Here is a 57,671-nt window from a genome sequence, read left to right as displayed (position 1 = left end):
CCACCTCACGCTGCTCAGGGAAGGCGGCCCCGGCACCCCGCTGTTCCTCGTGCCTCCCGCTTCCGGCAGCAGCCTGTGCTACCGGCATCTCGCCGGCCACCTCGACGACACCCGGCCGGTGTACGGCATCGAGTCGCCCGGCCTCCACGACGGCCGCAGACCACCTACCCGGCTCGAGGACCTGGCCGCGCACCACGTCTCCGTCATCCGCCGGATCCGGCCTCAGGGCCCGTACCTGCTGGGCGGCTGGTCGTACGGCGCCATGGTCGCGCACGAGATGACCCGGCTGCTGGAGGCCACCGGGGAGCGGGTGGAGCTGCTGCTCGGCATCGACGGTTTCCTGCCGCCGACCAAGGGCCTGCCGGTCGGCGCGCTGCCGTCCTGGCTCCTGCCCAGTGTCCGCCTGCAGCTGGAGGCCCGTTTCCAACGCGGCCGGGCACTGCTGCTCGGCGCGGGCCGGTGGCCCGGGGCGGACCGCGACCGGGTCGGCCGTCTCGGTGAGGTGGCCCGCATCGGCGATGTGGCCGGGCTGACGACGGACGGGAGCCCCGACTACGTGCGGGTGCACAACGCGAGCATCACCGCCATGCTGCGGCACCGCCCCAGGCCGGTGGCCGGCGGGCTGCTCCTGCTCAAGGCGGGCGCCGACGCCACGGTCCGGGCCCGGCTGACCGGACGGCTCGCCGCGCTGTACGGGGCCGGGGCGGTCGTCCGTTCCGTACCGGGCGACCACTGGACCGTGCTCGGACGGACGCACGCCCCGGCACTCGCCGCCGAGATCCGCCGCGCCCTGGCCGCGACGCGGGCCTGACCGCCCGGGCCGTACGACCGGTCCGCGGACCGGTGCACACCGGGCCCATGAGCAAACCCATGAGCAACCCATGACAGACCGATCAGAGTGATCAGAGTGATCAGAGCGATGAGGAGAACGCCATGTCCGGGCTCGCCGGCTGGGTGGACCACCAACGGGATCTGTCCCGTGAGGGATTCGCCGTCGCCGCCATGACCGCACGCCTGGCGGCGCGCGGCCGGAACGGCGAGGGGCTGTGGTCCGACCGCCACCTGACTCTGGGCCATCGCGCGGACGGCATCGACCCGCATGCCACCGCCGGGCCCGAGGTCGTCGTGGAGGACGGGCGGACCCTAGGCGCCATCACCTTCGACGGCGCCCTCACCAACGCCGCCGAGCTGCGCACGGCCCTGGCCGCGAGCGGCCGCACCGTCCGGACCCGCAGCGACGCCGGTACGGTCCTGCACGCCGTGCTGGCGTGGGGGCCCGGCGCGGCGGCACGGCTGGAAGGGCTGTTCGCCTTCGCGGCCTGGGACGCGCGCACCGGTGAACTGCTGCTGTGCCGCGACCGCCTGGGCATCAAGCCGCTGAGCTACGCCCGGCTGCCCGACGGCGGCCTGGCCTTCGCCTCCGAGCTCGCCGCGCTCGTGGAACACCCCCTGATACCCGCCGAGCTGGACATGCGCGGCCTGTGCTCCGTGCTCTCCCAGGTGCGCGAGCCGGGCCGGGCCGTCCTGCGGGGGGTGCACGAGGTCAGGGCCGCCCACGTGGTGTGCGTACGCGCCGACGGCATCGCGGAACAGCGGTACTGGGGGTACGAGGCGCGGCCGCACGAGCACGACCTCGACCTGACGGTGCGGACCGCCCGCGGGCTCCTGGAGGAGGCGATCGGCCGGGACGCCGTCGGGGGTGAACCGGCCGTGCTGCTCTCCGGCGGACTGGACTCCAGCGCCCTCGCCGGATTCGCCGCGGCCCTCCGGGGCAGCCCGCCCCGCACCTTCACCGTCGACTTCGGCGGTGACCGGGCGGTGCCGGCACCCGACCGGCCCTTCGCCCTGGACGTGGTGCGGCGCCTGGGCTGCCACCACCAGGACGTGGCGATCGATCCGGGCGAACTCACCGATCCGGTCACCGAGGCCGCCGTGCTCGCGGCCAAGGACGCTCCCAACCCCTTCGGCGACAAGAACCTGACGCCCTACCTGTTCTACCGGCGGATCGCCGAGCAGGAGCGGGTGGTGCTCAGCGGGGAGGCCGCCGACGCGGCCTTCGGCGGGCTGTTCGGCGCGGGGGAACCCGTCACCGCCCGGGAACGGACCTTCCCCTGGATCGAGCGGGCGCACCGCCTCGGCATGGCCAACGGCATCGGCAACGGACTCTTCGACCCGGACCTGCTGCACGAGGCGGACCTGAGCGGGCACTGCGCCGCGCTGTACCAGGAGGCCCGTGCCGAGGTCCCCCACCTGGACGGTTCGACCGCTGCCGACCGCAGGGCCCGCGAGATCGACTACCTCCATATGACCCGCCTGCACGAGCAGGCGGTGCAGCACTCCGAGCGCCTCGCCGCCGCCGTGGGACTCCAGGTGCGTTTTCCCTTCGCCGACCACCGCCTGCTCGTCTACCTCTACAACGTGCCCTGGCAGATGAAGTCCTTCGACGGCCGCGAGAAGGACCTGTTGCGGACCGCCGCCCGTGACCTGCTGCCCGAGTCCGTCCTCACCCGGCCGAAGGTCCCCTTCCCGATCACCTACCACCCCGCCTACAAACAGCGGCTGACGGTCCGGCTGCGGGCCCTGCTGGAAGACACCGCCGCCCCGGTCCGGCCACTGCTGGACCGGGCCGCCGCCCGCCGAGTGGCCGACGACCCCCGTCTGCTGGACCGGGGCGGCTGGCTCGGCCGGGCGGACGTCGAGTTCGTCCTCCACCTCGACGCCTGGCTGCGCCGCCTGCCGGTGCGCCTCGCCCTCTGACCCACCCGTCCGCCGCACGCCCCAGTGAAGGTCCACCACCATGACGCACCCGCCGGCCGTCCCCGCCCTTCTCCATCACCTCTTCGACGCACAAGCCGCACGTGTTCCGGACCGGACGGCTCTGCGTGACGAACACGGCTCGCTCACCTACGCCGAGACCGCGCGCCGGGCCGGCCGGCTGGCGGCACGGCTGCACGCGCTGCTTCCCGCGGGCGCCGGCCGTGTCGGCCTGCACCTGCGGCGGGGTACGGACACCGTCGTCGCCATGCTCGCGGTGCTCAAGAGCGGCCACGCCTACGTCCCCCTCGATCCCGCCTACCCGGCCGAGCGGCTGGAGTTCATGGCCGGGGACGCCGCGCTGTCGCTCGTCGTCTCGGACCGGGAGCTGCCCGCCGGCCTGGCGGGCCTGCCCGTCGTACGCCTGGACGAACCGGACCCGGTGGACCTGCCGGACCCGGCGCCCGCCACCGGGACCGACCCCGCGGCACCCGCCTACGTCATCTACACCTCGGGCTCCACCGGGCGGCCCAAGGGTGTGCAGGTGCCGCACCGCAATGTGCTCGCGCTCGTCCGTGCCTGCGACAGCCGGTACGCACTGGGCGCCGACGACGTCTGGACGATGTTCCACTCGGCCTCCTTCGACTTCTCCGTCTGGGAGGTGTGGGGTGCGCTCGCGCACGGTGCGACGCTCGTCGTGGTGCCGGAGGAGGCGGCCCGTTCGCCCCGCGAGACGCTCGACCTGCTGGTGCGCGAGCGCGTCACCGTGTTCAACGTGGTGCCGTCGGTCTTCCGCCACCTGGTGCGTGCCGTGCGCCCCGGCACCACGCCCGCCCCCGCCCTGCGCTATGTGATCTTCGGCGGCGAGTCCATCGACGTCGCCGACGTGCGCGCCTGGCGCCGGGCCTTCGGCACGGACACCCGATTCGTCAACACCTATGGGATCACCGAGGCGACGGTCCTGGTGACCTCCCGTCCGCTGACCGACGCCGAGCTGGACGGCGATCCGTCCACCGACGCGGCGTCCGGCTTCGCGCTCGACCTCGGTGAGCCGCTGGAGGGGTGGGAGCTGCGGGTGCTCGACGAGGACGGCGAGCCGGTGCGGCCCGGCGGGACCGGTGAGATCCACGTGGCCGGCAGCGGTGTCGCGCTCGGCTACCTCGGCCGGCCGGACCTGACGGCCGAGCGATTCGTGGAGCGCTCGGTGGCGAGCGGCCCGCCGCGGCGCTACTACCGCAGCGGAGACCTGGCCAGACTGCTGCCGGGCGGTGTGCTGTGCTACGCCGGCCGGGCCGACGACCAGGTCAAGATCAACGGCTTCCGGATCGAACTGGGCGAGGTCGAGGCCGCGTTGCGCGGCCTGCCGGGCGTGCGGGACCTCGTCGTGGTCAAGACCGTCAGCCGGGTCGGCGAACCCATGATGACGGCCTGTTGGACGGCCGCCGAGGGCGTCGACCCGGACGAGGCCGCCGCGCGGCTGCGTGCCGCCGCCCTCGCCCGCCTGCCGCGGCACCTGGTACCCGGCCGCTTCGTACGGCTGCCGGAGCTTCCTCTCGGCCCGTCGGGCAAGACCGACCGCCGGGCACTGGCCCTTCAGCTCACCGCCGCCCCCACCCGGCGCACCTCACCCGTCGCCTCCTGACCGCGGACCGCCGTCCCCCGCCGTGCGCGGGGAGACCCGTACACACGTCGACCGCAGCCCGGTACCGCCGATACCGGCCGGGCACGGCAGCAAAGGACCCCCTCGTGGCTCAGCGCACGCGCAACCTCATCAGCGAACCCGACCGGCCGAGCTTCCTGGAAGAGCTCTACCAGGGCCGGTTCCGCTGGGACCTCCTCCACCCCTTCCCCGAGCAGGACGCCGCCGACAAGGCCCGCGGGGACGAGGCCGTGGCCGCGCTCGGGGCCTTCCTCCGCGAGCGTGTGGACCCGGCCGCCGTGGAGGCCGAAGGGCGCCTGCCCGACGGCCTCTTCGCCGAGCTGCGCTCCCACGGCTACCTCGGGCTCCAGCTCGGCCCGGACCTCGGCGGTCTCGGCCTGTCCCACTTCAACACCTTCCGCGTGATCGAGGCCGCTGCCGGCTGGTGCTTCCCCGTCGCCCTGGTCATGGGCATCGAGAACTCCGTCGGCGCCCCGGCCTTCCTGCCCGTGGTGCCCGACGGCCCGCTCAAGGAACTGCTGCACAAGCACGTCGTGGGCGGCGGGCTGTCGGGCACGGCCGACACCGAGCCCGAAGGGGCGGCCAACCAGCGGCGCTTCACCTCCGCCGAGCCGGTCGACGGCGGCGCCGCGTATGTCCTCAACGGGCACAAGGTCTTCGTCGGCCACGCCCCGGTCGGCTCCCTGTTCAGTGTGACCGCCTCCGTCGTCGAGGACGGTGCCGAGCGCAACCGGGTGTTCTTCGTCGAAGCCGGCACCCCCGGCTTCGGCAACGGCGCGTGGCAGGAGTTCTCCGGTATCAGGGGGTTCCCCAACGGCTGGATCACCCTCGACAACGTACGGGTGCCCGCCGGGCACCAGCTCGTCGAGGCCGAGGGCGAGCACCGGTCCCGGCTCACCCCGGCCGTCTCACGGCTCGTCGTCCGCGGCCGCCTCCACATGATCGTCGCGCCCTCGCTCGCCGTGGCCAAGCTCTGCCTGCGCTGGTCCCGGGACTTCATCAACCGCCGCACCATCGACGACTGCCCGCTGGGAGAGTACGAGGAGATCCGGCGGCAGCTCGCCGAGTCCCTGTCCGAGACGTTCGCCATCGAGAGCGTCGCCCGCGCCGCTCTGCTCAGCGAGGACCTGGGGCTGCCCCGCAACCTCGCCTTCGAGCAGAACGCCGCCAAGAACATCGGCTCGGTCACGGCCGGGCGGATCGCCGACCGGACGATGTCGGTCCTGGCGGCGGAGGGGTACGAGACCGCGCGCAGCAAGGCCCGGCGCGGCGCACCCGCCCTCCCGCTCGAACAAGCCGTCCGCGACGTCCGCAACATGCGGATCTCCGGCGGCGTCGACTTCCAGATCGACAACTGGATCGCGGGCCGCGGGATCCTGTCGTACTACTACCCGGAGCCGGACCACGCGGCCGGGCTGGAAGCCGGCCCGTCACCCGTCGTGGACCCCAGGGACGCGGTCCTGACCGTCCGCAACCGCGCCCACCTGGACGCGGTGGCCGAAGCGGTCCACCGGTTCGGCCGCACCTGCCTCGATCTGGCCCGGCGTCACCCCGACAAGGCCGATCTGATCGCCCGGCAGCGGGTGATCGTCCTCCTCTCGGGGATCACCAGTGAGCTGCTCGCCATGTCGGCCTGCCTCGCCCGCGCCTCCCGCATGAGCGCGGTGGCCGGTGACGACGGCGACGGCGACGGGCAGCGGCTCGCCGACCTGTACTGCACCACGGCCCGTCACCGCCTGGCCGGTCTGTGGCACCGGCTCGACCACGCCGCGTCCGGCGAAGGGGACGACGACGCGGATTTCGCGGGCATGAGCTCCGCCTGGCTCGCCGCCGACGGGCCGCACCACCTCTCCGACGACCTCGTCGCCGAAGCCGACGCCGCCGCCCCGGCCGGGCACTGACGCAAGGAGCAGCAGCACATGACCACGACCTCCGGCCCCGGTAGCACCCGCGCCGTGCCCGCGCGCCCTGTCCACGACCCGGGCGTCCAGCAGATTCCGCTGTCCGTCGGCCAGGAGGCCATGTGGGTCTCCTGGAAGCTCGACCCCGGCCAGTGGACCCACATCATTCCCACCCCCTTCCGCGTCCGCGGCACGCTGGACGTCGACCGGCTCCGGCAGGCCGTCGCCGCGGTGGGCGAGGCCCACCCGCACCTGCGGGCCCGGATCGGCGGGACACCGGACGGCCCGGTCCTGTGCTGGGCGGACGCGCCGCCCGTCCCCGTCGTCGAACACACCGTGACCGGCGGCCTCGAGGAGGAGGTACGCCGTGCCTGGCAGCGCCCCTTCGACCTGCGGCGCGGGCCACTGGCCCGGATCGACGTGCTGCACGGCCCGGACTGGACCGTACTGCTCCCCTCCGTCCACCACCTGGTCTTCGACGGCGCCTCGGTCCTCCTCCTGCTCGACCGGCTGCGCCGTGCCTACGCCGGGGAACCGCTCGATGTCGCCGGCCCCGGTCCCGTACTCGCCGCCTTCGCGGCCCGTTCCCGCGAGCTGACCGACACCCCCGCCGGCGATGCCCACCGCGCCTACTGGCGTGGGGCCCTGGGCGGCGACCTGCCCGTCCTCGATCTGCCCTCGTCCGTCGAGGAGCCCCGCTACACCGTTCTGGACACCGCGCTGGCGCCGGAGCTCGCCACGCGGCTGCGCGCCCGGGCCCGGGAACTGGGCGTGTCCTACGTGACGGTGCTCTTCGGCGCCTATTTCGCCCTGCTGCGCCGCTACTGCGGCCAGGAGGACCTGCTGGCGTCCATCCCGTTCCACGGCCGCGTGGACCCCGCCGCGCGGGAGACGGTCGGCTACTTCGTCAACGCCCTGCCCGTCCGGCACCAGGTGCGGGGTGAGGACTCGTACGCCACCGTGGTCCGGACCCTGCGCGCCGGACTGCGCGATGCCATGGCCCACGGTGAGCTGCCGCTCCCGGCGATCCTGCGCGAGGCGGGACTGACCGGCTGGGAGTCCCGTGCCCGCACCCACCGGACCGTCTTCCAGTACTGGCACGCCGGACTGCGCGAGGACGTGGACGTGCGGGACCTGCGGCTGCGCGCGGACGGCCGGGAGTGCGCCCTGACCCTGCTCGGCATGGAGAGCAGCGCCGACTACACGCTCGCGGTGATGGTCCGTGAGGACAGCGGCGGCACCCACGTGCTGTGGAAGGACCCGACGGGCGCGGTCGGTGCGACCTTGCTGCGGATGCTGGCCGACGACTACACAGCCGTCCTGGAGGCCGTCGCCGACGACCCGGACGCCGCCGTCGGCGACCTCACCGACCGGGTCGCCACGGCGCACGGGCCCGTGGAGCCGCGCCGGGTCGCGGCGCTGATCGCCACGCACCCGGCGGTACGACGCGCCGTGGTGACCCCCACCGGCGGCGGGGCGGACCTGCACGCCCGGCTTCTCGTCGACGAGCCGGTGGCGGTCGCCGACGTCCTCGCGCGCGTACGCGACGGTTTCGCCGGCCGGGCGCCCGTGCTGCGCGTGGAGACGGTCCAGCAGCCCGCCGCCGCGCGCCGGCCCGGCCCGGACGAGGCGGTCACGCCCTCGCTCACGGCCATGATCGGGCTGTGGGAGGAGGTGCTCGGCATCGACGGGATCGTGCCCGACGACTCGTTCTTCGAGCTGGGCGGCCACTCGCTGCTCGCCGAATCGCTGGTGGTCGCGGTGTCCGGGAGCCTGGGCCGCGACGTGCCGCTGCGGACCCTGTTCGAGTATCCCCGGCTGCGGGACTTCGCCGCCCACCTCGGTGTCCGGGAGGCGCCCTCGGACACCACCGCGGACGCCTGTCCGGACCTCGCCGCGGACGGCGTCCCGGCCGTGCCGGAGCGGGCACCGCAGCCCGCGAAGGACAGGTCGTTCCCCGCCGCCGGCTTCCAGCAGCGCATCTGGCTCGCCGAGCGGATCGACCCCGGCACCGGTGCCTACAACGTGCCGCTGGCCTGGCGCGTCCCCGGCGCTCCGCTGGAGGTGGAGACCCTCGCCCGCGCCCTGGAGCTGCTGGTCGCGCGGCACGAGATCCTGCGCACCCGCTTCGTCGAGCACGGCGGGCTGCTGCGGCAGCACGTCGACGAGCCGTGGCGGCCCCGGCCCGCCCACGTCGACCTCTGCGGTCGCGACGACCGCGACACCGCGCTGCGGGACTGGCTGGACCGGGCCGCCGGTCACCGCTTCGTTCCTGCCGAGGGCCGGCTGCTGACGGCGACGCTGCTGGAGACGGGCGAGAGCGAACAGGTGCTCTTCCTCTGCCTGCATCACCTGGTGTGGGACGGCGAGTCCGCCGGGGTCTTCCTGAGCGAGCTGTCCGCGTGCTACGACGAAGCCGCGGACGACCGCGCGACAGCGGAACCGGCCTCACCCCGGGGCCCCGGCGACGGAACGGATCCGCTCCCGGCCGGGCCCGCCGGCCACGACCTGCGCCCGGCGTCGCCGCACCAGGAACGCATCGGCTTCATCGACCAGTTCGAGAAGGGCACCGTCTACCCGACCGCGCCCGTCTACCACAACCTGCCCCTCTTCCTGCGCCTGGACCGCACGCCCGCGGCCCCGCACCTCCAGCAGGCGGTGGACCGGGTCGTCGCCGCGCACGAGGCCCTGCGTACCGACCTCCAGGTGGCCGAGGGCCGGACCGTGCAGCGCGTCCACGCCCGGGCGCAGGTGGTGCCGCGATGGTTCGACACGGCGGCCGAGGAGCCCGGGGAGGCACCCGAGGCACTCCGGGCGTGGGCCCAGGAGCCGTTCGACCTCGGCCGGGGGCCGCTGCTGCGCGTGGCCGCGCAGCCCTCACCCGAAGGCACGGTGTGGCTGGCCCTGCTCGGCCACCAGGCGGTGGTCGACCGCACGGCACTGCTCGTCGTCGCCGAGGACCTGCTCGCCGCCCTGAGCGGCGCGGACGTCACGGGCAGCAGCTACCTGGACTGGCTCGACGCGGGCTCGGAGCAGGACCGGCGACAGGACCTCGACGCCCGGGCCGCGGCCCTGCGGGGGGACTTCGAACCGCTGCGCCTGCCGGAGCGGTGTCCACGCGCGGCGATCCACGTCTACCAGGAGCGGGCCGTCCCCGTCGAGCTGCCGGACGACCTGCCGGTGGCCGCCTTCGCCGAGCGGCACGGCCTGAGCCGGGAGGACGTGCATCTCGCCGCGTTCGCCGCCCTGCTCGGCTGGTACTCGGGCCAGGAGGAGATGCTGGTGGGGGTCGCCCACAACGGCCGCCGCGACGGCGACCGCCGGGTGGTCGGCCCGCTCGCCAATCTGCTGCCCCTGCGCCTGCGGCCCGCCGTCGGCACCTCGTTCGAGGAGCTGGCCACCCAGGTCGCCGCGGAGCTGGCGAACGCGAGAGAGCACGACCGGGCCCCGTTCGACGAGCTGGTCCGGCGGCTGAACCCGGCCAAGGACATGAGCCGCACGGCCCTGTTCGACGTGCTGTTCACCTGGGCGGACGGGCCCACGTCCGTCACCGCGCCGGACGGCACCGCCGCCGGGACGCTCGAGACGGGCGGCGGCCACGGCAAGTACGACCTCCACCTGTTCGTGCGGCCCGGCCGGCAGGGCGACACGGGCCGGCTGGTGTTCAACGCGCTGTACTTCGACGACGCGCAGATGCGGCTGATGGCCGAGCACTACGCACGGCTGATGCGCGCCCTGCTCACCGCGCCGGACGAGCCGATCGGCGCGGCCGAACCGCTGACCGTCGACGAGCGGCGGACACAGCTGTCGGTCTGGAACGCCACCGACGCCACGTACCCGGAGACCACCCTCCAGGGCCTGTTGCGGGCGCGGGCCGAGCAGCGGCCCGAGGCCACCGCGCTCACCGACGCCGCCACCGCCACCGTGACCCACCACACCTACCGCGACCTGCTGGAGCGGGCCGGGCTGCTGGCGACCGGGCTCGTCGCCCGGGGCGTGCTGCCCGGTGACCGGGTGGCGCTGCTGCTCCCCCGCGGGGCGGCCCAGGTCGAGGCGATGCTCGCGGTGCTGCTGGCGGGCGCGGCGTATCTGCCGCTGGATCCCGCTCTGCCGGAGGGGCGCAAGGAGTTCATCCTGGCCGACTCCGGCGCCCGGTGGGTGATCGTGCCGGACGGGCCTGACGGGTGGCCGGAACCGGCGGCGGTTCCGGCCGCGTTCACCGGTGAGGTCGTCGCGCCGGCCGGGCTCGCGGCCGCCGGAGCGCATGATCCGTCGGCCGGCCCCGGTCCCTCGCTGCCCGTGGTCGGTCCGGACTCCCCCGCGTACTGCATCTATACCTCGGGCACCACCGGCCGCCCCAAGGGTGTCGTGCTCACCCATCGCAACGCGGTCCGGCTGATCAGCAATGACCGTTTCCCGTTCTCCTTCGGCCCGGCGGACGTATGGACGATGTTCCATTCCTACGCCTTCGACTTCTCCGTGTGGGAGCTGTTCTGCGGGCTCGCGCACGGCGGCCGGGTCGTGCTCGTCGGCGAGGACGACGCCCGTGACCCCCGTCGCTTCCTGGGGTTGCTGCGCCGCGAGCGGGTGACCGTGCTCAACCAGACGCCCAGCGCGTTCCGCCAGCTCCTGGCCGCCGAGCAGGAGGACCCGGACCCGCTCGACCACCTGCGCTATGTCGTCTTCGGCGGCGAAACGCTGCCGCCCGCCCTGCTGTCACCGTGGCTGGACAGCCACCCGCATGTGCGTCCGGTCAACATGTACGGCATCACCGAGACCACGGTGCACGTCACGGCGCGCACCGTCACCCGCGCCGACGCCGGGAGCGGCAGCAGCGTCATCGGCACTCCGATCCCCACCACCTCCGTCCACCTCATGGATCCGCGCACCGGGCGACGGCTGCTGCCCGTGGGCGCCGTCGGGGAGATGTACGTCGGCGGTGCCGGGGTCGCGGCGGGCTATCTCAACCGGCCCGAGCTGGACGCCGAACGCTTCGTGCCGAACCCCTTCGGCCGCGGCCCGCTCTTCCGCACCGGAGACCTCGCCCGCTACCGCCCGGACGGTGTGCTGGAGTTCCTCGGCCGCGCCGACTCTCAGGTCCAGCTGCGCGGTTACCGCATCGAGCCCGGTGAGATCGAGGCCCGGCTGCGCGAGCATCCCGCCGTCGCCGACGCCGCTGTGCTCCTGGAGGACGACCGCCTCGTCGGCTACCTGCTGCCCCGTGGCGAGGCGCCGGTACCGGCCGAGCTGTACGCCCATCTGCGCGCGGTGCTCCCGGAGTACATGATCCCCGGAGCCCTGCGCACCGTCGACGCCCTGCCGCTGACCGCCAACGGCAAGCTCGACCCGGACGCCCTGCGCGCGGCGGCCGTCGCGCTCCGGGCACCCGAGGGACGCGCCCCGGCCACGCCCACCGCCGAGGCGGTGGCCGGCCTGTGGGCGGCCCTGCTGGACCTGCCGCGCGTCGGTGCCGATGATTCCTTCTTCGCCCTCGGCGGCCATTCGATGCTCGCCGTCCGTCTGCTGGGCCAGGTCCGCGACCGCTTCGGCGTCACCGTGCCGCTACGGGCGCTGTTCGAGCGGCCTCGTCTGCAGGACTTCGCCGATCTCGTGGACGAACAGGGCGGCAAAGCCCCCGTGCCGCGGGCCCGGCGGTCCGGCGACACGGCCGCCGTCGCGCCGCCGGCCTCGGGATTCCAGGAGCGCGTCTGGCTCTCCGAACGCTTCGCCCAGGACACCGCCTACAACATCGTGCTCGCCTGGCGGGCCCCTCAGGGACTGGATCACGACCTGTTGCAGCAGGCCCTGACCCTGCTCGTCGGCCGCCACGAGATCCTGCGCACCGCCTTCGCCGAGGACGGCGGACGCCTGCGCCAGCACATCGGCGCCCCCTGGACGCCGCCGCTGGACCGCGTCGACCTGCGCGACGCCGCCGACCCGGACCCGGGCATCCGCGCCTGGGTGGAGGAACAGGCCGCCCAGCCGTTCGACCCGGCGTCCGGCCGCCTGCTGCGCCCGGCCCTCGCCGACCTCGGCGACCGCGGCCGGATGCTGCTCCTGTGCCTGCACCACCTCGTCATCGACGGCGAGTCGATACCCGCCCTCCTGACAGAACTCCAGCAGTGCTACCGGGCCGCCGAGGAAGGCGTCGACCCGCCCGCCCCGGCCGCCCAGTACCGCGACTTCACCGCCGCGCAAGAGGCCGAACGCGGCAGCGCCGGGCGCGCCGCGGACCTGGCGTACTGGGACCGGCACCTGGCCGGAGCACCCCCCTACGCCGCGCTGCCCGCACCCGGCGATGCCGAGCCGCACGGTGCGATCGCGCTGGCGCTGCCCGACGACCTGCCGGCCCGCCTGCACCCGTTGCAGCAGGAGCACGGCCTGTCGTGGTTCATGGTCGCCGCCACCGCTCTGGCGGCGGTGCTGCACCGGACCACCGGCCGCCGGGACGTCACCTTCGCCGTGCCGGTCTCCACCCGCGACCGGGCCGGTTTCGCCGGCTTGATCGGGCCGTGCCTGAACACGGTGGTGCTGCGGTCGCGGCCGGCGGACGACGCGACGCTGCTGGACCTGCTGCGATCGGTACGCGCCGAGGTGCTGGACGCGTTCGAGCACCGTGGTGCGCCGTTCGAGGAGGTCGTGGAGCGGCTGAACCCGGCGCGCGAGCCGGGCCGCACGCCCTACGCCGACGTCACGCTCAACATGAACCTGCTCACGGGACGCACCGCCCCGCTCGGTGACGGCACCCTCACGCCCGCCCTCATGGAGCCCATCGGGCGGCGGGAGACGAAGTTCGCGCTCACCGTCACCCTGGTCGATCAGGACGGCAGGCTCAGCGGGGCGCTGTCCTACCGGGGCGACCGGATCACGTCCGCCGAGGCCGGCCGTGTCGCCCGCCGCCTCACCGCACTGCTCGGCGCGCTGCCGTCCGCCCTGCGGCTGCCACTGGACCGCCTGGAGCTCGACGGCCCGGCGGCCGCCGCCGGGGAGGCCGGGCCTCTCGGCCTCCCCGGACGGCGTGTGCAGTACCGGGACTTCGTCGCCGCGCAGGAGGCCGAGCGCGGTACCGCGCGGCGCGCCGCGGACCTGGCCCACTGGGCGGAGCACCTCGAAGGGGCGCCCGAGTACACGGAGTTCCCCGCCCCCGCCGTGCCGGGGCCCAACGGGTCCGTCGCGGTGCCGCTGCCCGCGGACCTGCTGGAGCGGATGCGGCCGGTGCAGCAAGCTCACGGGTTCAGCCCGTACCAGCTCGCGGCGGGTGCGCTGGCCGCCCTGCTGCACCGGTGGACCGGCCGGGACGACGTGGTCTTCGCCACCCCGCTGGCCCACCGCGACCACCCCGGTTTCGCCGGCCTGCTGGGCCCGTGCCTGAACACGGTGATCCTGCGGTCACGGCCGGCGCCGGACGCGACGCTGCTGGACGTGCTGCGATCGGTACGCGCCGAGGTGCTGGACGCGTACGAGCACGGCGGCGCGCCGTTCGAGGAGGTCGTGGAGCGGCTGAACCCCGCCCGGCGGCCCGGCCGCACCCCCTACGCCGACGTGACGCTGAGCCTGGAGACCGAGCCGGGCCGGCCGGCACGGCTGGCCGGCAGCCCGCTGGCCCGGCTGCCGCTGGCCGGTGACGGCGCGGGCCACCTCGGCAAGCTCGGGCTGACCGTGGTGCTGTCGCTGAGCGGCGACACCCTCGGCTGCCGCGTCGCCTACCGCGGCGACCGGTACCGCCGCGCCGACGTCGAGCAGGTGGCGGCCCTGTTCGGCCGTCTGCTGACCGTGCTGCCCACGGCCCTGGACACCCGCGTCGACGCGCTCGATCTCGTCGGCGAGGAGGAAGAGGAGCGGTTGCGCGGCTGGGAGGGCGGAGCCGACGCGGCGCCCGCCACGAGCGTTCCGGCGCTGGTGGCCCACTGGGTCCGGCACACACCGGACGCGCCGGCGGTCACGACGGCCGGTGGTGTGCTCAGCTACCGGGACCTGCACGAGCGGGCCCGGGCCCTGGCCGCCCGGATCCGTCCGCACCTGCGGGCCGAGGACCCGGTGGTGGCGCTGCTGTTCGACCGCGGTGAGGCTCTCGTCGTGGCGATGCTGGCCGCCTGGTACGCGGGCGCGGCGTTCTGCCCCGTCGAGCCCACCGCGCCGGCCGCCCGCGTCGACGCCCTGCTGGCCGACGTGGACGCCTGCGCGGTCCTGACCGCCGACCGGCAGGCGGCGGCCCGGCTCACCGCCACCGGGGCCACCGTCCTCACCCTGTCCGGCGCCGGAGAGCCCGGCGCGGGCCCGAACGGCACCCGCCACGCACCGGACTCCCCGGGCGAGGAGGCCCCGGCACCGGGCCCGGAGGCCGTGGCCTACGTCGTCCACACCTCCGGCACCACCGGCGAGCCGAAGGGCGTGGCCGTCCGCCACCGCAGCATCGCCCAACTCGCCCGGTGGGGACAGGAGTCGTTCGGTCTCGGACCGGGGGACCGGATCGGCTGGCTGCTCGGCGTCTCCTTCGACGCCACCCAGTGGGACGTGTGGTCCGCCCTCGCCTCCGGCTCCTGCGTCGTGCCGTACGAAGGACCGCTCGCCGTCACCACGCTCCCCCGGTGGCTCGCCGAGCGACGCGTCTCGGTGGCCCTGCTCGCCACGCCCCTCGCGGAGTCCGTCTGGGCCGCCGACCCGCCGCTGCCGCACCTGCGGTGGATGCTCGTCGGCGCGGCGGCTCTCACCCGCAGGCCCCCGCGGGGCACCACGTACCGGGTCCGTAACGCCTACGGCCCCACCGAATCCACGGTCATCGCGCTCACCCACGACCTGGACGCCGGTGACGAGGGACCGCTCAACACCCTGGGCCGGCCCGTGGCCGGCACCCGGGTCCAGGTGCTCGACCCGTACGGCAGGCGCTGCCCGGCCGGTGTCACGGGGGAGATCGTGCTGAGCGGCGCGGGCACGGCGGCGGGCTACTGGCGCCGCGCGGAGCTCACCCGCGAGCGTTTCCGGCCCGTCGGTGACGGGCCCGGGACGGCCTACCGCACCGGCGACCGGGGCCGTCGGCTCACCGACGGCACCATCGAGTATCTGGGCCGTCTCGACCGTCAGTTGAAGATCCGTGGTTACCGGATCGAGCCGGGCGAGATCGAGGCGGAGCTCCTGAGGCTGCCCGGGGTGGCGGCGGCCGTGGTCCACGGCGACCCGCTGCGCTCCCCCAGCCTGGTCGCCTATCTGGTGGCCGGGGCGGGGCCGCGGCCGGTCACGGCGGAGCTGCTGGAACGGCTGCGCTCGCGGCTGCCGTCCCCCATGGTCCCCGAGGCGGTCGTATGGCTCGCCGCACTGCCGCTGGCGCCCAGCGGCAAGGTCGACACGGCACGCCTGCCCCGGCCCGGCCGTGCGGACCTGCCGGTGGCCGCCGCACGCGTCGCCCCCTCCGGCGGCACCGAGGAGCTGATCGCCGGGGCATGGGCCGAGGTGCTGGGCCTGGCGGAGGTCGGGGTCCACGACAACTTCTTCGACCTGGGGGGCAATTCGATCTCCCTCGCGAACCTGCACGCCCTGCTCGTCGAACGGCTGGCCACCGAGCTGCCTCTGGTGGCTCTCTTCGAACACCCCACCGTCGCCGCGATGGCCCGCTCCCTGACCGGCCCGCCCGCCCCGCCGACCGGGTCCCGGAACAGCGCGCTGCGGGAACGGGCGGCCCGGGCCAGGCAGGCGGCGTCCCGCAGGGCAGCGGCCCCACGGCCCGAACGCGCACGGCCTGCCGGACAGCAGACGCGTGCGAACACGGCGGGAGGCCCGGCCGGAGAAGCCGGGCCCGTGGCGCCGGGCCGCACGCCACCGCCCGGCGTCGCCGACGACGCGAGGGCCTGACATGGCGTCAACCCGCCCGCACACCGTGCCGCCCGGACCGGCGCCCCGCCGCGTCCTGCGCACCGTCCTGGTCGCCGAGATCCTGTCGATGACAGGATCCCAGCTCAGCGCCATCGCCATGCCGTGGTTCGTCCTGGAGACCACCGGGTCGTCGGGTGCCATGGGGCGCGTCATGGCCGCGCAGATGATCGCGGTCGCCGTCTTCGGCGTCATGGGGGCATCCCTGGCCGGCCGGCTGGGACCACGCCGGGTGATGCTCGTCGCCGACTGCACCCGCGGCCCGCTGGTCGCCCTCGTACCGCTGCTGCACCACTTCGGTCTGCTGCCGCTGCCGGTGTTCATGCTGTTGCTGTTCGCGGTCGGCTCCTTCTACGCCCCCTACACCGCGAGCCAGCAGTCCCTGCTCCCGGCGCTCGTCGGCGACGACGAGGCACGGCTCAGCCGGGCGAACGCGATGCTCCAGGGCGCGACCCGCTTCACCGTGCTCCTGGGGCCGCCCGTCGCCGGACTGCTCATCGCCTGGCTCGGCGCCTCGGCGGTCCTGTCCCTGGACGCGGCCAGCTATCTGGTGTCGGCGTTCCTGCTCCGTCGCGGCCTGCCGCCCGGCGTCGCCCTGCCGGTCCGGGCCGCCCGTCACCGGCTGCGCGACGCCCTGCGGACCGTGCGGCGGGACCGGCTGCTGGGCAACTGGACGATCGCGCAGGTTCTCGGTGAGACGACGTGGCAGGCCCTGTTCGCCATGCTGCCCGTCCTGGCCCTGCTCCACTACGGCGGGTCGTCCGCGCTGGCCGGGCTGCTGCTCGGCGCGTTCGGCGGTGGCGCGCTGCTCGGCACCCTGCTGGTCGGCCGCGCCCTGCGGCGGCTCTCCGCCACCCGGCTGGCCACCTGCGGGCGGCTCGGCCAGACAGCGGCCTTCGCCGTGCTGCCGCTGCCGCTGGGGCCCGCCGGCCTGGCGGCCGTCCTCGCGGTGGCCGGCCTGCTCAACGGCCTGTCCAACGCCCCGATGGTCGCGGTCCGCACGAGCCGCATCCCGGTGGCGCTGCGCCCGGCCACCCTCACCGTGATCGCGGCGGCCGGGCTCACCGGCGGCACGCTGGGGCTGGTCGGCGCCGGGACGGCGGCGGAAACCCTCCCGGTGAGCACCGTCTTCACCGTCCTCGCGGCCCTCCAGGTCCTCGCCGGTGCCTTCTTCGTGGTGGGTGCGGTGCGAGGCCGCGACGCGCCCGCACCGGCAGCCGCGCCCGCGCCCGGCGCGAGCCCGCCCTGACCACCCCTCACACGTACCGGCATGTCTCCGCACTCCCAAGGAACCCCATGACCTCCGCAGAACAGCGCGGCTGCCCGCATCCCGCGGGCGCCGCCGGCCCCGTCCACGCGCTCGCACCGGACTTCGCCCAGGACCCCTTTCCGATACTCGACAAGCTCCGCACCGAGGGCCCCGTGCACCTCGTGCGGATGCCCAGCGGGGCCGAACGCTGGCTCATCACCCGCTACGACGACGTCCTGGCCGCGCTCGCCGACCCCCGGCTCAGCAACGAGCTCGCCCGCGGCCTCCAGCAGGCCCTGCCCCCCGAACCGCTGCCGCCCCGGTGGCAGGTCACCTTGCGCACCAGCCGGCTCCTGGGCCGCGCCATGGCCAATCTCGACCCGCCGGACCACGACCGGCTGCGCAAGCTCGTCGTCCGCGCCTTCAGCGCCAAGCGCGTCGAGGGCCTGCGGCACCGGATCCAGCGGGGCACGGACGAGTTGTTCGACGCCGTCGCCGGCCGCCCGCGGTTCGACCTCGTCGAGGCGGTCGCCAACCGCCTGCCCGTCACCGTGATCTGCGAGCTGCTGGGCGTGCCGGACGCCGACGCCGACCTCTTCCGCACCGCGGCGAGCGTCCTGGGCGGATTCCAGGCCGACGACGAGGCGGCCCTGCGCACGGTGGCCGCCCTGGACGCCTTCGACGCCTACGTCCGCGACCTCGTCACCGAACGCCGCGCGGCACCGGGACCGGACCTGCTCAGCGAGCTGGTCACGGCTCCCGCCGACGGCCACCCGCTGACCGACGACGAACTCGTCAGCATGGCCGGGCTGCTGCTGTTCGGCGGGTACGAGCCCTCGGCGCAGCTCATCGGCAACGCGCTGCTCGCCCTGCTCGAACACCCCCGTCAGCTCGCCGCGCTGCGCGCCGACCCGTCCCTGCTGCCCGACGCCGTCGAGGAGGCCATCCGCTACGACGGCCCGGTCAACCCCGGCCTGAGCCGCTACGCCCTGGAAGACGTCGAGATCGGCGGCACGACCATACCCAAGGGCTCGTACGTGATCGTCGGCGTCGCCGCCGCCAACCGCGACCCCGGCCACTGGACCGCCCCCGACCGCTTCGACATCACCCGGCACGCCACCGCCCGCCAGCTCGGCTTCGGCCACGGCCTGCACTACTGCGTCGGCGCGCGCCTGGCCGCGCTGGAGGTCGAAACGGTCCTCGCCACCGCCCTGCGCCGGTTCCCGACACTGCGCCTGGCCGTCCCCGCCGGCCAACTGCGCCGCCGCGAGGGCTCGGTGCGCGGCCTGCGCGAACTCCCCCTGAGAGTCGACTGACGGCCACCCCTCCGGGCCCGGCCGGCCTGGAGCCGGCCCGGGCCGCGGATGCCGGCGACCGCCGTGCGGTTCGACCGCTCGGACGCGGATGGGCGTCCGAGGGTGTCTCACGTGGCCCGCGCCGGCTTCGACGGCCGGGCGGCGGGCTGACGCGGAGACCCGGGCCGTCAGATGCGGTCGGCGGCGATGAGGAGGTAGTGGAAGCTGCCCTCCTTGTACGCGGTCAGGAACGGGTCCTCGACGCCGGTGGCGAGGGAGGACTGGGCGCGCAGCTCCCAGTACGGGATCGTGGCGGCCGTCAGGTCGACGACGTTGATGGGCACGAGACCGTTGGCGGCCATGGCCTTGAAGTAGGCGCTGCGGGGGTGGATGTTGCAGGTGTAGTGCTCGTCGATGCGGCTGACGGCCTTGGAGCGCAGGCCCGTGACGTCGTTGGAGCAGCCGGTGATGGTGACGTAGCGGCCGCCGCGGGCCAGCTGGCGGGCGTGCTCGGAGAAGAGTTCGAACAGGTCCACGTACATGGTGGACTCGTTGTTCCAGATTCCCTGGAAGGCGCCGGCGGGCAGGCCGGTGTCCAGCATGTTGCGGAAGTGGTAGCGGACCTTGTCGTCCACGCCGCGCTTACGGGCCTGGCCGTTGGCGAAGTCGACCTGCGACTGGGAGATGGAGAGGCCGTCGACCTGGCAGCCGAAGCGTGCGTTGGCCATGATGCTGGTGCCGCCCCGGCCGCAGCCGGCGTCCAGCAGCCGCTGGTCGGGGGCGATCGGGCCCAGGTGGTCGAGGAGGACGTCGGCCTGTGCCGACTCCAGCCGGTGCAGTTCCTCGATGATGCGCTCGTCCCGGGTCTCCTCGGGGCCCTCCAGGACGGAGGGGTCGTAGTCGCCGAGCCCGTAGTGATGGTGGTAGAGGCCGTCGACGTCGCCCAGACGGAGGTTGACCGGGTCCTTCTCGTTGTTCCAGTACTCCGCGACGGACTTCTGGTAGGCGGTGCGCAGGACGCCGGCGGGCGCGGCGGGGGCGGGCGTGGTCGTCATGGGGGTGCTCCTTACGGCGTGCGTGTGGGGTGTGTCGCGTGGGTCATGAGGTCGTGAGGTCGTGACACGAGGAGGAGAGGAAGAGGGAGAGGGAGGAAGGCGGTGGCGGGAGAGCGGATCACCGCGCAGGACGGGCAGCCGGGCAGGGCGCGCCTGCCCGCCACTCCGCGGTACGCGGCCTGCGCGATCGCGTGACCGCCCCCGTGCCTACGCGCCGTTGTAGCGCGGGCTCCCGCTGTGCCATTCGCGGTTGCCGCCGAGCCAGGCCCATGCCCCTGCGAGGAAACGGCGCAGCTGAGGTGAGCCCGTGAGGGCCAGGGCCGCCGCCTCCGTCTCGAAGCGGTGCACCAGCTCGTCGTGGATCGCCGCGCTCTGCTCGATCGCTTCGCGCGGGGAGCACCGCTCCTCTTCCGCGATCACGGTGGGCAGGTTGAATTCCACGCCCCCGGAGTCGTTTTCCTTGGTCATGGAGTACAGGTCGTTGACGAGTGTGCCGGCCGTGGCCGCCATCGTCACGGCGCGGCGTACTCGCGGGTCGCCGTACTCGGTGGCGGACAGCGCATATCCGCCGACCACGTCGGTCAGCGCGATGCAGGGGAGGAAGCTGTTGATCTGACGGTGCGCCAGATACTCGTGGACGCTGGGCATGTGGCCCCGGGACCGCCAGGAGCCTTCCTGGCCGTAGCCCACGAAGAGGACGGCGATCTCATGCCGCAGCCGGGCCGCCTGGGACGGCTCCGCGTACCGGCCGAGGTGTTCGAGGGCCGAGCGCAGGGCGACCCGGACGGGGTCGCCGCGCAGCTCCCTTTCCCCTGCGGGAGCGTAACGGGCCGGGAGGTGGGACGGGTCGATGGCCGCGTGGGCGAGCCCCAGTTGCGAACCGAGGAGTTCGGGCCTGGAGCCGACGGTCTCGTCGTCGCAGTAGTAGTCGTCCGTGGCCCATTCCGCCAGGGCGCACTTCCCCGCCGCCAGCAGGCGGTCGGGGTCGTCGGTGTCGGGGTGGGCCAGCATCATCAGGCGCCCGAAGTCGGCGGCACGGACGTGGTCGAGGCGTCCGGTGTAGATGCCGACCTCGTCGGCCCATGCCACCAGCCGGTCGTTGACCTCCCGGCCGAGTGCCGGGTCGTCCCGGAGGGCGGGCGGGCAGTAGAGCCGCGGGACACCGGAGCCGCGCTCCTCCTCCGCGGCGCCGGATGTGTCACCGGCCGGTCTCCCGGCCCGCTCCTCCCCCGCTTTCCCGGCCGCTTTGCGGGTGGCTTTCCCGGTGGCCTTCCCGGCCGTGATGCGGGCGGCGGAGGTGCCCAGCCCCGTCGGCCCGGTGAGCAGGGCGGCGCCCACCGGGCGGGGGGTGGTGCCGGGCAGGGTCGTCGGCGCGGAAGGGCGGATGCCCTGCTGGTGGGTGAGCAGCGTGGCCACGAGCCGCGCCATGTCGTGAGGGGCCGTGGGAGCGGTGATCCGGGACAGCAATGACACAGGTTCTTCTCTCCACTCCAGGAGCGTCGTGCCCGTCAGGACGGGGTGTGGAAGACCTCGGCGTTCTCGAGAACGCCGAGCGCGTCGGGAACGAGAACCGCTGCCGAATAGTAGGTACTCACCAGGTAGGAGATGTGAGCCTGTTCATTGATACCCATGAACCGCACGTTCAGGCCCGGCTCGTACTCGTCCGGGATACCGGTCTGCCGCAGACCGACCACCCCTTGCCCGGCCTCGCCCAGGCGCATGGCGAGGATGGCGGAGGTGCCCTCCTCCGAGACGGGGATCTTGCCGCAGGGCAGGATCGGCACGCCCCGCCAGGCGGGAACCGCGTGGCCGTCCACGTCGGCACTGCCGAAGGACAGACCTCGCTTGTTGCACTCGCGGGCGAGGGCGGAGACGGCCCGGGGGTGGGCGAAGAACGCCGTGGTCCCCCGGCGCATGCTCAGCAGCTCGTCCATGTCGTCGGGGGTGGGCGGCCCGGAGTGGGTGGAGATGCGCTGGCTGTGGTGGGCGTTGTGCAGCAGGCCGAACCCGGGGTTGTTGACGAGCTCCGCCTCCTGGCGCTCGCGCAGTGCCTCGATGGTCAGCCGCAGCTGCTCCTCGACCTGGTCCATCGGGTCGTTGTAGAGGTCGGCGACCCGGCTGTGCACCCGCAGGATCGTCTGGGCCACGCTCAGTTCGTACTCGCGGGGGGCGAGCTCGTAGTCGACGAAGGTGCCGGGGAGCGGCGGCTCGCCGGTGTGGCCGGAGGCGAGGGAGATGTTCGCCTCGCCCTTCCTGTTCTGCGGCCGTGCCTTCTCGGCCTGGCGCCGCCGGACGTGGGCCCGCAGCGCATCGTGGCGGCCCGCCACCTCCTCGTACGCGGCCCGGGGCAGGGCCAGTACGGTGCATGCCGTCATCGCGCGCGCCGTGAACTCCCACGTGCCCGGCTCCTCGGCCACCACCTGCGCGCCGAAGAACCCGCCGTCGGCCAGCACGCCGCGCCGGGTCTGCTCGCCGTAGTGTCCGGTGCCGGCCTTCTCCACCTTGCCGCGCGCGATCAGATAGACGTGGTCGACGGGCCGGCCCCGTTCGGCGATCACCTGGCCGGGTTCGTACTCCCGCTGCCGGCACCGCTCGGCCAGCGCCCGCAGCGCCTCGTCGTCGTGGAAGCCGCGCAGCAGCGGCAGTTCCCCCAGCTCCGCGGGGACGACCCTGACCGAGGTGCCTTCCTGGACGAAGGTGACCCGGCCGTCGCCGACCTCGTACACCAGGCGCCGGTTGACGCGGTACGTGCCACCCTTGACCTCCACCCAGGGCAGCATGCGCAGCAGCCACCGCGAGCTGATGCCCTGCATCTGCGGAACGGTCTTGGTGGTGGTCGCGAGGTTCCGCGCAGCGGCGATCCCCAGACTGAGCTGTGCCCGGCCTGCCTGCTGTTCGGGCTGCTCCGGCTGCTGCCGGTGCGCTGCGGTCGACATCGCGGTCCTTCCCTCTGGGCCCATGCGTCAAGAGGGAGCCCCCGAAATAGCCCGATCGGGCTACGAGGAGCTCCCGCCGCGCAAGTGAAGCAGCGCGTAATGATGTTGGTCGAGGCGGCCGAGAGGGCGCCGACGTATTTGCGCCACGGAACGGACGGGGGTCCGGGCGACCGCCCCGGGTTCCTGGGGCGCCTTGTGGTGATCAAGGCCGGAGATCATGTCCGCTATGCCGTGATGACCTGCATTTCGAGCAAGCCGGGGCAGGGGCACCGGCGACGGTCCCGGCCCAGCGAACCCCATGATCGAGTGGCCGATATGTGCCGTCAGGGACGGAGGGGCCCGAGGGCCCGCCCGGCCTGCCCGGGCCGCCGGCTGCCCGGAGCGCTCGCTCCGACGTCGGCCTCGATACTCTTCCCGAGGCCCGCAGACACCGGACCGGCCCTGGCCCCCTCGACACTCCCGGAGCCCCGTATGAAGATGCTCGTCAACACCCCCGAGTCCGTCGTCGACGACGCCCTGCGGGGCATGGCCGTCGCCCATCCCGAGCTGGCCGTCGATGTCGAACGGCGCGTCGTGATGCGGCGGGACGCCCCCGTGACGGGCAAGGTGGGGCTGGTGTCGGGTGGCGGGTCCGGGCATGAGCCGTTGCACGGGGGGTTCGTGGGGGCGGGGATGCTGGACGCGGCCTGCCCCGGGGAGGTGTTCACCTCGCCCGTGCCCGATCAGATGGTGCGGGCGGCCGCCGCCGTGGACAGCGGTGCGGGCGTGCTGTTCATCGTGAAGAACTACACCGGTGACGTGCTGAACTTCAACATGGCCGCCGAGCTGGCCGAGGACGAGGGCATCCAGGTCGCCAGCGTGCTCGTCAACGACGACGTCGCCGTGACCGACAGCCTGTACACGGCGGGCCGGCGCGGCACCGGTGCCACCCTGTTCGTGGAGAAGATCGCGGGTGCGCTGGCCGAGGAGGGCGCTCCGCTGGATCGGGTGGAGGCGGTCGCACGGCGGGTGAACGAGTCCTCGCGCAGCTTCGGCGTGGCGCTCGCCGCCTGTACGACGCCCGCCAAGGGCGGTCCCACCTTCGACCTACCGGCCGGTGAGCTGGAGCTGGGCGTGGGCATCCACGGCGAGCCCGGCCGGGAGCGGCGGGCGATGATGACGTCGGCCGGGATCGCGGACTACGCCGTGGACGCGGTCCTGGGCGATCTGCGTCCGAGCGGGCCGGTGCTGGCGCTGGTCAACGGCGCGGGGGCGACGCCGCTGCTGGAGCTGTACGGGTTCACCTCGGAGGTCCACCGGGTGCTGCGCGAGCGCGGGGTGACGGTCGCGCGGACGCTCGTCGGCAATTACGTCACCTCGCTCGACATGGCGGGAGCCTCGGTGACGCTGTGCCAGGTCGACGACGAGCTGCTGCGGCTGTGGGACGCGCCGGTGCAGACCGCCGGGCTCCGCTGGGGACGCTGACCGCCGGCCCGGCGCACCGCCCGGCATCCCTCGGCGTCACTCCTGGAGGACGATCCGTCCCAGTGGCGTGGTCGTGAGGGCGAAGCGGTCCGCGTGGATCAGTCTGCGGCTCACCGGGAGCGCCGTACCGCCCGCGGTCACCGTGCCGGTGGCCGTGGACCGGTCGGTGAGGTAGGTCTCGTACTCCTCGATGACGAGCCGGTGGCGGAAGAGCACGGGCAGTTGCGGGGGCGGCGGGGCGAGGTCGCCGGACCAGACGAACCCGGTGCCGCGCGGGGCGCAGGTGAGTTCGCCCACGGCGCCGGTGGTGACCCAGTCCAGGTCTCCGCCGCCCAGGGCGAGCCGCTGCACCGAGGCGACGACGTGACGGCTCGCCGCCATGCCCGGCTGTCCGGGGCCGACCCGCCGGCCGAGCGCGTTGAGGGCCACCGGCCCGCCGAGCTCGATGTGGAAGAGCCCGTCGGCCGTCATGGTGGCGTCGATCGTGCGGTCGGGCATCAGCTGGGCGAACTCCGCCGTGACGACCTTGGACAGGTGGAGCGGGGCGACGGAGTGCGGCTGGTAGCGGGCGAGGGCCAGCCGCAGGTAGGGGAAGTAGGCGGTCGCGGCGGTGTCGCCGAGGTCCACGTCGATGTCGCAGAACCACAGTCCCTGCCGTGCGTCGAACTCGGGCGCGTACGCCACGATCTTCGCCGCCGCGACCGTTCCGGCGACCGGCTCCGCCAGCACCACGTCGGCGACGGTGAGCCGGGCGCCGGGGAACATCTCCGCGGTCAGCCGGGGCAGTACGGTGGCGTCCGCCCATACGGGGTCGACGCCGCAGCGGGTGACGAGCTCGTCGGGCGGTCGCGGGTCGGTGACCCGGCCGGGGTCCAGGACGACCGCGAGGAGTTCGTCGTCGCCGGAGGAGAACCAGGGGCGCCGCAGGTACACCCGCAGGCCCGCGTGCCGGCGGGTCCGGGTGACGCGGTGCGCGGCGTGGTCGACGGACCGCTCCCAGCGGAATGTCGGCACCAGATGGCCCACGGCGGGCGGTTCGGGCCGGCGGGTGCTGGGAATGGGCCAGCCGCCGCCCGTCTCCCCCGTGCTGGGCGGCCCGGGCCGGGTGATCAGCTCGGGCCGGTCGGTGATCGTCGGGTGGAAGTACTCCCGGAACCGGGTCGTCGCGGTCGGGGTGTAGGTGACGTCGCGGTGCCGGGTGTCACGGAACTCGTGCCGGATGTCGAGCAGAGGGAGGTCGTCCCGGCCCCGCTCGACGGTGACCTCGCCGACGTGGGCGTGCCCGGTGACCCGCCGGGGCGCCGGCTCGGTGACGTCGTCCAGCCACTCCGTCCAGGTCGCGTCGATGTCGATCCGGCCGGTGCTGCGGGAGTGTGCCCGTACGCGCCCGGTGACATCGGTGAAGGTCTGCTCGGCCGTGCGCGGGAACCGCAGCTCGCCCAGCTTGGGCGCCTCCAGCGGCCGCTCCACGGCGTGCACCAGGGTGAGTTCGGTCCATGGGGTGAGCATCCAGTTCTCGCCGTCGGCGGACGCCGCCGTCAGCTCGGCCCGCTTCTCCGGCGGCAGTCCGGTCGCCGGGTCGTTCCAGAGCGGGGAGCCGGTGAGCAGGCCCCAGTTGCGGAAGAGGTCGAGGTCGTCCGCGTGGACGCGGCAGCTCAGCCTGACCGTCGCGAACTCGGCCTTGGGCAGGAAGACGGTGAGTTCGCGGCTGAGCGGCCCGCCCCACCGCGGCCGGCCCTCCCCCTCGACGGTCTTCAGCCGGAGCGGTGTGGCCTGGGGCCAGGGGCCGGGGAAGTCGAAGGTCTCGTTCGGGTCCGCGCCCGGCAGTCCACGCAGCGAGAGTCCGCGGGCGAGGACGTCGGGCAGGTAGGGCAGCAGCAACTGGTCGGCGGTGTGGATGACGTACTCGCCGGGCTTGAGGCCGTTGCCGCGCGGCACGGGCAGTTCGGTGAGCGGTTCGGTGTCGTGGACGTTGTGCTTGGCCACGCGGATCTGCCGGGCCGCCTTGAGGTCGTGGCTGAGCTGCGGGTTCTCCGCGAGGCGTACGACCGTGTCGAGATAGCTGCCGTCCTCGCGCGCCGCGTCCGCGAAGAATCTGCGGCGCACTCTGTCCGGTTTTCCGGGCCCGAAGACGGCGTCGTACACGCCGTGCTGTTCGGCCATCTGGAGCGCGGACTTCGGCGGTGAGACGTGCCGCTCGTCGTAGGGCCGGTAGCGCCGGTCGAGCCCGTCGACGGGTGAGCGGCTCTCGTGGTCGGGGGTGTCGCGGTTGCGTTCCCGGGCCCATTCGTCCGGTGTCATCGGGCGGCCCTGGTCGTCGACGGTGGAGCGGATGACCATCCGGGGCTCCGACTCGCCTTCCAGGAACGGCCATTTCGGTACGAGCACGGGAGGTGGTACCGGCTCCCAGCGCCCGTACGTCACCGGGGGCGTCGCCCTGCCCTCGGGGGTGTCCGCGGCGGGGCCCGGGCTGTTGCCGGCGAGGTCGACGAGGCGGGCGCGCAGCCGGTACGTGCGCCCGTAGCGCAAGGCGGGAAGCGTGCCGGGCGTCGGCCGGAAGTCGGCGTCCAGGGGGAACTCCGCCGAGACCTCGGGGTCGGGCACCCGCGGCCGGTTGTCGGCGCCGATCGTCCGGCCGGGCGGCGGGGCGGCCAGCGACCAGCCGTGCCAGCCGAACAGCGCCTGGTGGACGTACAGCACATCGTCGGGCGCGGCCTTGTCGTGCGTGACCGTGCTCGCCTTGACGTGGCCCTCGTCGGGGCCGGCGGTGAGCGGTACGGGCGGCTGCCCGGGGCGTCTGATGGCGTAGGTGCCGGTGCGGGCGCACAGCGGGTGCCAGGCGGTCACCCGGCCCGTCGCGTCGTCGACCGTGCCGACGTCGACGCGGTAGCCGCGGATCAGGTGGGAGGCGTCCAGCACGGCCGCGGGGCGCGCGGAGCCGTCGGGGCCGACGCCGGCCACGTGCCGGGCGTCGTCCTCCATCTGCTGGGCGAGGGCGCCGTCGTGGGCTTCGTGGAGCACGGTCAGGCCGGCGCCGTGCAGGGCCGGCAGGGCGGTGTGGTCCGGTGCGACGGAGCCCGCCGGGTCGGTGAGCGCGGCCAGCGCCTGCTCGATGACGCGGGCGAACTCGACATACTTCATCGCCGCACCGTCCACGTCGAGGTCGGTGACGCGCACGTCCGGGCCGGCCAGGCCCAGCATCCGGCGGCCGTGGGGTCCGTCGTCGTCCGCGTACGGCTCGAAGCGGCGGCCGGCGACGTGGCGCAGGACCGTCCAGGGGCGCAGGGCCTCGTCGAGGTTGAGGTGGGCCTGGGCGGCGGTGAAGGTCACGCGTGCCTGCCACTGGTCGGCCAGGCCCGGCGGCGGGGTGACCAGCAGGTCGGCCGCCAAGCCGAAGCGGCGCAGCAGTTCGGGGTAGTCGGCGAGCAGGGAGCAGGCCGTGTGGAAGTCGAGGTCGGGTCGTGCGGGCGGCGGCGGCTCGGCGGCGCCGGGGGTCGCGGGGGCCGGCGGGCGGTCGTAGAAGCGGTACAGCTCGGCGAAGTACAGCATGGGGCCGCCGGTGCGGTACGGCTCCTCGTTCCGCCGCATGTGCCGGGGGCGGAAGAGGTCCGCGGACGGTTCGGCGGTCGCCGAGCCGTCGCCGGTGCCGCCGGTGAGGAGCCGGTCGAGGAGGGGGTAGGCCTTCTCGACGGCACGGGCGAGGGTGCGGATGGGGCCGGTGAGGGGGGTGAGGAGGTCGTCCAGGTCGGGGTGGTCCCAGCGGGGCGTCACGGCCGTCGTCCGGGCGCTGTCGGCGCGGTCCCCTTCGCCGCCGGGGAAGGCGCGGTCGCGGGCGGTGGTGGTGACGGCGGTCTCGTAGAGGGCGCCGATCTGCTGGTGGACGGCCTGGCCGGGGAAGGAGCGCAGGACGGGCGGTGCGCCGCGGGTCAGGACGCCCGCGGTGAGGGACGTCGGGTCGTGCACCTTGGTGTCCGGCGGGAAGAGCGCCTTCCACACGGTGATGTCGGGAGGCGGATAGCGGTCCGGCTGCGGCGTGGTGGGCACCGTGGTCCTCATGCCGGTGGGCGAGAGGAACTCCACCTGGAGGGCCGGGAGGTAGCGGCCCAGGGTCACGGGCCACTCGCGGAAGCCGGCGAAGGCGTCGAGCCGGTTCGCCCCGGTCAGGCGGGGGCTGACCAGGACGGTCAGCCTGAGCCGGCCGTCGGCGGTCACCCCGTCGGGCAGTACGGTCCAGCGGATCGCCTCGGGCATGGCTCAGCTCACTTCCGCGAAAGCGGTGCAGTATTCGTCGACGGGATCGCGCCGGGCGCCGGTGACGGGGTCGGTGTAGGGCGCCATCATCTCGGCGAAGGTGGGCGGGCGGACGCCGTCCGCGGCCGGGCCGGCGAGCGGGGCCGAAAGGGTGGAGCCGGATCCCAGGAACCGCTTCTCGCATTCGATCGTGACCGACTGCGACCAGAAGCCGATGTGGATGCTGATGGTGAGCCTGGCCTTGCCGAAGACGGTGCGACTGCCGATGTCGTAGGTCAGTTCGAGGTAGAGCTCGATGGAGGCGGAGACGATGCCGAGGACGTCGACCTCGCCGCGGGCCCGCAGGTAGCCGGTGAGGCGGGACTCGCCGGTGTCGATCTCCAGCCGGAAATAGATGCCGGCCATGACCGACAGGCTCCCGGAGGCGACCCCGAAGTTCATCGACAGGGCGGCCCCGAACTCCAGCGCCGCCTCCAGGACGGCCACGCGCTGCGGGGTCAGCACGATCCCGAAGAAGCCGCCGCCGCCGAGCATGGAGACGGTCAGCCGGAAGGGCGCCTGCCGGGTGCAGAAGGAGAAGCGGACCTCCATGGCGCGGCCGACGAAGGGCAGGTCGAGCGCGGCGTCCAGGCGGAGGTTCTCCAGGCTGAACACGCCGATCGCGAGGTTCGGCAGGGGCAGCCCGTAGGAGGCGGTGATGCCGCTGCCGGTGACCTGGATGCCGGGCGGGTCGCTGAATCCGTCGATGGGGATGAGCCGGCGCAGCGTCTCGACGAAGCTCAGCGGGCCGGTGAACCGTACGCCCTTGAAGACGACGTCGACATCCAGCTTCTTGCCGGCGCGGGCGGTGAAGCGGATGCGCTCGAATTCGAGCTCCATCGCCTCGAAGCCGGGCACCAGGACGAGCTTGAACTTCTCCAGGGTGCAGGTGATGTCGGCGCCGGCGGACAGGTCGGAGCGCAGCGATCCGCGCAGGTCGACGACGAGGGAGAGGCGGCCCAGGCGCGGGTCGGGGACGAACACCGGTGTGTCGCCGGGTCCCCATGCCTGGATCTCGGGGTTCCATTCCATCCGGGCGTTGACCGTCTCGGGCAGCTTGGCGCCCTTGGCGGCCCGTTCGACGGCCTGCCGGAGCGCGAGGGCCTCGCCGGCTCCCGCGGTCCAGGTCGCGACCTGCTGCTCGACGCGTACGAGCAGCGCGCGTACGCCCGCGTCGGCGTCCGGCGGGAGGGCGTTCAGGAGGCTCGTGAGGGCCGCCGCGAAGGCGTCGAAGGCGTGGTCGACGTCGCCCATGGTCAGCGGGCCGGGCTCGTTGGCGAGCCCCTGGGCCAGGAACGCGGCGACGGTCTCGACGAGGGTCCGCGCGGTGTCCACGACCCGGCGGGCGGCGGGCGGATAGCGGTCGGCCTCGCGCTCGATCTGCTCGCGGACGCGGCGCAGGTCGGAGAGGAAACCGGTGACGGCGGTGATGGTCTCGGTGAAGATGGTCGGGACCTTCAGGGGCTGGTCCAGCCGGGCCGCCTTGATCAGCTCGGTCAGCGGCACGATGCCCAGCAGGTTGGCGCCCAGGGCCCGGAAGAAGTCCTTGGGGTCGAAGAGCCCGCTCGCGACCTTCTCCAGCTCCTCGGCGCCCTTGGCCGCGACCGGTCCCGTCGCCCGGGAGAGGGCCGCGACGTCGAAGCTGGGGGCCACCAGTCCGCCGGAGCGGTCGCTGTGTCCCCCGAAGTCCATCGACAGCGGGTTCTGCGGGAGCAGGCCGAGGAAGATCTCACCCGCGTTCGCGGTGCGGGCGCCTTCGGTCACCTTGCTGAAGCCGGACAGGGCATAGCGCTTGGCGTAGCCGACGGCGACGGTGGCGTCGGCACCGCTGCCGCCGAGCCTGCTGACGGCGGGCACGCCGACATTCGCCCAGCGGACCTGAGGGAGGAACAGGGCCTCGCCCGGGTTCGGCTTCGCCGGGTCCTGCTGGGCCAGGCCCGGGGGCGCCGCCACGCCCCACACCAGGTGCGCCACGTCGACGCTGGTGTCGCCCGGTTTGCCGGCGGGGGCGAGCGCGACGGACTGTCCGAGCAGGGCGGCGCTGGCCTCGACGGGCGGCTCCGGTGCCCCCTCGGAGACCGCCCGGGCGGGCAGGGGGGCGAGGCGGTTGTACTTCTTCACGATCTCGGCGAGCCCGGTTCCGGAGCCGCGGTTCTCGGTGAGGAAGAGCAGCGGCGTGCGGAACTCGACGATCCGTCCCTCGTGGTCGACGGCGGTGGCCTTGAACCGGAAGGGCGTCTCGGTCGCCGTGGCGGGGATGAACTCGCAGTCGTCGGGGTGGTCCGGCTGGTTGGTCAGGTTGGGTGTCACCAACGTGTCGAGGCGGACGGTGGTGAAGGGGAACAGCATGTTCGTCAGATCGCTGGTGGGGTCGGCGGGGTCGGCCGGCAGGACGCGGGCCGGGTCGTAGGTCCGGACCGGCCGGCGGACCACGATGTAGAGCCGCTTGAGGAGGAAGGCGGCGCGCGGGTCGGTGAACTTCCGCTCGGTGACCTGGACCAGGTCCGCCCGGTGCCCGAAGGGGCACAGGAAACCGGAGAACATCACGCGGACGTAGTGGTCGCGGCCCATCGCCGCGCGGTGCCGCCACTCGGAGAGGGTGACGCCCGCGGGCCGGACGGGCCAGCTGCCGAGGCTGTCCAGCCAGCCGCCGACGGCCGACAGCATGAGGTTGTCCACCGTGACCGGCGACGGTTCGAAGGGCTCGCCGGCGGGCGTGCGCAGGCCCTCGCCGGAGGTCAGGTCGACGATCGCCGTACGGAAAGCGGGAGCGAGCGAGGCGGGGAAGGGCGGTTCGCCGGAGGCGGGGTCGCGGTCCCGGTTCCACACGGCGCGGACGGCGGTGGCGTCCGACCTGGTGTGCCAGAGCTCGACGCGCTCGTCCGGCGGTGGCTCGGGGAGTGCGTCGTCGCGGTGGTTCCAGCGTGCCTTCTGGGAGGGGGACAGCGAGAGGCGGTAGGGCAGTTCGATGCCGGTGCGGGGGTGGGCGGGGTCGGCCAGCGGGTCCTGGGGGCCGCCGCGGACGGCGTCGGCGGCGGTGCCCGGCGGACCCGCCTCGATCACCGCGCCGGCCGCCTCGGCGGCGGCCAGCGTGGTCTCCAGGCCGTAGCGGGCGGTCAGTTCGGCGGTGGTGCGGAGCAGCCGCAGCAGGGCGGAGGCCCGGGCGTAGGCGTCCGCGCCGTCGGAGTCCTGCGTGCCGGGCGGGCCGGGCAGCCGGATGACGGCGGGAGCGGGCGGGGCCGGCTCGCGGGCGGCGTCCACAACGCGCAGGGGGAGCCGGCGCATGGCGCCGAGCAGCCCGCTCTCGTCGTAGGGGATCGAGTCCTGTGCGCCCACCTCGAAGACCAGCACACTTCTGCCGCTGATCAGGGACTCGACCGGGAGGTCCCGTGGTTCGGTCGGCCGTACCTCGTCGAAGGCGCGCTCCAGGACGTGCTGCGGTCCGAAGGTGACGACCAGCAGGCCGTCCGCCGCCGGGTCCGCCCGGACCAGTCGTCTGGGCAGCGGGCCGTCGGTGAGTCTCAGGCCGAGGAAAACGAAGGTGAGATCGAGCAGATCGGTGCTCCGCAGTACGCGGACCGGTGTGGGTGTGCTCATGTCGCGCCCCCCGCGTGGTGTCACTCCCCACCTACCCCGAACGGAGCACCGCCAGTTAACCCGAACGGGTCATACCGCTCCGCGCGAGCGGGTACGCGGTGCACCACGGGTGGACCGCCCGTAGACCAGGGGAACGTGCCCCGCGGTGTGGCACCGGCGAGAGCGGAGATGGCAATGCCGGACAAGGACTCCGAGGGTCTGAACGAGTGGGGGCGCCACGAGTCGCTGGAGGAGCGGGCCGACCGGCGGTGGGGCGAACTGCTGCAGGAGCTCCGGGTCGCGCAGACGGGCGTGCAGATCCTGCTCGGCTTCCTGCTGACCGTGGTCTTCACTCCGCGTTTCGCCGCGCTGCCGGACACCGACAAGGACATCTACGTCATCACGGTGGTGCTGGGCGCCGCGACGACCGCGGCCCTCATCGGCCCGGTGTCGCTCCACCGTCTCCTGACCGGGCACCGGCTCAAGCCGCAGACCGTGGCCTGGGCGTCGGCCCTGACGCTGCTCGGGCTGCTCCTGCTGCTGAGCACGCTGATGGCGGCGATGCTGCTGGTGCTGCGGGTCGCGCTGGGCGGCTCCGCCGTGACGTACGTCGTCGCCGGGCTGGGCGGCTGGTTCGTCCTGTGCTGGTTCGCGCTGCCGGTGTGGGCGCTCGTCCGCGTCCGTCGAGGCTGAACGGGCGGGCGCCGGGCCGCCCCGGACGTGGTCCGGGGCGGGCCCCGGGGTCAGCGCCCGAGGGCGCGCTTGAGCTGGTCCTTGTTCATCGACGAGCGGCCTTCGACGTTGCGGCGCTGGGCCTCCGAGTAGAGCTGGTCGTAGGTGGGTCCCTTGGACCCGGTGTGGGAGCGCTGTCCGCCGCGTTCGGAGGAGGACATGTCCTGGGTGGAGGTCTTGCTCGCGGTGCGCGACTCACCCGAGCGCGCCCGCTCCTTGTTCACCGTGCGGGCCGCGATCTCCTTGGCACGCTTGTCGCTCGCGCCGCGCTCCTCGGCGCTCTCCTTGATGTGCTCGTACTGTCGCTCCCGTTTGGGGCTGGAGCCTCGGGGCATCGTTGTCGGTCCTTGTCTGTCGTGTCGGCCTCGTCCGTCGTGGCGGCCGGCCGCTCAGCGCTTGAACTTCTCCTTGGCCTTCGTCACGGCCTCGTCGGCCTTGCCCTGCACCTTCTCGGCGCGGCCCTCGGCCTCCGTGCGCTTGTCGCCGGCGGCCCGGCCGGCGGTTTCCTTGAGCTTTCCCTTGACCTGCTTGGCCTTGCCCTTCGCCATGACGTGTGTCCTCTCTTCGTGGGGTCAGTCGTGCCGTCTCTCGTGGAGTCGGTCGTGTCGTCACGCATCCGCCGTCGCGCTGCGCGGAATAAGTCATTCCGGAACCCACCCTGCGACCGGCGCCCAGGGCCCGCAACCGCACGTCAGCCCTGGCCGCGCACCTCCTCGGCCACGCTCTTGTCCAGTGCCGCCCGCACGAGCGCGGCCGCGAACGCGGCCGTCTCCTCGCCCTTCACCAGCCGGGCCAGGGCGCCGGGCTCCGTGGGCAGGCCGAGCCGCCCGGCTCCCTGGAGCGCCTTCGCGTCGAGGCAGGGCCGCAGGTCCGGCCAGACGCCCTGGGCCTCCCGCAGGAAGATGTCGGCTCCGGCAGGACCGATCCCCGGCACCTGCCGCAGTTCCTCGCGCAGCCGGTCGCGGTCGCCGTCCGCCGCGCCGCGCATCCGCCGCAGGTCACCGCCGTACCGCTCGCGCACCAGCTCGGCACCGTCGCCGAGCTGGGTGGCCGTGCGCTCGTCGTAGCGCCGGTAGCCGCCCTCGCCGAGCGCGTCCACCCGCTGCTGCCAGGTGGCCTCCGCCATCCGCCGCGGGTCGCGCAGGCCGGCCGCGAAGAGGGCGCGGGCCGCGGCGACGGCGACCGAGGCGCGGATGCGGGCACTGAGCAGGGTCGCCAGGACCAGGAGCTGGTAGAGGGGCTGCGGGGTGTCGCGCAGCCGGATGCCGGCCTCCTCGGCGTACGTCCGTCCGTGCGCGCGCAGCAGCGCCCGCACCGTCTCCCGTTCTTCCCGGTTCACCGTTCGCCCGCCTCCCGGGAGAGGTCCCTCTCCATCCTGCCGAAGGGGCTGCCGTCCAGGTCCGCCAGGAGCGCGGCGGGATCCCGGTAGACGGCGACGGCACCGGCCGCCTCCAGCTCCGCCTGCCCGATGCCGCCGGAGAGCAGGGCGACGCAGCCGACGCCGGCCCGGCCGGCCGCCTGGACGTCCCAGACGGTGTCCCCGACGAACAGCGCGCGCTCCGGCGGCACCCCGGCCTGCTCCAGGGCCTGCCGTACGGGGTCGGGGGCGGGCTTGCTGGAGCCGACGTCGTCGGCGCTGGTGGCGTCGCGGATGGCGTCGTCGGCGTCGATCGCCCGGCGCAGCGCGGTGAGTTCGGTACCCTTGGCCGAGGTGGCCAGGACGATCCGCCAGTCGCGGCCGGCGAGGGCGCGCAGCAGGTCGGCGGCTCCGTCGAGGGCGGTGAGGCGGTCGAACCAGGTGGCGTAGAGCGTCGAGTGGGCCGCGCTGATCTCCTCGTCCCGCTCCCGGTCGCGGTCCTCGCCCAGCAGCCGCTCGATCAGCCGCTCCGATCCCATGCCCACGGTGTGGTGGACGTCCGTCATCGCGACCCGGTGGCCGGCCTGATGGAATGCTTCCCACCAGGTCACGGCGTGCAGGTAGTTGGTGTCGACCAGGGTGCCGTCCACGTCGAAGACGGCGGCGCGCGGGGCGGCCGCGCCGGGCGGACCGTCGTGGGCGGTCATCACAGCTCGCGCAGCGCCGGCAGGAGTTCGCGGGACGCCCAGTCCAGGAAGGGTGCCTGCTGGTCCCCGCCGATCTGGACGAGGGCGACCTCGGTGAATCCGGCGTCGGTGAACGCCCGTACCGCCTCGACGAAGTCGTCCGTCTTGGCGCCGCAGGGGATGGCCTCGGCGATCTCGTCCTTGGTGACGGACTCGGTCGCCGACCGGAAGGCGCCGTCGTGCGGCAGTTCGGAGTTGACCGGCCAGCCCAGTCCGGACCAGCGGAACTGGTCGTGGGCCCGGTCGAGTGCCGCGTCGCGGTCGGGGTCGTAGGAGACGGGCAGCTGGCCGACGCGGGGCTTGCCCGCGCCGCCGTGCCGGTCGAACGCCTCCAGCAGTTCCCTGCGGGGCTCGGTGGCGATCACCAGGTCGGCGTGGTGCCCGGCGATCCGGCAGGAGACGTCGCCGGAGACGGCGATGCCGATGGGCGGGGCCTGGTCGGGCAGGTCCCACAGCTTGGCGTGCTCGACGTCGTAGTGCGTGCCGTGGTGGGTGAGGGTCCGCCCCTCGAAGAGGGCCCGGATGATGCCCACGGCCTCTTCGAGCTTCTCCAGCCGGACGGCGGCGGAGGGCCATCCCCCGCCGACCACGTGCTCGTTGAGGTTCTCGCCCGAGCCGAGCCCCAGGCGGAAGCGGCCCTCGGACAGCAGCTGGACGGTGGCGGCCTGCTGGGCGACCACGGCCGGGTGGTAGCGGGTGGTCGGGCAGGTGACGAACGTCATCAGCGGGATCCGCGAGGTGGCCTGCGCGGCCGCGCCCAGCACGGCCCACGCGTTCGGGGCGTGCCCCTGGGACGCCAGCCACGGGAAGTAGTGGTCGGAGATCACGGAGAAGTCGAAGCCCGCTTCCTCCGCGCCCACCACGTGCTCGACCAGGTCCCGGGGGGCCGCCTGTTCGGTCATCATCGTGTAGCCGATTTGCACCATAACGCCCGGGTTCCCTGCCTTGCCGCGCGGAAACCCGCGGTTTCACGAGAGGCGGCGTTCACGAGAGGCGGCGTTCACGGGAAGGCACTCCAGGAGGGAGCGCCCTCAGAAGCGGCAGATCCCGCCGATCCCCACCGCCGGCGCGTCGGGGGTGTCGTGGTCCAGCACCCGTACGTCCGCGCCGGTCAGGAGCGCGGACCGGACGGCGACGTCGGCCAGCGGGGCGCTCACCACCGGGCCGCTGCCGTTCGGCACGTGGTCCTCAAGGCGTTCGTACACCTCGGTGGGCGCCTCGCCGAACCAGGCCATGCGGGAATCCCGCGGGTCGTCGGTGACGATGAGCGTCCCCATCCGCCCCGCGGCCAGCGCGCCGACCGTCTCGCGCACCCCTTCCACGGCGGTGCCGCCCGGAGCGCGCTCCTCCACCAGGCGCCGCAGCAGCTCGGTGGTCCGCTCGCGGCCGAACCGCGCCGCCTCGGCCGCCACCTGGGCCGCGCGTTCGGCGTCCGAGCCGTCCTCGGTCCGGCTCCCGCTGACCTGGCCGGTCCGCACGTCCTTCTGCACCCGCGTCGGCAGGTGCTTGGTCAGGTACTGGCGGGCGCGCACGTCGCCCGCCAGCAGGAGCAGGTGCGCGGATACCTCGCCCAGGGCCTCCCCCACGGCCTCGGCGGCCACGGCCGCGTTGTGCTCCCAGGAGTCCTCGGCCCGGTGCTGGAAGCGCATCTGGGGCTGTCCCGGGCTCCGGACGATCTCGTCGTCCGGGCCGTCCACCGTGCGCTTCACGGGCTCGGTGGAGCCCTCCGCGTATAGCTGGAGGTCGGCTCCGGCGCGGTCCACGACGGCGACCACGCGCGCGGGGTGGTCCTGGCGCCACTCCAGCAGCGGCAGCAGGTGCGGCAACGGCCCCTTCATGGCCAGGTCGCCACCGTCGCGCCGCACGCCGGACAGTTCGACCGCGTGCCGGACCTTGCCGGCCGACGCGAACACCGCCAGGACCCCGGTGCCCGGAAGCGACTCCAGGACCCGCTCCGTCAGCGCGTCCAGCGTGGCCCGGTCGGCTCCCTCCTCCGCCAGCCGCCCGGCCAGACCCCGCCACCGGGACTCGGCCGCCTGCACCTGCTGGGGACGCACTTCTCGCTCGAAGTACACCGATACGAAGGGGCCGGGCGCGGTCAGCAGGTCGCGCAGGGTGCCGGTGTCGGTCTCAGTGGCAGTGGTCATGGGGTTCTCCTTCGACGGGACGGCGCTGTTCCCTCGGGCGCCGCTCCCACCGGGCCCACGGGTGGACGGCCGCCCCTTCCAGGTGACCAGACGCGGCGGCATCGTGCCATCGGTGGAGCCGCCGGGCGCGCGGGGCCGAGCCGGGCCACACTGGAGGGACGACCGGTCTGGAGGAGCTGCGGTGGGAGAGACCCGGACGAGCGGGGCGGGCGAGGGCTACGACGCGCGGCCCTTCGTCCCGGAGAAGGCCGGCCTGGCGCGTCTGCGGGAGGCCGCGGAAGGCTGTCAGGGCTGTCCGCTGTACCGGGAGGCCACCCAGACGGTCTTCGGCGCGGGCGAGACCTCGGCGCGCCTGGTGTTCGTGGGCGAGCAGCCGGGCGACCAGGAGGACCGGCAGGGGCAGCCCTTCGTCGGTCCCGCGGGCGGCGTGCTGCGCCGGGCCATCGAGGAGGCCGGGATCGATCCGGCGTGGGCGTACGTCACCAACGCCGTCAAGCACTTCAAGTTCGAGCAGGCGGCCCGGGGCAAGCGCCGCATCCACAAGGCGCCCGGCCTGCGCGAGATCAGCGCGTGCAAGCCGTGGCTGGTGGCCGAGCTGCGGCTGATCGACCCGGAGGTCGTGGTGGCGCTCGGCGCCAGCGCCGGCAAGTCCCTGCTCGGCTCGTCGTTCCGGGTGACCGAGCAGCGCGGCGTGGCGCTGCCGATGCCGGCCCTGGACGGCGGCGGCCCCGGCGCCGGCACGCTGGTGGCGACCATCCACCCCTCCGCCGTCCTGCGCTCCGACAGCGCCGCCCGGGAGGCCGCCTACACGGGTCTGGTCGCGGACCTGCGGGTGGCGGCGGAGCTGCTGGACTGAGGCACCGCCCCAAGCGCCAGACGGTCTGAAAGCGGCTGAGCCCAGCGAAATCAAGCCCGTCCGGCAATTGAGGACGCGCCCGCAGGGCGCCCGCCGCCGCAGGCGGCAAAGACGGCCCGCAGCCGAGGACCCACCGGACACCGCCTAGAAGTCGTCGGGCTCAGCACCGTGCCACACCGTCGTCACGTTGCAGAACTCGCGAATACCGTGACCGGACAGCTCGCGCCCGTAGCCGGAACGCTTGACGCCGCCGAAGGGCAGGGCGGGGTGGGAGGCGGTCATGCCGTTGAAGAAGACACCGCCGGCCTCGATGTCGCGGACGAAGCGCTCCTGTTCGCCCTCGTCGCGGGTCCAGACGTTGGAACTGAGCCCGAAGGGCGTGTCGTTGGCGATCTCCAGGGCCTCGTCGATGTCGCGCGCCCGGTAGAGGGTGGCGACCGGGCCGAAGGTCTCCTCGCGGTGGACGCGCATCTGCGGGGTGATGCCGGCCAGGACGGTCGGCTCGTAGAAGAACCCCTGCGGCTGCTTCTCGGGCCGCCGCCCGCCGCACAGGGCCCGTGCCCCCAGGCGTACGGCGTCGTCGACGAGCTCCTCCAGGTCGGCGCGGCCCCGCTCGCTGGCCAGCGGGCCGACGTCGGTGGACCCGTCCATCGGATCGCCGACGGTCAGCTCCGCCATCCGGGCCGCGAACCGCTCGCTGAACGCGTCGTAGACGTCGGTGTGCACGATGAACCGCTTGGCGGCGATGCAGGACTGGCCGTTGTTCTGCACCCGCGCGGTCACGGCGGTGCGCACCGCGCGGTCGAGGTCGGCGGAGGGCATCACGACATAGGGGTCGCTGCCGCCCAGCTCCAGGACGGTCTTCTTGATCTCGTCGCCGGCGATGGCGGCGACCGAGCGGCCCGCGGGCTCGCTGCCGGTGAGGGTGGCGGCGGCGACGCGGGGGTCGCGGAGGATGCCCTCGACGGCGCGGGAGCCGACGAGCAGGGCCTGGAAGCAGCCGTCGGGGTATCCGGTCCGGCGGAAGAGGTCCTCCAGGTACAGCGCGGTCTGGGGCACGTTCGAGGCGTGCTTGAGCAGGCCGACGTTGCCCGCCATCAGGGCGGGCGCGGCGAAGCGGACGACCTGCCAGAGCGGGAAGTTCCACGGCATCACGGCGAGGACCACGCCGAGGGGACGGTAGTGGACCCGGGCGTGCGCGGCGCCGGAGTCCCGCACCTCGGTGTCGGAGGGCTGCTCGTCGGCCAGCAGGATCTCGGCGTGCCCGGCGTACCAGCGCATCGCCTTCGCGCATTTGGCCGCCTCGGCGCGGGCGGCGGCCAGGGGCTTGCCCATCTCGGTCGTCATGGTGCGGGCCACGGCGTCCTGGTCCTCCTCCAGGAGGTCCGCGGCGCGGCCCATCAGACGCGCCCGTTCGGGGAAGTCCGTGGTCCGGTACCTCCGGAACGCCGAGGCCGCGACGGCCAGGCGCCGCTCGATCTCCTCGGCCCCCATCTCGGGGAACGTCTTGAGCGTCTCGCCGGTCGCCGGGTTCACCGTCGCGATGGGCACGGGTGTCCTCCTCGAACTCGATGCCTCGACCTTGCAGCGCCCGGCCCGGCGGCGCAAGACGTACCGGGTGCCCCCGGGTCAGCGCGGCGGGCTCTCCTGCACGTCGTCCGGGGCGCGCGCCGGACCGGCCGGACCGGCGGCGTCCGGGCCCCGTCCGGGACGCGGGACGCGCGGCCGGCCCGCGGGTCCGGGCCGGGACGGCAGCGCGCGGGCCCGGTACAGCCAGGTCACGGCCAGCGCCGACGCCAGCCCGAAGAACAGGCAGGTGAGCCAGGGCAGCCAGGGTCTGCGGGTGCGGTCGGCGAGGTCCATGGCCCAGCCGACGACGGCGTTCCCGCCGGCCGCCGTGGTCCCCGAGAGCACGTAGAACAGTCCGAAGTACGTGCCGGTCAGCCGCTCGCGCCCGAACCTCGGGATGAGTTCCATGACCGAGGGGTAGGCGACCATGCCGCCGAAGTACAGCAGCAGCGAGCCGGTGGTCATGACCAGCAGCCGGGGCACCACCTCGTGGCTCTCCGGCGGCTCGGCGCCGCAGACCAGCAGGGGCGGTACGAAGCCGAGCCCCATCAGCGCGATACCGGCGGCCACCCAGCGGGCACCGCCGCCGCGCCGCTCCAGCGTCCTGGTGATGCGGAACTGGAAGAGCAGGGTCGCCACCGCGCCGGAGGCCAGCAGCAGTCCCGCCGAGCCGCCCCAGCCCGACGCCTGCCGCGCTCCGTCGGGCAGCAGCACGTAGAGCTGGTTCTCCAGGATGAACAGGCTGGCGGTGGCGGAGCAGAAGCAGACGAAACGGCGGTTGCCGAGAACCTCGCGCCAGCCCCTGAGCACCGTCTCGCGGACGGCGGCGACCCTGCGCGGCGGCAGTGCCAGCGCCTGGGCGACGGTCAGGGCGGTGAAGACGCCGGTCGTCACGAGCGCGGCGACGCGGAAGTCCGTCAGGAGCAACAGGCCGCCCAGCAGCAGGCCGACCAGGGAGCCGCTGGTGGAGAAGACGTTGAGCAGGGCGAACACCTCGGTCTTGCGCTCCCCGGCCTCCTGGGCGACATAGGTGCGGACGGCGGGATAGAACAGCGCCCCCGCCAGGCCGCAGAGGACGGAGGCGCCGAGCAGCAGCGGCCGGCAGTATCCGAAGGCGAGGAGGGCGAACGCGACGGTGCGCAGGGCGCATCCGGCGATGATGACGGTACGGGCGCCGACACGGTCGGAAGCGGTGCCGCCGAGCACGAACAGGCCCTGCTGGCTGAGGTTGCGCACGCTGAGTACGAGCCCGACCAGGGCCGCCGACAGTCCGAGATCCTCCTTCAAATAGGCCGCCAGAAAGGGAATCAGGAGATAGAAACCAATGTCCACCCCAAACTGATTGATGAATAGCAATCGCAATGCGAGAGGAGACTCGCGGACCGCCCGAAGAGTTCTCATGCGCGTCCCTGCGTTCGGCCCGAGCGGGACGGGTGTTCACCGCCGCGTGGGCGCAGGACGCCCGGAGGCGATGACGGTGCGCGTCGCGAGGACGGCGGCCGGGGCGGCAGCCTGGGAATTCGACCCGTTCACGGGCCGGGGACGCCCCGGAGGCGACGGCTCGTCAGCTCGCTGTGGGCGGACGGTATTCGGTCGCGCCCGCTGATGTGCACGAGCGGCCGATCATATGCTTTCACGGTCCATCGTCAGCGCCCCCCGACTGCGCTCGGCAGGATCTCGGCAGACACTTTAGCAAAGCGGATCGCTCGCCCGATAGGGCGCGGAAGAATATGTCACCCGCAAGTCCGGGGCGCCCGTGTGCCCGCCGGGGCAACGCCCGTTCACCTTCCCTCGGACCGGTGAATCCGAGAGCGGAAACCATGGGCCGAATCCATTCCTCACATCGTCCGCGCGGCGAAGACGCAAAGGCGCCGGCACGCGGGCCGGCGGCACGCGCCCGTAGGCGAACCGTCCGCCGCCCGGATCGTTACACGTCCCGAAGGGCCGCCCACGGTGGTGTGGGCGGCGGGGCCGCCGCGGCGTGCCCGCTGCCGGTCATGGGAGGCCACAGACGTGCTCGCACCACCCGCCGCCGCTCTGGCGGTCAATCTCCTGGACGCCTCCTCACTGCTCGCGGCCTTCGGCGCGCTCGGCATCGCGGTGGTGCTGTTCGCCGAGACCGGCCTGCTGATCGGCTTCTTCCTGCCCGGTGACTCACTGCTGTTCACCGCCGGGCTGCTGTGCCGGGCCGGGGCGCACTCCGGACCGCACCTGGACCTGACCCAGGTGCTGATCGCCTCGGTCACCGGCGCCCTGGTGGGCGCGCAGTGCGGGTACGTCCTGGGCCGGCGCGGCGGGCGGGCCCTGCTCGCCCGGTCCCGCAACCGCCGGCTGCACGAGGGCGCCGCGCGGGCGGAGGAGCTCCTCGACCGGTACGGTCACGCCCGCGCGATCGTCCTGGCGCGCTTCGTCCCGGTGGTCCGTACGGTGCTCAACCCGCTCGCCGGGGCACTCGGTGTCGCGCCGCGCACCTTCGCGGTGTGGCAGACCGCCGGCGGGCTGGTGTGGACGGCCGGGCTGGTCCTGGCCGGGTACGGATTGGGCTCGGTGGTGCCGGACGTGGACCGTTACCTCCTGCCGATCGTCGGGGCGGTCGTCGTGCTCTCCCTGCTGCCGCTGGTCCTTGAGGTGCTCCGCTCGCGCCGCGCCGCCGCTGCGGCCGCCGGCGCGCCGGAAGCGGACGGGAGCGGGGGCGGGCAGTGACGGCCGGCCCACCGCGCCACTCCGCGCGGGGGTGACGTGGTTCCCGGCCGGGCCGCCGGTTCGTTACCGTGAGGTGCCCGGCTGCCGCGCCGACGCCGAGCTGGAGGCTTCCATGGCGACCGACCCCGACACGGCACCCCCGGACGCCCTGCGGGCCGGACGGGCGCCGGGCGCCTGGCCCCTGGCGGGGCATCTGCCGGCGCTGTGCCGCGCGCCGCTGGCCTTCCTGCGAGGTCTGCCGCGCCACGGCGACCTGGTGGAGATCCGGCTGGGCCACCGGCCGGTGTTCGTGCTCTGCCATCCCTCCCTCGTGCGCGAGGTCCTCACCGACGACCGGACCTACGACCGGGTCGGCCCCTCGTACGACCGGTCGCGGCGCGCCATGGGCAACGGTCTGGCGACCTGTCCGCAGGCCGAGCACCGTGCGCAGCGCCGCCTGCTGCGGCCCGCCTTCGGCCCGGACCACCTGGCCCGCTACGCCACCGTGATGCGCGAGACGATCGCCTGGACGGCTGGCGGCACGGCGGCCGGGTGGACCTGGCCGACGAGCTGTTCGCGCTGTCCACCCGGACCGCGGTACGTGCCCTGTTCGACTCCGAGCTCGCGCCCGCCGCCATGCGGGAGCTGCACCAGTCGCTGGACGTCTTCCTCAAGGGCATCTACCGGCAGGCGCTCCTGCCCTGGGCGGCCGGCCTGCCCACCCCCGGCAACCGCCGCTACGGCCGCGCCGTCGACCGGTGGCGGGCGCACACCACGCGGCTCATCGACACGCACCGGGCCCGGGCGCGCACCGGCGGCACCGGCGCGAACGTGCTGTCCCACCTGCTCTCCGCCCGTACGGCCGACGGCTCGCCGGTGACCGATCCGCACCTCCACGACCAGTCCACCTCGCTGGTCCTCGCCGCTTCCGAGACCACCGCCGCCGCGCTCGCCTGGTCCTGCCACCTCCTCTCCCGCCGCCCCGGGACCGAGCAACGGCTGCACGCCGAGGCGCGCGCGGTCCTGGCGGGCCGGGTCGCCGCCCAGGAGGACCTGCCGCGCCTGCCCTTGACCGCCCGGGTCGTCACCGAGGCGCTGCGGCTCTACCCGCCGGCGTGGCTGATTCCCCGGCACACCACCCGGGTGACGGAGGCGGCGGGCCGGCGCCTCCCGGTGGGCAGCACGGTGATCTTCAGCCCGTACGTCGTGCACCGCCGTGCCGATCTGTTCCCCGAGCCCGACCGCTTCCACCCGACCGCTGGGCGGAAGGCGGCGACGCGCACCGTGCGTACGCGCCGTTCGGCCTGGGCCCCCACCGGTGCGTCGGGGAGGCGTTCGCCCTGACGGAGGCCACCATGGCCCTCGCCACCCTGGTCGGCCGCTGGCGGCTGCGGCCCGCTCCGGGGGTGGTCGTCCGGCCGTCGCGCCGGGCCGTGCTGACACCGGAGCGGCTGCCCATGGATGTGTTCGCGCGCTGAGCCACGCCGCTCAGCGGGGCGTGTGGCCGAGCACCGGATACGGCACGAATGTCCCGCTGTTCTCGTCGATGTCCAGGGCACGTCCCAGCGGCGGCACCGCCCGCTGGGGGCAGTCCAGGCGCTCGCAGATCCGGCAACCCATGCCGATCGGGGTGGCCGCGCGGTCGTTGCCGAGGTCGAGTCCGTCGGAGTAGACGAGCCGGGAGGCGTGCCGGACCTCGCAGCCGAGCCCGATGGTGTGCCTGTCTCCCCGGCTGCGCCCGGGCCGGCAGGCGTTCCGCCACCGGGGCGGCTGGGGCGACGACCCGGCCGTCCGGGTCGTAGTGGTGCAGCCGGTCGGCGCACGCGGCGACGCGCACGCCGTGGCGTTCGGAGAGCCGGGCGGTGAGGATGCCGAGCACTTCGCCGGGGCGGATGCCCAGCTCGCCGGCCAGTTCCTCGGCGGCCGTGTCGGTGTCGTGGAGGTAGTTGCGGCGGCGGTAGAAGAACTCGCGGATCTCCTCGTGCGGTGAGCGCGGCAGGGCCGGGTCGCCGGTGTCCCGGCCCTCGGTGGCCTCGGCGAGGCGCTCGGTCAGGGCCTGATTGCGCCGGCCGAGGTCGAGCAGGACCGCCGCGACGGCGGGCAGCCGGGAGACGAGCTCCGAGAGGTCGGAGGGCGAGACGCGGGCGGCGCCGAGCTCGTCGGCGAGGGCTTCCCGCAGGTCCGCGAGGACCCGGCTGGTGTCGCGCTCGGAGAAGAAGCCGGGGTCGACGCCGAACGCCTCGGTCAGCCGCAGCAGTACGGGCACGGTCAGCGGCCGGGAGTCGTGCTCCATCTGGTTGAGGTAGCTGGGCGAGATCGCGAGCATCCGGGCCAGCTCGGCCTGGCCGAGCCGCCGCTCCTCGCGCAGGCGCCGCAGCCGCGCTCCCGCGTATGTCTTGCTCACCGGCACAGCGTAGCCGGGCCCACCCCCTCACGGCATTGGCAGAGTTGGCGGACCGGGCGGAGAAGATTCGCAGAAGTTGGCATCCAGCCACGGTTGATGGCACTCGGTGCCACTGCCAGAGTCGTGGCACGGCCCGCCGGAACGCCGCAACTCACTCTGGTGGACACGGCGGTGAGGGCACCACGGGCCACGCACCGGCGAGGGGATCACCTCCCTTCGCACCCTTGACAGAAGTCCGACGTGGGACGGCGACGGCCCGTCCGCGGTTCGGCACGACGCCGGGAGACGGTCATGGCGCAGGCAGGGACGACGACGGCCGAGGAACTGACGCGGCGGTGGGCCCGCGATCCGCGCTGGCGCGGCGTGGAGCGGACGTACGGGGCGGAGGACGTCGTCCGGCTGTCGGGCAGCGTCCGCGAGGAGCACACCCTGGCCCGGCGCGGTGCCGAGCGGCTGTGGCGGCAGCTGCACGAGCGCGACTACCTCCACGCGCTCGGCGCCCTCACGGGTGGCCAGGCGGTGCAGATGGTGAAGGCCGGACTGCAGGCGATCTACCTGTCCGGCTGGCAGGTCGCCGCCGACGCCAACCAGGCCGGGCACACCTACCCCGACCAGAGCCTCTACCCGGTCAACTCCGTGCCCACCGTGGTCCGCCGGATCAACAACGCCCTGCTGCGGGCCGACCAGATCGCCACCGCCGAGGGCGACGGCTCCGGTACGGACTGGCTGGCCCCGATCGTGGCCGACGCCGAGGCCGGCTTCGGCGGTCCGCTCAACGCGTTCGAGCTGACCAAGGCGATGATCGCCGCCGGAGCCGCGGGCGTCCACTACGAGGACCAGCTGGCCTCCGAGAAGAAGTGCGGTCACCCTGGACGACCGGGACGAGGATGGCGCCGGTGCGTTGGATGTCTTCGATGCGCTCTACCGCGCACTCCAGGGCGCCTGCTCGTCGGTACGACCCGCAGCGCTCCCGGACACCGACGACGTAGTTCGTCGGGCCTGGGACCAGTTCCGGGCGCCGGAGGGGTACAGGACGTGGCGCGAGCCGCTGATCGTGGCAGGCGCCATCAAGATCGCCACCGAAGCGGTGTCCGCTGACGCTGGGCAGCGCATGTGAGCCGTGTCAGCGACTCCGCATCGGATCAGGTCCCGGAGATGTTCGCTGTGAGTACGCGGATGGCTTCGCGGGTGTTGTCCGCAGCGAAGCGAACCTCTCGCACCTCCTGCGTCGGTTTGCCGGGCTTGGGCGCCACCGAGTAAGGCTCGCGCAGCTTGATGCTGAGGGTGGTGGAGTCACCGATCGGCATCGCCAGCACCCCATCGCTGATGTTGACCGCCCTGCGGTATCCGCTGTGCCGGGACGAGCGAACCGATTCGACGATTTCTAGCGGAATGGTGATCTGAGTGAAGTGAGCGAAGCGCAGGACAATTTTTCCGTCGCCGACCGTGTGAGGGCGGATGGAGAGAGCCGCGATGAACCCGAGAACCCATACCGTTCCGTACACGGAGAGTACTAGCAGGACGATACGCGCCACCGTCCAAGGGATCAGTAGTTCGACGGCGAGGATCTCCAGTGGAACAAGGAAGACCATCACCCACATAATTGGCTTGATTTCGGATCCATAGCTCAGGATCTGGTGTCCTTCAGGCGCGTCCGGCTTCCGGCGGATCCAGCACCAAAGGGCACGGAAGAGTCCGAACTCCATCCCCATCGCTTTGGCGACGGGTGCGGGTAACACTGCGGACAGTGCCTGGTTGAGGGCCTCTTGCCCGTCGGCCCCCTGGCTCCTGGAGGCGCGGAAGGCCCGCCTGGCCAGGGTGATTTCAGTGATGACGATGCCGGCCAGCAGGAGTTCGAGAAGTAGTCCCACTGCAACAGCTTCGCCTAGGCTGAACACGCCGGTCCATACGAGACAGACCTGGGCGAGGACCACGGTGGGTGCCGCCCATCGGGCAGCGGTTGCCAAGAACTTCCTCAACGTTACTCACCTGTCCTTGCGCGGGTGCTCGGTGTCCTGGCAATCATGGCAGGCACCCCTTCATGAGGAAGTGGAGGTAGGTATGTTGCTGGCCACATTCGTTCGCATGAATCAGGGTGCGGAAGGTGCATGGCAGAGAGATGGCCGTGCCACGCCGGTAACCGTCACGGGTTCACCCAGTCCTGTTCCACGACAATCCAGTGCTCGCCGGTCAGTTGGTGTTCGAGGAATGCATAGGGCAGGAGACCGTAGCCTTTGTCGCCCCACGCGGTCCCCCAGCTGTTGCGAACCTGGAATGCGCCTGGTCCCGTACCTCGGTCGTACGGAGCGATGTCGACGTGGTCGTCGTAGCCTGTCAGGAGGACGACATGTGGCCCCACGGACTGCTCAGTCGTCATTTGTACGGGGATGACACCGCCGTTGACCAAGGACATGGAGATCGAGGGGCAGAGCCGGATCTCCACGCTCACCGGGATCCCCAGGGCAATCGCGCGGCGGGCCAAATCCAGCGCACCCGGGCCGTCGGGGGCGGACAGCCGCCGTACTACGGGGCGAGTGCGCCGGGCGGTGGCACGGCAGTGCTCGGGTGGGTCTCGATCCACTCTGGTCAGGCCGTGCTGATCGTAGGGCCAGGCCGCTTCCTCGCACAGGCCGGATTCCGCCCACGACCGGAAGCTGTGTTCCAGCCGCGAGCCTTTGCGGTCCGCGGATCCCGCGAGTACGCGGGAGAGACGGTAGTTGAACAAGACCGAGCCGGTGAACTCCACGCGCTCGGCCCGGCGGGCGTAGTAGCCGGCTATGGCTGTGGTGACTGCGGCGGTGCACAGCGGAACCTGGCCCTGGTTGATCACGGGCGGCATCCAGCTGGACAGGTCCATGCGCTCCGGTGTCCGGCCACTGCTCCACCAGGGGGGCTGGACCCGGGAGAGATAGGCGGCGTCGGCGGTCATGGTGTTCGGCGGGGTGTCCTGCCCTGTCGCTCCGCCAGTCATGTCCGGTGCCGGTTCTGGGCGGTGCCACGGTTCAGAATCGTCTGGTCGATCCGCTTCTGGCGGCGGGCTGCGGCGGCGTAGAACTGCTGCAGCGCGGCGCCATCGAAGTCCGACACGGGCCTGGTCTCGGGGAGGAAGGCGCCACTGCTTTCACCGCGGACGAGGAGCGCGCTGTCCTCTCCCGCGGTGGGGACGACTTGCGGGGTGATGTAATCGATCGCCAGGTTGAAGCGTCCGTTGGCCGTGTCATTGGGACCTGAGCAATGGGCCATCGCCAGGTGGTGCAGGCTGCACTGGCCGGCTTTGAGCGTGACGTCGACGGCGATCGCCTCGTCGATCTCGACGGAGATCTCCTCGCCGCGCATGATGTCTTCGAGGCTGGAGCTGCTGAACCGGTGCGGGAGTGTGCCCTGCAGATGTGAGCCTCGCGCGTAGCGCATCGTGCCGTTGGCGACTGTGGTGTCGGTGAGCGCGACCCAGACACGCACCGCGTGCTGCTGGAATCCGTTCAGCCCCAGATAGACGGCGTCCTGATGCCAGGCGAGTGAACTGCCACTGTGCGCCGGCCTGATAAAGAGGTTGGTGGACCACACCAGCAGGTCCGGGCCAAGCAGGGTTTCGACCGCGTCGACGATCGCGGGATGGTGAACGATACGGTCCGCCCACATCGACACCAGGTGGATCTTCGGGAAGGCGGCGTACCGTGCCAGCGCGCCGCCCACGGCGCTGACAGTCTGCAGATACATGCGGCAGTCGTCCACTGCCTGATCGGCTTCGGCCGGGGTGAGGGCGTCCACGGGGAAGGCGTATCCATCCGCGCGGAACCTCTTGGCTAGGTCTGTGGCGACCGCGGTCATCAAACAGCCACCTCCGCGGCGAAAGCGTTCTTCCCGGCGGGCTCGGTGTCCTTTTGCATGGTGGTGAGTAGCGCGATGGCGTCTTCCCGCTTGGCGTTCGGGGCTTCGGGCGAGCGCAGGAACTCGGCGAGGCGCTGCCGGTCGGGCTCGGGCATGGTCCCCTTGAGCTCGTGCAGGGCAGCCGCGCTGGTGCGCTGCGGGAAGTACAGGGACTTGGCCGCCGCCAGGAACATCTCGGCGTTCTCCGCGCTCACGACGTCCCGGCGCAGCGCTTCGCTGATCGCGACCCGGATGTTGACCATCGGTTCACACACCGGACGCAGCGACTCACTGTCGAAGGTGATGGCAACTTCGTCGTCGTCCTCCACCGTGCCGGAGGCGAACATGTCGTAGACGGTGCCGATGCCGGTCATGCCGAAGACATCGAGTTCGGCGGCCCGCAGGGCTCCCATGCTGGAGGAGCCGTAGACCCGGACGCGGCGGTCCATGGCCTTCAGGATCTCCTTGGGGGAGATTGAGAAGCTCTGCAGGAACTTTCCGTCGATGATGCCGATGCGTCGTGGCGGCTCATCCTGTGACATGAGGGTGTCGATGTCGCCGCGCTCGATGGGTGGTAGGAACTCGGCATCGGGAAGGTACGACGCCGCTTCCTCATGCGGCAGACTGGGCCCGAGGAACACGACCGTGCGCATGGTGTTTTCTCCTGTCACTGTGCGGATCCTGCTGTTCTCAGCTGCTGCTGAGCGGAGTGGATTGTCGCCAGCGTGCTGTTCCACGCCTGCGTGGCACGAGGCCCGAGCTTGTTGCGGTCGACCGTCCAGGACTCGATGCCCGGCACGATGACCCGCACGACTGTCGCGGGAACGCCGGGCGCGGAGAGGTCGACGACGATGGCTTGGTCGAGTCCGCGGGCCCGCAGACGTTGCAGCAGCAGCCGGACGTCGGCCATGACATCCGTGCTGGGGTGCGACGCGATCTCCTGGAGTCGGACGGGGTGGGCCGACGGCTTGATCGCCCACGATTCGGGATTTGCGCGGTTGCTGCGCCGCACGTGGTAGAGGGCCTTCTCCACGGGCTGACCGGGAGCGGTGATGTCCTCCCGCATGGCCTGGATGTCCACGACGCGGGACTGGGCGACCTCACTGATGGCACGGACGACCGCGACTTCGGCGTCCGGGTGGGTGCCGATCCCGTGGTGGGAGCGGGAGAACGACTCGGCCACGAACTCAGACACCACAGCCTGGAAACTGGGGATGCCGGTGGCCGAGGTGATGTTCTTGACCTCGATGTCGATGTTGGCGTTGTGGAACTTCTCCATGAAGAACTGCGCACGCGGCGGGAGTGTCGACGGGTCGAGGCTGGGGTGGCGTTCCTGTGCCCAGGCACGGATGGCGACCCCGACCGGACTGTCCTCGGCATCGGCGGCGAGCTTGCCGAGCCGGTTGGAGATGAGGTCGGCCATCGTCCAGTCGTCGCGTTCGACGAGTTCGCACAGGGCGTGGCAGATGGCCTCTTCCAGGGAGTTGCCGGAGGCGATGCCGTTGGTTGTGGAGACCGGGTAGCAGGGTACCTCGTGGTAGCTCATGTAGTAGCCGGCCAGGAACTGCGGCACGAGCACGCTGTGCTCATGCATCAGGTCGTATCCCTCGACCCAGGAGATCGGGGTGTCGATGGTGTAGGCGTGGTGCAGCTCGAAGTTGCACGATCTGGGATCGAGCACGCGACGTCCGGACGCCTCCAGCTCGGGGTAGGAGGCGACGGCCGCCGGCCGCATGGGCAGGGCGGCGGAGAAGCGTTCAACGGCCTCCATGATGGCCGACGTCTTGGCGTCAATCTCGGTGGCGCCCTTGCCGTTGTAGACGGAGATGATGTCGAACGCCCGCGGGACGATGGCGTTGTAGACGGGTATGCCGACCCGGTCGAGACCGGTGATGTTGGCGACCCTGGTCACCCCTATCCGCTTGAGGTGAGGGGCCATGCGCGCGTACGTGGCTTCGGCAGTGATCTCACGGTGCGGGCCGTTGCCGGCGATCTTGGGGACGCTGGAACGCAGTTTCAACGCAAAAACTCCTTGGGTGTCGTGTCCGATGGCCCGCTATTAGCCGCTGACGGATTCGAGGTGGGAGGTGCCGTCGCCGAAGTACCGGTAGGAGTAGTTGAGTTCCTGTCCCGGGTCGATCTTGATGGCGTCGGGGAGCGCCCAGACGGCGGTGTACCAGTGGCTGCGGGCGCAGCCGAGCCAGGGCGCTGTCGACAGAGAAGTGCTCGGGCCGAGTTGCGCCTCGAAGTGGACGATGACGCCGTTGGCCTCGCCCGTGTGGCTTGCTGCGAGAGTGCAGTGGGTCTCCAGCCCGCCTGATACGTCCTGGTAGAGATCCACCTGGTACAGCTCGGTCGGCTTGGAGAGGACATCCCAGGTCTGTACGGTCTCCGGGCGCTCGTAGAAGCCGATGGAGCGCCGACTCACGGACTCCGCCATCGGGCTGAAGTCGATGCCGAACATTTCCTTCCAGCGCGCGAGATGGTCATGCGTGACCCGGTGTTTGTCGAGCACTGCGTCCGGGATCCGGGCGAGGGTCGCGAACGCTGTCAGCTTGCCGGGGACCAGGCGCGGCGAGTCGTTGAGCAGTCGGCGCCGGGCGTCCTGGACGGTCTCCCAGATCTGCATGTCCAGCGCTTCGTTGCCGACGATGTCCGTCAGCAGGACATCGGCCCGCTGGGGCAGTTCCAGCTGCGGCGACCAGCCGCGGATGAACTCGATGCGGTCGGCCACACCATTGCGTTCGGCGATCCGCTGAGCAAGGTGGACCATGCCCGCCGGTTCGACCGCGTAGACCTTGCGGGCTCCAGCCTGGGCTGCGGTGATCGCCAGGATGCCGGAACCGGTGCCCAGGTCGAGGACCACGTCGCCATCACGGACCGTCTCCCGGACGGCCTGCTGGAAGGCCGTCTTGCGCACTGGATCCTCCAGCATGGCGATGTGGACGAAGGCGGCGTCGTAACCACCCTTGGGGAACGGCTGGTTGCTGAACCCTTCCACTGGTTCGGTGCGCAGCAGCCCTGCCTGGTGGAGCGAGACCACAGTCGCCAGCGCCTCGCGGGTGGCCCTGGGGCCTTTCAGTCGCGGTCCGAGGAGGGTCAGTGCCTGTCCAACCGTGCGGGGTGTGTGGAAGAGATCGAGCAACGCGAGCGAGTCATGGCCGAACTTGAGTATCCGGCTCTCGTAGTGGACCTTCGTCTCGTTGCTGGTGTCGACCTCGGCGATGAAGGACGGTGCCCGGTGGAGCACGGTGTCAGGTGTGAGTTTCGGCATCTGGTGATCACTGTCCTCGTGGGTGGGCGGGTCGGGCAGCGGCCTTGACCAGGGCTGCGGAGATGGCGGGCTGGAAGTCGCCGAGCGAGCCGGCTTCCCGGCGGCCTTCGGTGAGGGAGATGCCCTCCTTGGGCTCGACGATTTCGTAGCCGTCCTCACGGAGTCGTTCGACATTGCGGCGTACGGCTGGCTTGGACCACATGGCCGCGTTCATTACGGGAGCGATGACCACGGGGCACTGGGCGGCAAGCAGAGTGGCCGTCAGTACGTCGTCCGCGACGCCGTGAGCGGCCTTCGCCAGGAAGTTCGCGGTGGCCGGCAGCACCACGAGTACATCCGCCCAAGCGCCCAGCGAGACGTGGGCGGCGCCTCCGCCCTTGTGGTCCTCCCAGTCGGTCACGGGCGGGTGGCCAGTGACAGCCTCGATGAGGCGCGGGCCCATCAGGTCGCGGGCTTGGGCGGTCATGATGGTGCGGATCTCCTCGACACCGACAGTGCCGCGCAGCCAGGCGTTCACATGGGGAACCGTCACGGCGGAGAAGGAACCGCACACGCCCCACAAGAGCCTCACCTTGGCCAGGGCCTGTTGAGGGCTCGTGGCGAGGTCGGTCATCGGCCGGTCACCTCCTCACCGGCTCCAACGGCGGCGAGGATGCCCGGCAGGGTTAGCTCGGCCCGCTGCAGTAGGGCGACCGCACCCTGGGGATCGGACACCGACCAGGCCCGCAAGGCGACGTGGTCGAGTACGCAGGAGGCCAGGTGGCTGGCGAGTCGCAGGTGCTCGTCGCTGCTCAAGGGGGCGCCTCTGGTCGTTTCGTAGCCATCGACGGTGAGCCGGGCGCGATCCGCCTGGCGCTTCTCGCCACCCATGGCGGCGGCGGCCTGCACCAGGTCGCGCAGGAGGAAGGCGAGGTCGGTCATGGGGTCGGCGAGTCCGGCCTCCCGCCAGCCGAGCACGCCCGGCACCGGGCCAGGGACGCAGGAGCCGGTCGACAAGCGCCCGTGCACCAATGCCAGGACGGGGCTGGCCGCCGGGCGGGACGCGTCTGTTCCGGCGAGGCGGGAAATCACGGATGCCGAGGTCGCAGTGAGACGGCTGCGGGCGGCTCGTATCCCTTCCGCAGCGTCCGGCGCCGCTTCCAGCCAGGCCGACCGGCTCCTGGGCCGTAAGTCGGCCACGCTTTCGACGGGGATGGCGTGCAGGTGGGCGAGGAAGGTTCCGAGCTCACGGAATGCCCGTTCCACGACCGGCTGCGCGGTGGCGGGTCGATCGTCGCCGAAGACGGTGTCGCTGACGAGTCCGGGAGTTGTCACCGCCGGGTAGACCGCGGTACGGGCATCGGCCAATGTGGGAATTCGCGCGTACCGAGCTGCCGGGCTCCGCGCGATCGCCTCCGCGACATCACGGAGTGCGGCGGCGTCGAGATAGGCGGACGCGTCGGCCGGGATGCTCTCCCCCCAGCGGTAACCGCCGTCGACCCGGATACAGACGCGGGTGACGAACGGGCCTGGAAGCGAGCGTACCGTGTGCTTGGTCTGGGGAGCGGCTTCCGTCATGGCGCTGTGCTCCCTTGAGCGTTGAGGTAGGGTCTTGCCGGGTCAAGACCCTCTTCGCGGTAGCGCGCCTTGATGGCACGTAGTCGGCCCGCCACAGTGGTGTGGCCGCCCTTCCAGGCCGTGAGCAGCCCCTCGGCGACGAGCAGACAGCGGTGCTGTCCAAAGCTCATGAGCCTGCCCTGACGCTGGTCGGGCTCATCGGCCAGCCACCAGCCCTTACCCAGCTCCAACGCGAGGCAGGGCCCGGTGTCCCGAAGCTCGTTGACGTGCCCGCGGTGGATCTCCACCAGCTCCCGCTCGTAACGGTGCCAGTCGTCCCGATACAGGTAGAGAACCATCGTGTCCCGCCGCTCGTAGCCCTCCGGGTGGTTGGCCGCTTTCAGCTGGTACGGGATGCGCGTGGTGCACAGCCCACCCGTGAGCGCCCGCAGCAGCCCGGCGGCGGCCGAGGGGTCTCGAGGGGTGTAGTAGAGGCGGACAACGGGCCGTTCGCCGTGGCGAGGCATGCCCTCGTCGCCTATGGCGAGATACCAGCCGGGATACCTGTAAGGCCGGTCCGGTGGGAACCTGACGCTTACCTGGTGGCCTGCCGAGGAGCCCGGCGCCATGGTGTCCCGCTCGGTGACGGTCAAGGTCAGGCCACTCTTGCGCACCTGGCAGCCCTCGGGCCCCTCTCCGAGCATCTGCCAGCCGGCATCCCAGTAGCCGGTGCCTTGGTTGGCCTCGGTCAACAGGCTTGCCACTGTCGGGTCCTCACGTCTACGAGTGCCCAGGACCACCGGTGCGCCGTCGATCAGCCAACGGGCGGCACGCGTGTCTCCGGCGTAGTAGCTCAGGTATAGAAACCGGGATAAGTGGGTGAGAACCGGGAGTTCTCGGGGGTCGGGCTCGACGCTGGGGGCCGGGCTCAGTTCGCCCCACTCCCGGTGGTGGAAGGCTGACTCGTTCAGGACTTCCACGTCCTCCGCGATAGCCGAAAACGCCACTTCGTACTGGTTCATCCCCCCGCCTTCCGGGTGCTGGGCGCGAGGAGCTTGGCCAGGCCCTGCGGACTGTTCAGCAGTTTGCAACCCACGAAGAGGCACAGATGCCCGATCCGGCCCAGCGAACCGATCTGCTCAAGGCGTCCGGCCGCGTACATCAAGGCGGACAGGCCGGCATACCGGAAGGTCGCCTCCCGCTGCCCCGCGTTGAGCGGAGCACCGTGTTCGTACGCGGCGAGGAACAGACCGACATTGCGTCGGGCGGTGACCCATGCGTCAGAGGAGGCCAGGCGGCCGACATCGCCCCGCAGTGTGTGCAGCCACTGGATCAGCAGCTGGCCGACGATCGTTCCCACGTCCAGCATCGGGTCGCCGAAGCCGGCCAGTTCCCAGTCGACCAGCGCGACCTCGGGGCGCTCACTATCGGGGCTCTTGAAGAGGATGTTGTCGCCCCTGAGGTCGAAGTGCACCAGGCCCTTTGGGCCCCAGTCGTCCCGCAGCTGCGCCACGCTCTCGTCCACTGACTGCATGGCGGCCGCATAGTCGGAATAGTCCATTCCAGGTCCGCTCGCGAGTTCGCTGGGAGTCAGAGTGGCGAACGATCCGAAGGGGAATGCTATGCGCTGAGGAGCATACTTTTCGTCCACGATGATGTGGTCGACGGCCGCGGTGTGTATTCCGGCTGTCACCGATGCGAGTGCGACCAGCGCGGGAAGTGGAATATCCGGCGAGCTCTTGGTCATCTCCCGCATTGAAGTGAAGCCGGTCATCCCTTCCATGATGACGGTGTCGGTTTCTGGGTCGGCTCCGACGAAGCGAGGAATGGATGCTCTGGCGAAATCCGGAATTCCTGCTTCAGGTATCAGCCTCAGCATGGTTTCCTCGTTCCCCATTGCGGTGCCGACGGCCTTCGCGGTGGCGGGGTCCACCTGCTTCAGGACGAGCGCGGTGCCGTCCGCGAAATGCAGCATTGCCACGCTGTTGCGTGCCGTGAAGGTCTGGGTTCGTTCAATGGGGCCTCGTTCGGCAGCGCTCCGAACCAAGGCGAAGACGTGTTGCTGCCCACCCGTCCAACCCCTGACGATGCAGTTTCGGCCGGGCCGTGCGAAGCGCTAGTGATCATGACGTGGGCGATTCAGATTAACAGTGGAAGGCCACGGTGGCGGCGGCCGCCATCACGCTTCCCTGCGCCTCTTCGTCGGGCGAGATGCCCGCCTTCTCCTCGAGGAAGGCCTGCAGTTCTTCCGGGCTGACGCCGGCGAGCTCCTCCAGGGCCTTCTCGCCGGACGCAGGGTCGATGATGGCGCGCTGCTCGTCCGTCATCGACGCCTCGGCGTCCTGGATCTTGCTGACGAGGTCGGCAAACGCAGTCTCGTCAACTGCGGAAATCATTGCTTCAGACATTTGGTCCTCCTACTTCGTCCCCTGCCAAGCAGCAAGGGAATCGAATGGGTGATGTCAATCTGAACAAGTTTACGATCGATCTGTCAATGGGTTTCGGATATTCCGCTTCTGTTCATTTAGACTCATTTTCCGGCATGGGGAATTGCCCACCGGAATTTTCCGGCAGGCGATCGTGGGGATGCTGGATTCGGTGAATGTTGGACCTGTGTAGGTGGAGATAGAGCTGCGAGATGCCCCGAGGTGTCTACTCGTTCGCCAAGGCCCTTGGCGGCTCGAGCCGACCTTTCGCCAGCGAGGGGCGGTTCAAGTCCTCAGGTGAAACTGGCAAAGCTCAATCTCGTCAGCGCCCTGCGGGCCGGTGCCGTGGCGTTGCGAGGCGCCGGTGTGGTTGAACGTCGGAATATCCACCTGACGTGAAAGTCAACAGAATCCCCCGTGGTGTGAAATTTACTTGAAGGCAATCACATGCCAGGTCCTTTCGGTAGGGGGTCGTTGGGCTGATCGAAGCTATCAAGCCTTGTCTGGCTGCGCGAGACTCCATAGTTGCTGGTGGTGTGCCTCTAAGTTTGCCTGTGCCCGGTCGAATTGGCTCGAAGTATTCTGTTGCTGATGGTGATCGACTGATGGAGGGGCGCTTGGCGAGATCTCCACTTCCATTGCCGCGGCAAAGGTCTCTTGGTGTGTCGACCTTTGGGCCGCCTGTCTCGATCTTCTTCCGGCACGCAGCGGCGGTTTCCTGGGTGCGATGGAAGATCATTTCCCCCGGATGTTCAGGAGCCCGCATCAGGTCCGACCTGCAAGCACTTGATGCGGTCCGGCGCGGATTCTGAGACCGTCGAGCGTGCTCGATCAGGATCTTGACCGGCGGCCTGGGTTCGTCCCGATCCCGCTGCGGGGGAGGCCTTCGTCAGCTGGGTCGACGCGATGTCGGCCACTCTGAGGCTCTCCAGACCGCAGGGGACGCAAGTCGGCCGGGGGTTCCACACCTACGACCGGGGGCTGAGGGGCCCGGGTCGCGGCCGGGACCGAGGGGTCCCCGGCCGCCGCGGGGCGGGCGCGGGGCGGGCGCGGGGCGGGCGCGGGGCGGTGAAGGGGGTCGCCCCGCGCCCGCCATGCTCCCAAGTGGCCCATAGTCATGGTCCGCTATCCGAACAGCCCTATCCGGGGCCTGCCCCACCGCCTAGGGTGATCGTGCAGCTGGTTCGCGCCTGCCCGCCAGGCAGGCGCGTCGTAAGAGGGAACCCGGTGGAAATCCGGGACTGCCCCGCAGCGGTGAGCGGGAACGACCGCCGTCATACGCACTGGATCCTGGCCGGGTCCGGGAAGCGACGGCCAGTAGGTGTCTGCCTCTCGCAGACGCGCCCGCGAGTCCGAAGACCTGCCACTGCCCGTGCGCGACCGTTCGCGCACGGAGATCCCGGTGACCTCGCGGGCGGGTCGGCGTTGAACATCTGGCGGGCGCGTGCGTCGAGAGAGCGCCGCTTCCCGTCCGGTGCGCCGCCTTCGCGCCCCCGGTCCGTCCCGGGATCCTTGGGAAACGCTCGCGAAGGAGAGTTCCTTGACCAGCAAGTCCGCAGCCGCGGCAGCACGGGCCACCGTGCACGGCTACCCCCGTCAGGGCCAGAACCGTGAACTGAAGAAGGCCATCGAGGGCTACTGGAAGGGCCGCGTCACCGCCGACGCCCTCCGGGACACCGGCGCCGAACTGCGCCGCACCCACTGGCGGCAGCTCGCCGGGGCCGGCCTCCACGAGGTGCCGACCGGCGACTTCTCGTACTACGACCACGTCCTGGACACCACGGTGATGGTCGGCGCCGTGCCCGCCCGGCACCGCGCGGCCGTCGAGGCGGACGCCCTGGACGGGTACTTCGCCATGGCGCGCGGCACGCAGGACGTGGCACCGCTGGAGATGACGAAGTGGTTCGACACCAATTACCACTACCTCGTCCCGGAGCTCGGCCCGGACACCGCCTTCCACGCCGACTCCGGCAAGCAGGTCGCCGAGCTCAAGGAGGCCCTCGCCCTCGACCTCGCTGCCCGCCCGGTGCT

The 57,671-nt window shown here is 72.3% G+C and carries 36 protein-coding genes, 4 pseudogenes and 1 riboswitch (2 of these 41 only partly in view); of the genes and pseudogenes, 15 read left to right on the top strand and 25 right to left on the bottom strand.

Translation table 11 applies throughout. From position 1 onward, the window contains the following. The 7 genes from J7E86_RS31525 to J7E86_RS04945 all read left to right on the top strand — a co-directional run. Positions 1-811 carry the 3' end of a type I polyketide synthase gene (locus tag J7E86_RS31525; RefSeq protein WP_215080135.1) on the top strand. Its footprint begins 5,279 nt before the window's first position, so the window shows 811 of its 6,090 coding nt (coding positions 5,280-6,090); its start codon lies beyond the left edge, outside the window; its stop codon occupies positions 809-811. A 122-nt stretch (positions 812-933) separates the two neighbouring features. Then, on the top strand, positions 934-2,757 hold the full coding sequence (gene asnB / locus J7E86_RS04970; protein WP_215080133.1) for an asparagine synthase (glutamine-hydrolyzing): 1,824 nt from the start codon (positions 934-936) through the stop codon (positions 2,755-2,757). Between the two features lie 40 nt (positions 2,758-2,797). After that, positions 2,798-4,396, top strand: coding sequence for an amino acid adenylation domain-containing protein (locus tag J7E86_RS04965; RefSeq protein ID WP_215080131.1), 1,599 nt, complete (start codon positions 2,798-2,800; stop codon positions 4,394-4,396). 104 nt (positions 4,397-4,500) lie between these two features. After that, positions 4,501-6,315, top strand: coding sequence for an acyl-CoA dehydrogenase family protein (locus tag J7E86_RS04960; RefSeq protein ID WP_215080129.1), 1,815 nt, complete (start codon positions 4,501-4,503; stop codon positions 6,313-6,315). An 18-nt stretch (positions 6,316-6,333) separates the two neighbouring features. Then, entirely contained in the window at positions 6,334-16,161 is a 9,828-nt protein-coding gene (locus J7E86_RS04955) for a non-ribosomal peptide synthetase (protein ID WP_215080127.1), read from the top strand. A 1-nt stretch (position 16,162) separates the two neighbouring features. Then, on the top strand, positions 16,163-17,428 hold the full coding sequence (locus J7E86_RS04950; protein ID WP_215080125.1) for an MFS transporter: 1,266 nt from the start codon (positions 16,163-16,165) through the stop codon (positions 17,426-17,428). Between the two features lie 47 nt (positions 17,429-17,475). Then, positions 17,476-18,744 carry a cytochrome P450 gene (locus J7E86_RS04945; protein ID WP_251018661.1) on the top strand — a complete coding sequence of 423 codons (1,269 nt, stop codon included), beginning with the start codon at positions 17,476-17,478 and terminating at the stop codon, positions 18,742-18,744. A gap of 167 nt (positions 18,745-18,911) precedes the next feature. Here J7E86_RS04945 and J7E86_RS04940 read toward each other — a convergent pair whose 3' ends face one another. The 3 genes from J7E86_RS04940 to J7E86_RS04930 all read right to left on the bottom strand — a co-directional run bounded on the left by J7E86_RS04940 (position 18,912) and on the right by J7E86_RS04930 (position 22,714). After that, complete coding sequence (locus tag J7E86_RS04940; protein ID WP_215080123.1) at positions 18,912-19,778, bottom strand: geranyl diphosphate 2-C-methyltransferase; 867 nt, start codon at positions 19,776-19,778, stop codon at positions 18,912-18,914. Between the two features lie 207 nt (positions 19,779-19,985). Then, positions 19,986-21,251, bottom strand: a complete 1,266-nt coding sequence (locus tag J7E86_RS04935) for a family 2 encapsulin nanocompartment cargo protein terpene cyclase (protein ID WP_308312473.1) — start codon at positions 21,249-21,251, stop codon at positions 19,986-19,988. 35 nt (positions 21,252-21,286) lie between these two features. Beyond that, on the bottom strand, positions 21,287-22,714 hold the full coding sequence (locus tag J7E86_RS04930) for a family 2B encapsulin nanocompartment shell protein (RefSeq protein WP_215080121.1): 1,428 nt from the start codon (positions 22,712-22,714) through the stop codon (positions 21,287-21,289). Positions 22,715-23,185: 471 nt separating this feature from the next. Between J7E86_RS04930 and dhaK the strand changes: the two genes are divergently transcribed. Continuing rightward, positions 23,186-24,178 carry a dihydroxyacetone kinase subunit DhaK gene (gene dhaK, locus J7E86_RS04925; protein WP_215080119.1) on the top strand — a complete coding sequence of 331 codons (993 nt, stop codon included), beginning with the start codon at positions 23,186-23,188 and terminating at the stop codon, positions 24,176-24,178. Between the two features lie 36 nt (positions 24,179-24,214). Here the strand turns inward: dhaK and J7E86_RS04920 are convergent, their stop codons facing one another. Further along, entirely contained in the window at positions 24,215-28,429 is a 4,215-nt protein-coding gene (locus tag J7E86_RS04920; RefSeq protein WP_215080117.1) for a hypothetical protein, read from the bottom strand. Positions 28,430-28,432: 3 nt separating this feature from the next. After that, positions 28,433-32,065: a hypothetical protein gene (locus J7E86_RS04915; RefSeq protein WP_215080115.1), complete on the bottom strand. Its 3,633-nt coding sequence runs from the start codon at positions 32,063-32,065 to the stop codon at positions 28,433-28,435. Positions 32,066-32,233: 168 nt separating this feature from the next. Between J7E86_RS04915 and J7E86_RS04910 the strand changes: the two genes are divergently transcribed. Beyond that, entirely contained in the window at positions 32,234-32,737 is a 504-nt protein-coding gene (locus J7E86_RS04910; protein ID WP_215080113.1) for a DUF6328 family protein, read from the top strand. Positions 32,738-32,787: 50 nt separating this feature from the next. Here the strand turns inward: J7E86_RS04910 and J7E86_RS04905 are convergent, their stop codons facing one another. From J7E86_RS04905 to J7E86_RS04880, 6 genes are all read right to left on the bottom strand, one after another. After that, on the bottom strand, positions 32,788-33,111 hold the full coding sequence (locus J7E86_RS04905; RefSeq protein ID WP_215080111.1) for a plasmid stabilization protein: 324 nt from the start codon (positions 33,109-33,111) through the stop codon (positions 32,788-32,790). Positions 33,112-33,165: 54 nt separating this feature from the next. Then, positions 33,166-33,324 carry a CsbD family protein gene (locus J7E86_RS04900; protein ID WP_215080109.1) on the bottom strand — a complete coding sequence of 53 codons (159 nt, stop codon included), beginning with the start codon at positions 33,322-33,324 and terminating at the stop codon, positions 33,166-33,168. A 143-nt stretch (positions 33,325-33,467) separates the two neighbouring features. Next, on the bottom strand, positions 33,468-34,115 hold the full coding sequence (locus tag J7E86_RS04895; protein ID WP_215080107.1) for an endonuclease: 648 nt from the start codon (positions 34,113-34,115) through the stop codon (positions 33,468-33,470). Further along, on the bottom strand, positions 34,112-34,840 hold the full coding sequence (locus J7E86_RS04890; protein ID WP_215080105.1) for an HAD family hydrolase: 729 nt from the start codon (positions 34,838-34,840) through the stop codon (positions 34,112-34,114). Before J7E86_RS04890 ends, J7E86_RS04895 begins: the two co-directional genes overlap by 4 nt. After that, on the bottom strand, positions 34,840-35,805 hold the full coding sequence (locus tag J7E86_RS04885) for a TIGR03557 family F420-dependent LLM class oxidoreductase (protein ID WP_215080103.1): 966 nt from the start codon (positions 35,803-35,805) through the stop codon (positions 34,840-34,842). Before J7E86_RS04885 ends, J7E86_RS04890 begins: the two co-directional genes overlap by 1 nt. A 105-nt stretch (positions 35,806-35,910) precedes the next feature. Beyond that, complete coding sequence (locus J7E86_RS04880; protein WP_215080101.1) at positions 35,911-37,026, bottom strand: hypothetical protein; 1,116 nt, start codon at positions 37,024-37,026, stop codon at positions 35,911-35,913. A gap of 181 nt (positions 37,027-37,207) precedes the next feature. Between J7E86_RS04880 and J7E86_RS04875 the strand changes: the two genes are divergently transcribed. Next, the gene (locus tag J7E86_RS04875) at positions 37,208-37,882 is read left to right on the top strand and encodes a UdgX family uracil-DNA binding protein (protein WP_308312472.1); all 675 of its coding nucleotides are present in this window, start codon (positions 37,208-37,210) and stop codon (positions 37,880-37,882) included. A gap of 144 nt (positions 37,883-38,026) precedes the next feature. Here the strand turns inward: J7E86_RS04875 and J7E86_RS04870 are convergent, their stop codons facing one another. Both J7E86_RS04870 and J7E86_RS04865 read right to left on the bottom strand, forming a co-directional pair. Next, positions 38,027-39,433: an NADP-dependent succinic semialdehyde dehydrogenase gene (locus J7E86_RS04870; RefSeq protein ID WP_215080099.1), complete on the bottom strand. Its 1,407-nt coding sequence runs from the start codon at positions 39,431-39,433 to the stop codon at positions 38,027-38,029. Between the two features lie 78 nt (positions 39,434-39,511). Beyond that, positions 39,512-40,852 (bottom strand): MFS transporter, encoded by a 1,341-nt coding sequence (locus tag J7E86_RS04865; protein WP_215080097.1) that lies wholly within the window; start codon positions 40,850-40,852, stop codon positions 39,512-39,514. Between the two features lie 612 nt (positions 40,853-41,464). Between J7E86_RS04865 and J7E86_RS04860 the strand changes: the two genes are divergently transcribed. From J7E86_RS04860 to J7E86_RS30730, 3 genes and pseudogenes are all read left to right on the top strand, one after another. Further along, positions 41,465-42,154, top strand: a complete 690-nt coding sequence (locus tag J7E86_RS04860; RefSeq protein ID WP_215080095.1) for a DedA family protein — start codon at positions 41,465-41,467, stop codon at positions 42,152-42,154. 112 nt (positions 42,155-42,266) lie between these two features. Beyond that, positions 42,267-42,590: pseudogene (locus tag J7E86_RS31985) on the top strand (cytochrome P450); the annotation flags it as partial. 179 nt (positions 42,591-42,769) lie between these two features. Next, positions 42,770-43,611: pseudogene (locus tag J7E86_RS30730) on the top strand (cytochrome P450). 10 nt (positions 43,612-43,621) lie between these two features. On the opposite strand, the pseudogene J7E86_RS04845 reads toward J7E86_RS30730, so the two are convergent. Continuing rightward, positions 43,622-44,537 (bottom strand): annotated as a pseudogene (locus tag J7E86_RS04845) (short-chain fatty acyl-CoA regulator family protein). Between the two features lie 291 nt (positions 44,538-44,828). Here J7E86_RS04845 and J7E86_RS04840 point away from each other — a divergent pair. Then, positions 44,829-45,410, top strand: a pseudogene (locus J7E86_RS04840) (isocitrate lyase/phosphoenolpyruvate mutase family protein); the annotation flags it as partial. A 269-nt stretch (positions 45,411-45,679) separates the two neighbouring features. On the opposite strand, the gene J7E86_RS04835 reads toward J7E86_RS04840, so the two are convergent. The 11 genes from J7E86_RS04835 to tvaA form a co-directional block, all read right to left on the bottom strand. Next, positions 45,680-46,504: a hypothetical protein gene (locus J7E86_RS04835; RefSeq protein WP_251018660.1), complete on the bottom strand. Its 825-nt coding sequence runs from the start codon at positions 46,502-46,504 to the stop codon at positions 45,680-45,682. 176 nt (positions 46,505-46,680) lie between these two features. Then, positions 46,681-47,466 carry a C1 family peptidase gene (locus tag J7E86_RS04830; protein WP_215080089.1) on the bottom strand — a complete coding sequence of 262 codons (786 nt, stop codon included), beginning with the start codon at positions 47,464-47,466 and terminating at the stop codon, positions 46,681-46,683. A 38-nt stretch (positions 47,467-47,504) separates the two neighbouring features. Continuing rightward, positions 47,505-48,365 carry a phytanoyl-CoA dioxygenase family protein gene (locus J7E86_RS04825; protein ID WP_251018659.1) on the bottom strand — a complete coding sequence of 287 codons (861 nt, stop codon included), beginning with the start codon at positions 48,363-48,365 and terminating at the stop codon, positions 47,505-47,507. Beyond that, a complete protein-coding gene (locus tag J7E86_RS04820; RefSeq protein ID WP_215080086.1) occupies positions 48,365-49,057 on the bottom strand; it encodes a TfuA-like protein in 693 nt (230 codons plus the stop codon). The genes J7E86_RS04825 and J7E86_RS04820 overlap by 1 nt, the downstream gene beginning before the upstream one ends. 14 nt (positions 49,058-49,071) lie before the next feature. Next, positions 49,072-50,424: a YcaO-like family protein gene (locus J7E86_RS04815; protein WP_215080084.1), complete on the bottom strand. Its 1,353-nt coding sequence runs from the start codon at positions 50,422-50,424 to the stop codon at positions 49,072-49,074. A 39-nt stretch (positions 50,425-50,463) separates the two neighbouring features. Then, positions 50,464-51,678 carry a 50S ribosomal protein L11 methyltransferase gene (locus J7E86_RS04810; RefSeq protein WP_251018658.1) on the bottom strand — a complete coding sequence of 405 codons (1,215 nt, stop codon included), beginning with the start codon at positions 51,676-51,678 and terminating at the stop codon, positions 50,464-50,466. Between the two features lie 7 nt (positions 51,679-51,685). After that, positions 51,686-52,291, bottom strand: coding sequence for a flavoprotein (locus J7E86_RS04805; protein WP_215080082.1), 606 nt, complete (start codon positions 52,289-52,291; stop codon positions 51,686-51,688). Then, positions 52,288-53,235, bottom strand: coding sequence for a phosphotransferase family protein (locus J7E86_RS04800; RefSeq protein ID WP_215080080.1), 948 nt, complete (start codon positions 53,233-53,235; stop codon positions 52,288-52,290). The genes J7E86_RS04805 and J7E86_RS04800 overlap by 4 nt, the downstream gene beginning before the upstream one ends. After that, complete coding sequence (locus tag J7E86_RS04795) at positions 53,232-54,236, bottom strand: T3SS effector HopA1 family protein (RefSeq protein WP_215080078.1); 1,005 nt, start codon at positions 54,234-54,236, stop codon at positions 53,232-53,234. Before J7E86_RS04795 ends, J7E86_RS04800 begins: the two co-directional genes overlap by 4 nt. Beyond that, entirely contained in the window at positions 54,233-55,189 is a 957-nt protein-coding gene (locus J7E86_RS04790; RefSeq protein ID WP_215080076.1) for a phosphotransferase family protein, read from the bottom strand. Before J7E86_RS04790 ends, J7E86_RS04795 begins: the two co-directional genes overlap by 4 nt. A gap of 169 nt (positions 55,190-55,358) precedes the next feature. Then, a complete protein-coding gene (gene tvaA, locus J7E86_RS04785) occupies positions 55,359-55,622 on the bottom strand; it encodes a thioviridamide family RiPP peptide (RefSeq protein WP_215080074.1) in 264 nt (87 codons plus the stop codon). A 1,181-nt stretch (positions 55,623-56,803) separates the two neighbouring features. Continuing rightward, a riboswitch (cobalamin riboswitch) is annotated at positions 56,804-57,023 on the top strand. A 157-nt stretch (positions 57,024-57,180) separates the two neighbouring features. On the opposite strand from tvaA, the gene metE reads away from it, so the two are divergent. Then, a protein-coding gene (gene metE, locus J7E86_RS04780; protein ID WP_215080073.1) for a 5-methyltetrahydropteroyltriglutamate--homocysteine S-methyltransferase crosses the window boundary here: on the top strand, positions 57,181-57,671 show its 5' portion. The gene runs 1,834 nt beyond the window's last position; 491 of the gene's 2,325 nt are visible here — the first part of the coding sequence; the start codon lies at positions 57,181-57,183; the stop codon falls past the right edge of the window.

This window comes from Streptomyces sp. ISL-11 (genome assembly GCF_018614525.1).
Taxonomy (GTDB): domain Bacteria; phylum Actinomycetota; class Actinomycetes; order Streptomycetales; family Streptomycetaceae; genus Streptomyces.
Note: the sequence above shows the minus strand (reverse complement) of the source record. Positions and strands in the feature narration are given on the sequence as shown.

Excerpts from the sequence above, each read along its gene's own strand:
- J7E86_RS04905 (WP_215080111.1), bottom strand. The coding sequence starts at position 33,111 with ATGCCCCGAGGCTCCAGCCCCAAACGGGAGCGACAGTACGAGCACATC.
- J7E86_RS04865 (WP_215080097.1), bottom strand. The coding sequence starts at position 40,852 with ATGAGAACTCTTCGGGCGGTCCGCGAGTCTCCTCTCGCATTGCGATTG.
- J7E86_RS04825 (WP_251018659.1), bottom strand. The coding sequence starts at position 48,365 with ATGACCGCGGTCGCCACAGACCTAGCCAAGAGGTTCCGCGCGGATGGA.
- tvaA (WP_215080074.1), bottom strand. The coding sequence starts at position 55,622 with ATGTCTGAAGCAATGATTTCCGCAGTTGACGAGACTGCGTTTGCCGAC.
- J7E86_RS04915 (WP_215080115.1), bottom strand. The coding sequence starts at position 32,065 with ATGAGCACACCCACACCGGTCCGCGTACTGCGGAGCACCGATCTGCTC.
- J7E86_RS04805 (WP_215080082.1), bottom strand. The coding sequence starts at position 52,291 with ATGACCGACCTCGCCACGAGCCCTCAACAGGCCCTGGCCAAGGTGAGG.
- J7E86_RS04885 (WP_215080103.1), bottom strand. The coding sequence starts at position 35,805 with ATGGTGCAAATCGGCTACACGATGATGACCGAACAGGCGGCCCCCCGG.
- J7E86_RS04955 (WP_215080127.1), top strand. The coding sequence starts at position 6,334 with ATGACCACGACCTCCGGCCCCGGTAGCACCCGCGCCGTGCCCGCGCGC.
- J7E86_RS04790 (WP_215080076.1), bottom strand. The coding sequence starts at position 55,189 with ATGCTGCATTTCGCGGACGGCACCGCGCTCGTCCTGAAGCAGGTGGAC.
- J7E86_RS04810 (WP_251018658.1), bottom strand. The coding sequence starts at position 51,678 with ATGCCGAAACTCACACCTGACACCGTGCTCCACCGGGCACCGTCCTTC.
- J7E86_RS04795 (WP_215080078.1), bottom strand. The coding sequence starts at position 54,236 with ATGAACCAGTACGAAGTGGCGTTTTCGGCTATCGCGGAGGACGTGGAA.
- J7E86_RS04940 (WP_215080123.1), bottom strand. The coding sequence starts at position 19,778 with ATGACGACCACGCCCGCCCCCGCCGCGCCCGCCGGCGTCCTGCGCACC.
- J7E86_RS04945 (WP_251018661.1), top strand. The coding sequence starts at position 17,476 with ATGACCTCCGCAGAACAGCGCGGCTGCCCGCATCCCGCGGGCGCCGCC.
- dhaK (WP_215080119.1), top strand. The coding sequence starts at position 23,186 with ATGAAGATGCTCGTCAACACCCCCGAGTCCGTCGTCGACGACGCCCTG.
- J7E86_RS04800 (WP_215080080.1), bottom strand. The coding sequence starts at position 53,235 with ATGACGGAAGCCGCTCCCCAGACCAAGCACACGGTACGCTCGCTTCCA.
- J7E86_RS04930 (WP_215080121.1), bottom strand. The coding sequence starts at position 22,714 with ATGTCGACCGCAGCGCACCGGCAGCAGCCGGAGCAGCCCGAACAGCAG.
- J7E86_RS04920 (WP_215080117.1), bottom strand. The coding sequence starts at position 28,429 with ATGCCCGAGGCGATCCGCTGGACCGTACTGCCCGACGGGGTGACCGCC.
- J7E86_RS04900 (WP_215080109.1), bottom strand. The coding sequence starts at position 33,324 with ATGGCGAAGGGCAAGGCCAAGCAGGTCAAGGGAAAGCTCAAGGAAACC.
- J7E86_RS04820 (WP_215080086.1), bottom strand. The coding sequence starts at position 49,057 with ATGCGCACGGTCGTGTTCCTCGGGCCCAGTCTGCCGCATGAGGAAGCG.
- J7E86_RS04880 (WP_215080101.1), bottom strand. The coding sequence starts at position 37,026 with ATGACCACTGCCACTGAGACCGACACCGGCACCCTGCGCGACCTGCTG.
- J7E86_RS04910 (WP_215080113.1), top strand. The coding sequence starts at position 32,234 with ATGGCAATGCCGGACAAGGACTCCGAGGGTCTGAACGAGTGGGGGCGC.
- J7E86_RS04965 (WP_215080131.1), top strand. The coding sequence starts at position 2,798 with ATGACGCACCCGCCGGCCGTCCCCGCCCTTCTCCATCACCTCTTCGAC.
- J7E86_RS04950 (WP_215080125.1), top strand. The coding sequence starts at position 16,163 with ATGGCGTCAACCCGCCCGCACACCGTGCCGCCCGGACCGGCGCCCCGC.
- J7E86_RS04830 (WP_215080089.1), bottom strand. The coding sequence starts at position 47,466 with ATGACCGCCGACGCCGCCTATCTCTCCCGGGTCCAGCCCCCCTGGTGG.
- J7E86_RS04890 (WP_215080105.1), bottom strand. The coding sequence starts at position 34,840 with ATGACCGCCCACGACGGTCCGCCCGGCGCGGCCGCCCCGCGCGCCGCC.
- asnB (WP_215080133.1), top strand. The coding sequence starts at position 934 with ATGTCCGGGCTCGCCGGCTGGGTGGACCACCAACGGGATCTGTCCCGT.